General features: G+C 39.6%; 61 protein-coding genes and 2 pseudogenes (2 of these 63 running past the window's edge). 30 read left to right on the forward strand and 33 right to left on the reverse strand.

Going from position 1 to position 57671, the window contains the following annotated elements; translation table 11 throughout:
* The 3 genes from ACKXGF_RS13390 to ACKXGF_RS13400 all read left to right on the forward strand — a co-directional run.
* A protein-coding gene (locus ACKXGF_RS13390; protein ID WP_411954193.1) for an ABC transporter ATP-binding protein crosses the window boundary here: on the forward strand, positions 1-611 show its 3' portion. The gene continues 151 nt to the left of window position 1, outside the view; the window shows 611 of its 762 coding nt (coding positions 152-762); the start codon falls outside the window, past its left edge; the stop codon is at positions 609-611.
* Positions 601-2547: an ABC transporter permease gene (locus ACKXGF_RS13395; protein WP_411954194.1), complete on the forward strand. Its 1947-nt coding sequence runs from the start codon at positions 601-603 to the stop codon at positions 2545-2547. Before ACKXGF_RS13390 ends, ACKXGF_RS13395 begins: the two co-directional genes overlap by 11 nt.
* Before the next feature lie 196 nt (positions 2548-2743).
* Positions 2744-3199: a nucleoside deaminase gene (locus tag ACKXGF_RS13400; protein WP_411954195.1), complete on the forward strand. Its 456-nt coding sequence runs from the start codon at positions 2744-2746 to the stop codon at positions 3197-3199.
* Between the two features lie 40 nt (positions 3200-3239).
* Here ACKXGF_RS13400 and ACKXGF_RS13405 read toward each other — a convergent pair whose 3' ends face one another.
* The 3 genes from ACKXGF_RS13405 to ACKXGF_RS13415 all read right to left on the reverse strand — a co-directional run bounded on the left by ACKXGF_RS13405 (position 3240) and on the right by ACKXGF_RS13415 (position 5258).
* Positions 3240-3914, reverse strand: a complete 675-nt coding sequence (locus tag ACKXGF_RS13405; RefSeq protein WP_411954196.1) for an HAD family hydrolase — start codon at positions 3912-3914, stop codon at positions 3240-3242.
* Positions 3915-3989: 75 nt separating this feature from the next.
* On the reverse strand, positions 3990-4508 hold the full coding sequence (locus ACKXGF_RS13410; RefSeq protein ID WP_411954197.1) for a YusW family protein: 519 nt from the start codon (positions 4506-4508) through the stop codon (positions 3990-3992).
* Positions 4509-4616: 108 nt separating this feature from the next.
* Positions 4617-5258, reverse strand: coding sequence for a YusW family protein (locus ACKXGF_RS13415; protein WP_411954198.1), 642 nt, complete (start codon positions 5256-5258; stop codon positions 4617-4619).
* 136 nt (positions 5259-5394) lie between these two features.
* On the opposite strand from ACKXGF_RS13415, the gene ACKXGF_RS13420 reads away from it, so the two are divergent.
* Positions 5395-5718 carry a phosphoribosyl-ATP pyrophosphohydrolase gene (locus ACKXGF_RS13420; protein WP_411954199.1) on the forward strand — a complete coding sequence of 108 codons (324 nt, stop codon included), beginning with the start codon at positions 5395-5397 and terminating at the stop codon, positions 5716-5718.
* A 31-nt stretch (positions 5719-5749) separates the two neighbouring features.
* Here the strand turns inward: ACKXGF_RS13420 and ACKXGF_RS13425 are convergent, their stop codons facing one another.
* On the reverse strand, positions 5750-6742 hold the full coding sequence (locus tag ACKXGF_RS13425; RefSeq protein ID WP_411954200.1) for an HNH endonuclease: 993 nt from the start codon (positions 6740-6742) through the stop codon (positions 5750-5752).
* Positions 6743-6943: 201 nt separating this feature from the next.
* Between ACKXGF_RS13425 and ACKXGF_RS13430 the strand changes: the two genes are divergently transcribed.
* Entirely contained in the window at positions 6944-7792 is an 849-nt protein-coding gene (locus tag ACKXGF_RS13430) for a VOC family protein (RefSeq protein ID WP_411954201.1), read from the forward strand.
* Positions 7793-7894: 102 nt separating this feature from the next.
* On the opposite strand, the gene ACKXGF_RS13435 is transcribed toward ACKXGF_RS13430, so the two are convergent.
* Entirely contained in the window at positions 7895-8842 is a 948-nt protein-coding gene (locus ACKXGF_RS13435; RefSeq protein ID WP_411954202.1) for a nucleoside hydrolase, read from the reverse strand.
* 153 nt (positions 8843-8995) lie between these two features.
* On the opposite strand from ACKXGF_RS13435, the gene ACKXGF_RS13440 reads away from it, so the two are divergent.
* Positions 8996-9172, forward strand: a complete 177-nt coding sequence (locus ACKXGF_RS13440) for a hypothetical protein (RefSeq protein WP_411954203.1) — start codon at positions 8996-8998, stop codon at positions 9170-9172.
* 204 nt (positions 9173-9376) lie between these two features.
* Positions 9377-10402, forward strand: coding sequence for a type 2 isopentenyl-diphosphate Delta-isomerase (gene fni, locus ACKXGF_RS13445; protein ID WP_411954204.1), 1026 nt, complete (start codon positions 9377-9379; stop codon positions 10400-10402).
* A gap of 21 nt (positions 10403-10423) precedes the next feature.
* Here fni and ACKXGF_RS13450 read toward each other — a convergent pair whose 3' ends face one another.
* From ACKXGF_RS13450 to ACKXGF_RS13460, 3 genes are all read right to left on the reverse strand, one after another.
* Positions 10424-10684: a hypothetical protein gene (locus tag ACKXGF_RS13450; RefSeq protein WP_411954205.1), complete on the reverse strand. Its 261-nt coding sequence runs from the start codon at positions 10682-10684 to the stop codon at positions 10424-10426.
* 16 nt (positions 10685-10700) lie between these two features.
* A complete protein-coding gene (locus ACKXGF_RS13455; RefSeq protein WP_411954206.1) occupies positions 10701-11180 on the reverse strand; it encodes a PaaI family thioesterase in 480 nt (159 codons plus the stop codon).
* Positions 11181-11645: 465 nt separating this feature from the next.
* The gene (locus tag ACKXGF_RS13460) at positions 11646-12368 is read right to left on the reverse strand and encodes a hypothetical protein (protein WP_411954207.1); all 723 of its coding nucleotides are present in this window, start codon (positions 12366-12368) and stop codon (positions 11646-11648) included.
* Positions 12369-12888: 520 nt separating this feature from the next.
* Between ACKXGF_RS13460 and ACKXGF_RS13465 the strand changes: the two genes are divergently transcribed.
* Positions 12889-13491, forward strand: a complete 603-nt coding sequence (locus tag ACKXGF_RS13465; RefSeq protein WP_411954208.1) for a YczE/YyaS/YitT family protein — start codon at positions 12889-12891, stop codon at positions 13489-13491.
* 15 nt (positions 13492-13506) lie between these two features.
* Positions 13507-14442 (forward strand): DMT family transporter, encoded by a 936-nt coding sequence (locus ACKXGF_RS13470; protein ID WP_411954209.1) that lies wholly within the window; start codon positions 13507-13509, stop codon positions 14440-14442.
* A gap of 321 nt (positions 14443-14763) precedes the next feature.
* On the opposite strand, the gene ACKXGF_RS13475 is transcribed toward ACKXGF_RS13470, so the two are convergent.
* The 3 genes from ACKXGF_RS13475 to ACKXGF_RS13485 all read right to left on the reverse strand — a co-directional run bounded on the left by ACKXGF_RS13475 (position 14764) and on the right by ACKXGF_RS13485 (position 16523).
* Entirely contained in the window at positions 14764-14922 is a 159-nt protein-coding gene (locus tag ACKXGF_RS13475; protein ID WP_411954210.1) for a hypothetical protein, read from the reverse strand.
* A 498-nt stretch (positions 14923-15420) separates the two neighbouring features.
* Complete coding sequence (locus ACKXGF_RS13480; protein ID WP_411954211.1) at positions 15421-15954, reverse strand: chromate transporter; 534 nt, start codon at positions 15952-15954, stop codon at positions 15421-15423.
* A complete protein-coding gene (locus tag ACKXGF_RS13485; RefSeq protein WP_411954212.1) occupies positions 15951-16523 on the reverse strand; it encodes a chromate transporter in 573 nt (190 codons plus the stop codon). Before ACKXGF_RS13485 ends, ACKXGF_RS13480 begins: the two co-directional genes overlap by 4 nt.
* A 124-nt stretch (positions 16524-16647) precedes the next feature.
* Between ACKXGF_RS13485 and ACKXGF_RS13490 the strand changes: the two genes are divergently transcribed.
* Positions 16648-17097, forward strand: coding sequence for an Lrp/AsnC family transcriptional regulator (locus ACKXGF_RS13490; protein ID WP_167261264.1), 450 nt, complete (start codon positions 16648-16650; stop codon positions 17095-17097).
* Between the two features lie 39 nt (positions 17098-17136).
* On the opposite strand, the gene ggt is transcribed toward ACKXGF_RS13490, so the two are convergent.
* The 3 genes and pseudogenes from ggt to ACKXGF_RS13505 form a co-directional block, all read right to left on the reverse strand.
* Positions 17137-18750, reverse strand: a complete 1614-nt coding sequence (gene ggt / locus ACKXGF_RS13495) for a gamma-glutamyltransferase (RefSeq protein WP_411954213.1) — start codon at positions 18748-18750, stop codon at positions 17137-17139.
* 328 nt (positions 18751-19078) lie between these two features.
* Positions 19079-19842, reverse strand: a pseudogene (locus ACKXGF_RS13500) (MerR family transcriptional regulator).
* 471 nt (positions 19843-20313) lie between these two features.
* The gene (locus tag ACKXGF_RS13505) at positions 20314-21249 is read right to left on the reverse strand and encodes an acetamidase/formamidase family protein (protein ID WP_411954214.1); all 936 of its coding nucleotides are present in this window, start codon (positions 21247-21249) and stop codon (positions 20314-20316) included.
* A gap of 367 nt (positions 21250-21616) precedes the next feature.
* Here ACKXGF_RS13505 and ACKXGF_RS13510 point away from each other — a divergent pair, with 367 nt between their 5' ends.
* Positions 21617-22552 (forward strand): NADP-dependent oxidoreductase, encoded by a 936-nt coding sequence (locus tag ACKXGF_RS13510; RefSeq protein ID WP_411954215.1) that lies wholly within the window; start codon positions 21617-21619, stop codon positions 22550-22552.
* Between the two features lie 335 nt (positions 22553-22887).
* Here the strand turns inward: ACKXGF_RS13510 and ACKXGF_RS13515 are convergent, their stop codons facing one another.
* From ACKXGF_RS13515 to ACKXGF_RS13525, 3 genes are all read right to left on the reverse strand, one after another.
* Complete coding sequence (locus ACKXGF_RS13515; RefSeq protein ID WP_411954216.1) at positions 22888-23748, reverse strand: methyl-accepting chemotaxis protein; 861 nt, start codon at positions 23746-23748, stop codon at positions 22888-22890.
* A 119-nt stretch (positions 23749-23867) separates the two neighbouring features.
* The gene (locus tag ACKXGF_RS13520; RefSeq protein ID WP_411954217.1) at positions 23868-25325 is read right to left on the reverse strand and encodes an aldehyde dehydrogenase family protein; all 1458 of its coding nucleotides are present in this window, start codon (positions 25323-25325) and stop codon (positions 23868-23870) included.
* Positions 25326-25768: 443 nt separating this feature from the next.
* Positions 25769-26620: a patatin family protein gene (locus ACKXGF_RS13525; protein ID WP_411954218.1), complete on the reverse strand. Its 852-nt coding sequence runs from the start codon at positions 26618-26620 to the stop codon at positions 25769-25771.
* A 215-nt stretch (positions 26621-26835) separates the two neighbouring features.
* Between ACKXGF_RS13525 and ACKXGF_RS13530 the strand changes: the two genes are divergently transcribed.
* From ACKXGF_RS13530 to ACKXGF_RS13540, 3 genes are read left to right on the forward strand one after another with little or no spacing between them, the layout of a single operon-like run.
* A complete protein-coding gene (locus tag ACKXGF_RS13530; protein ID WP_411954219.1) occupies positions 26836-27192 on the forward strand; it encodes a helix-turn-helix domain-containing protein in 357 nt (118 codons plus the stop codon).
* Positions 27182-27964 carry an ImmA/IrrE family metallo-endopeptidase gene (locus ACKXGF_RS13535; RefSeq protein ID WP_411954220.1) on the forward strand — a complete coding sequence of 261 codons (783 nt, stop codon included), beginning with the start codon at positions 27182-27184 and terminating at the stop codon, positions 27962-27964. The genes ACKXGF_RS13530 and ACKXGF_RS13535 overlap by 11 nt, the downstream gene beginning before the upstream one ends.
* Positions 27954-28499 carry a hypothetical protein gene (locus ACKXGF_RS13540; protein WP_411954221.1) on the forward strand — a complete coding sequence of 182 codons (546 nt, stop codon included), beginning with the start codon at positions 27954-27956 and terminating at the stop codon, positions 28497-28499. The genes ACKXGF_RS13535 and ACKXGF_RS13540 overlap by 11 nt, the downstream gene beginning before the upstream one ends.
* A 21-nt stretch (positions 28500-28520) precedes the next feature.
* Here the strand turns inward: ACKXGF_RS13540 and ACKXGF_RS13545 are convergent, their stop codons facing one another.
* Positions 28521-31409 (reverse strand): DUF3427 domain-containing protein, encoded by a 2889-nt coding sequence (locus ACKXGF_RS13545; protein ID WP_411954222.1) that lies wholly within the window; start codon positions 31407-31409, stop codon positions 28521-28523.
* Between the two features lie 10 nt (positions 31410-31419).
* Positions 31420-31830 (reverse strand): (deoxy)nucleoside triphosphate pyrophosphohydrolase, encoded by a 411-nt coding sequence (locus ACKXGF_RS13550; RefSeq protein WP_411954223.1) that lies wholly within the window; start codon positions 31828-31830, stop codon positions 31420-31422.
* Positions 31831-32476: 646 nt separating this feature from the next.
* Here ACKXGF_RS13550 and ACKXGF_RS13555 point away from each other — a divergent pair.
* A complete protein-coding gene (locus ACKXGF_RS13555; RefSeq protein ID WP_411954224.1) occupies positions 32477-34393 on the forward strand; it encodes a 3'-5' exonuclease in 1917 nt (638 codons plus the stop codon).
* A gap of 14 nt (positions 34394-34407) precedes the next feature.
* On the forward strand, positions 34408-34707 hold the full coding sequence (locus ACKXGF_RS13560; protein ID WP_411954225.1) for a TIGR04104 family putative zinc finger protein: 300 nt from the start codon (positions 34408-34410) through the stop codon (positions 34705-34707).
* A gap of 20 nt (positions 34708-34727) precedes the next feature.
* Here the strand turns inward: ACKXGF_RS13560 and ACKXGF_RS13565 are convergent, their stop codons facing one another.
* From ACKXGF_RS13565 to ACKXGF_RS13575, 3 genes are all read right to left on the reverse strand, one after another.
* Positions 34728-35348 (reverse strand): metal-dependent hydrolase, encoded by a 621-nt coding sequence (locus ACKXGF_RS13565; protein WP_411954226.1) that lies wholly within the window; start codon positions 35346-35348, stop codon positions 34728-34730.
* A 136-nt stretch (positions 35349-35484) separates the two neighbouring features.
* Positions 35485-37143, reverse strand: coding sequence for a sodium/proline symporter PutP (gene putP / locus ACKXGF_RS13570; RefSeq protein WP_411954227.1), 1659 nt, complete (start codon positions 37141-37143; stop codon positions 35485-35487).
* Positions 37144-37262: 119 nt separating this feature from the next.
* A complete protein-coding gene (locus ACKXGF_RS13575) occupies positions 37263-37445 on the reverse strand; it encodes a hypothetical protein (RefSeq protein ID WP_411954228.1) in 183 nt (60 codons plus the stop codon).
* A gap of 436 nt (positions 37446-37881) precedes the next feature.
* Between ACKXGF_RS13575 and ACKXGF_RS13580 the strand changes: the two genes are divergently transcribed.
* Both ACKXGF_RS13580 and ACKXGF_RS13585 read left to right on the forward strand, forming a co-directional pair.
* The gene (locus ACKXGF_RS13580) at positions 37882-38973 is read left to right on the forward strand and encodes a carbohydrate kinase (RefSeq protein ID WP_411954229.1); all 1092 of its coding nucleotides are present in this window, start codon (positions 37882-37884) and stop codon (positions 38971-38973) included.
* A 1-nt stretch (position 38974) separates the two neighbouring features.
* On the forward strand, positions 38975-39883 hold the full coding sequence (locus ACKXGF_RS13585; protein ID WP_411954230.1) for a pseudouridine-5'-phosphate glycosidase: 909 nt from the start codon (positions 38975-38977) through the stop codon (positions 39881-39883).
* A gap of 219 nt (positions 39884-40102) precedes the next feature.
* Here the strand turns inward: ACKXGF_RS13585 and ACKXGF_RS13590 are convergent, their stop codons facing one another.
* The 3 genes from ACKXGF_RS13590 to ACKXGF_RS13600 all read right to left on the reverse strand — a co-directional run bounded on the left by ACKXGF_RS13590 (position 40103) and on the right by ACKXGF_RS13600 (position 42309).
* A complete protein-coding gene (locus ACKXGF_RS13590) occupies positions 40103-40372 on the reverse strand; it encodes a hypothetical protein (protein WP_411954231.1) in 270 nt (89 codons plus the stop codon).
* Positions 40373-40890: 518 nt separating this feature from the next.
* Positions 40891-41142, reverse strand: coding sequence for a hypothetical protein (locus tag ACKXGF_RS13595; RefSeq protein ID WP_411954232.1), 252 nt, complete (start codon positions 41140-41142; stop codon positions 40891-40893).
* A gap of 87 nt (positions 41143-41229) precedes the next feature.
* Positions 41230-42309 carry an alanine racemase gene (locus ACKXGF_RS13600; RefSeq protein ID WP_411954233.1) on the reverse strand — a complete coding sequence of 360 codons (1080 nt, stop codon included), beginning with the start codon at positions 42307-42309 and terminating at the stop codon, positions 41230-41232.
* 126 nt (positions 42310-42435) lie between these two features.
* Between ACKXGF_RS13600 and ACKXGF_RS13605 the strand changes: the two genes are divergently transcribed.
* Genes ACKXGF_RS13605 through ACKXGF_RS13625 form a run of 5 tightly spaced genes read left to right on the forward strand, consistent with a single transcriptional unit; the run spans position 42436 to position 46211 of the window.
* A complete protein-coding gene (locus tag ACKXGF_RS13605) occupies positions 42436-43080 on the forward strand; it encodes a hypothetical protein (protein ID WP_411954234.1) in 645 nt (214 codons plus the stop codon).
* Positions 43073-43816, forward strand: a complete 744-nt coding sequence (locus ACKXGF_RS13610; RefSeq protein ID WP_411954235.1) for a cytochrome c biogenesis CcdA family protein — start codon at positions 43073-43075, stop codon at positions 43814-43816. Before ACKXGF_RS13605 ends, ACKXGF_RS13610 begins: the two co-directional genes overlap by 8 nt.
* 18 nt (positions 43817-43834) lie before the next feature.
* Entirely contained in the window at positions 43835-44425 is a 591-nt protein-coding gene (locus ACKXGF_RS13615) for a redoxin domain-containing protein (protein WP_411954236.1), read from the forward strand.
* A gap of 42 nt (positions 44426-44467) precedes the next feature.
* A complete protein-coding gene (locus ACKXGF_RS13620) occupies positions 44468-45160 on the forward strand; it encodes a response regulator transcription factor (protein ID WP_411954237.1) in 693 nt (230 codons plus the stop codon).
* A complete protein-coding gene (locus ACKXGF_RS13625; RefSeq protein WP_411954238.1) occupies positions 45135-46211 on the forward strand; it encodes a sensor histidine kinase in 1077 nt (358 codons plus the stop codon). The genes ACKXGF_RS13620 and ACKXGF_RS13625 overlap by 26 nt, the downstream gene beginning before the upstream one ends.
* A 37-nt stretch (positions 46212-46248) precedes the next feature.
* Here the strand turns inward: ACKXGF_RS13625 and ACKXGF_RS13630 are convergent, their stop codons facing one another.
* Both ACKXGF_RS13630 and ACKXGF_RS13635 read right to left on the reverse strand, forming a co-directional pair.
* Positions 46249-47508 (reverse strand): YeeE/YedE family protein, encoded by a 1260-nt coding sequence (locus ACKXGF_RS13630; protein WP_411954239.1) that lies wholly within the window; start codon positions 47506-47508, stop codon positions 46249-46251.
* A gap of 147 nt (positions 47509-47655) precedes the next feature.
* Positions 47656-48594 (reverse strand): MBL fold metallo-hydrolase, encoded by a 939-nt coding sequence (locus ACKXGF_RS13635; RefSeq protein ID WP_411954240.1) that lies wholly within the window; start codon positions 48592-48594, stop codon positions 47656-47658.
* Positions 48595-48817: 223 nt separating this feature from the next.
* On the opposite strand from ACKXGF_RS13635, the gene ACKXGF_RS13640 reads away from it, so the two are divergent.
* The gene (locus tag ACKXGF_RS13640; protein WP_411954241.1) at positions 48818-49297 is read left to right on the forward strand and encodes a hypothetical protein; all 480 of its coding nucleotides are present in this window, start codon (positions 48818-48820) and stop codon (positions 49295-49297) included.
* Between the two features lie 16 nt (positions 49298-49313).
* On the opposite strand, the gene ACKXGF_RS13645 is transcribed toward ACKXGF_RS13640, so the two are convergent.
* Positions 49314-49547, reverse strand: coding sequence for a hypothetical protein (locus ACKXGF_RS13645; protein ID WP_411954242.1), 234 nt, complete (start codon positions 49545-49547; stop codon positions 49314-49316).
* A gap of 152 nt (positions 49548-49699) precedes the next feature.
* On the opposite strand from ACKXGF_RS13645, the gene ACKXGF_RS13650 reads away from it, so the two are divergent.
* Complete coding sequence (locus ACKXGF_RS13650) at positions 49700-50041, forward strand: hypothetical protein (RefSeq protein WP_411954243.1); 342 nt, start codon at positions 49700-49702, stop codon at positions 50039-50041.
* Positions 50042-50117: 76 nt separating this feature from the next.
* The gene (locus ACKXGF_RS13655; protein ID WP_411954244.1) at positions 50118-50765 is read left to right on the forward strand and encodes a GDSL-type esterase/lipase family protein; all 648 of its coding nucleotides are present in this window, start codon (positions 50118-50120) and stop codon (positions 50763-50765) included.
* Between the two features lie 42 nt (positions 50766-50807).
* Here ACKXGF_RS13655 and ACKXGF_RS13660 read toward each other — a convergent pair whose 3' ends face one another.
* Entirely contained in the window at positions 50808-51515 is a 708-nt protein-coding gene (locus tag ACKXGF_RS13660) for a DsbA family oxidoreductase (protein WP_411954245.1), read from the reverse strand.
* A 196-nt stretch (positions 51516-51711) separates the two neighbouring features.
* Complete coding sequence (locus ACKXGF_RS13665) at positions 51712-51951, reverse strand: hypothetical protein (protein WP_411954246.1); 240 nt, start codon at positions 51949-51951, stop codon at positions 51712-51714.
* Here ACKXGF_RS13665 and ACKXGF_RS13670 point away from each other — a divergent pair.
* A pseudogene (locus tag ACKXGF_RS13670) lies at positions 51939-52277 on the forward strand (sugar phosphate isomerase/epimerase family protein); the annotation flags it as partial. The gene ACKXGF_RS13665 and the pseudogene ACKXGF_RS13670 overlap by 13 nt on opposite strands.
* A gap of 113 nt (positions 52278-52390) precedes the next feature.
* Here the strand turns inward: ACKXGF_RS13670 and ACKXGF_RS13675 are convergent.
* The 3 genes from ACKXGF_RS13675 to ACKXGF_RS13685 form a co-directional block, all read right to left on the reverse strand.
* On the reverse strand, positions 52391-52747 hold the full coding sequence (locus ACKXGF_RS13675) for a DUF779 domain-containing protein (protein WP_411954247.1): 357 nt from the start codon (positions 52745-52747) through the stop codon (positions 52391-52393).
* 25 nt (positions 52748-52772) lie between these two features.
* Positions 52773-54293 carry an aldehyde dehydrogenase family protein gene (locus tag ACKXGF_RS13680; RefSeq protein WP_411954248.1) on the reverse strand — a complete coding sequence of 507 codons (1521 nt, stop codon included), beginning with the start codon at positions 54291-54293 and terminating at the stop codon, positions 52773-52775.
* 190 nt (positions 54294-54483) lie between these two features.
* Positions 54484-55674, reverse strand: coding sequence for a multidrug effflux MFS transporter (locus tag ACKXGF_RS13685; protein WP_411954249.1), 1191 nt, complete (start codon positions 55672-55674; stop codon positions 54484-54486).
* Between the two features lie 145 nt (positions 55675-55819).
* On the opposite strand from ACKXGF_RS13685, the gene ACKXGF_RS13690 reads away from it, so the two are divergent.
* The 3 genes in view from ACKXGF_RS13690 to ACKXGF_RS13700 are tightly spaced (at most 17 nt apart) and all read left to right on the forward strand, a layout consistent with a single transcriptional unit that may run on beyond the window.
* Positions 55820-56542, forward strand: a complete 723-nt coding sequence (locus ACKXGF_RS13690; RefSeq protein ID WP_411954250.1) for a hypothetical protein — start codon at positions 55820-55822, stop codon at positions 56540-56542.
* Positions 56543-56559: 17 nt separating this feature from the next.
* On the forward strand, positions 56560-56949 hold the full coding sequence (locus ACKXGF_RS13695) for a GntR family transcriptional regulator (RefSeq protein ID WP_411954251.1): 390 nt from the start codon (positions 56560-56562) through the stop codon (positions 56947-56949).
* Positions 56946-57671, forward strand: the 5' portion of a protein-coding gene (locus ACKXGF_RS13700) for an ATP-binding cassette domain-containing protein (protein ID WP_411954252.1). It continues 123 nt past the right edge of the window; only the first 726 of its 849 coding nucleotides appear in the window; it begins with the start codon at positions 56946-56948; its stop codon lies beyond the right edge, outside the window. The genes ACKXGF_RS13695 and ACKXGF_RS13700 overlap by 4 nt, the downstream gene beginning before the upstream one ends.

Below are 57671 nucleotides of genomic sequence, written 5' to 3' on the forward strand. Positions count from 1 at the left end.
ATGTTCTTTCTTCCATCGATCAAGTTAGCCAAGGAACCATTAAAATTGATGGAAGCATGATCACGAACATGAAATCAAAAAAGCTAGCCGAGTTTCGCAAATATAACTTAGGCTTCATTTTTCAGGAGTATAACTTACTAGACACACTAACGGTTAAAGAAAACATACTTCTACCACTCTCGATTCAAAAAGTGTCGAGATCTCAAGCTAATGAGCGATTCGAAACCGTCGCTAATGAACTAGGCATCTATGACGCACGAGATAAATATCCGAATGAAATTTCAGGCGGACAAAAGCAACGTACGTCAGCTGCACGTGCATTTATTCATGAGCCGAGTATTATTTTTGCTGATGAACCAACTGGCGCACTAGATTCTAAATCGGCCTCTAACCTATTAGACAAATTAAGTGAACTGAATAACAACCGCGAATCCACGATTATGATGGTGACACATGATCCAGTTGCAGCAAGCTATAGCAGTCGCGTGATTTTCATTAAGGATGGGCAAATCTATTCACAACTCAACAAAGGACACGAAGACCGACAAAACTTCTTTAAAGACATTATGAAAACACAGGGTGTGTTAGGCGGGGTTCAACATGAGCATTAATCAACTGATGATCCGTAACCTCAGAAAAAATTTGAGCAACTATTACCTTTATGTATTTGCTTTGATTTTCAGTGTCGCGATTTACTTTGCCTTTGTGACGTTGCAGTATGATCCGTCGATGGATGCCACCAAAGGATCTGTACGGGGAGAAGCCGCCGTTAAAGTCGGGTCGGTCTTATTAGTAGCAATCGTCGGATTCTTTCTCATCTATGCGAATAGTTTATTTATTAAACGGCGTAGCAGTGAGATTGGCCTTTTCCAATTAATCGGCATGACAAAGAACCGAATCATTAAAATCCTTAGCATTGAAAACTTTATCATTTATTTCACATCAGTTGCGATTGGTATTCTAGTGGGGTTTTCAATCTCTAAGTTAATGGTCATGATTGTTTTTAAAATTACTGGTGTAGAAGCTGTAGCGACCTTACGTTTCTCATCTGAAGCCTTAATTCAAACCTTACTCGTATTTATCGGTATTTATTTACTGATTATGTTAATGAACTCTATTTTTATTAAAAAACAAAGCATCTTAGCATTATTTCAGGTTCGTCAATCAACTGAAGTTAAGGTTAAAAAGTTGTCAATTTGGCAAGTGATAATCGGCGTTCTCGGAATTATCATGATTGCTTCTGGCTACTATGTTTCACAAAAACTATTTGATGGTGATTTCACAACTTTCACTCAACTACTTTCAGCTATGGCTTTTATTTTAGGAGCCGTCATTATTGGGACCTACTTGTTCTACAAAGGGTCTGTAGCCTTCATATTCCAACTCATTCGTAAACAAAACAATGGCTATTTAAGTATCAATAAAGTGTTATCATTGTCATCTATTATGTTCCGAATGAAATCGAATGCATTATTACTCACGATTATCACTACTGTCTCAGCTCTTTCGATTGGTCTTCTGAGCCTAAGTTATATCGCTTATTATTCAGCTGAACAGACCGCAGAAGATTTCGTAGTCGCCGACTTTGCGCTAGTCAATGAAGAAAGTATAGAAACATTTACGCAAGCATTGAGTGATGAAGGAATTTCTTATGATAAAAATCAAGTGGAAGTATTTCAAGTCACCGCAGATGTTAGTGAGATTCTCGATGTCAATATGGATAACATAAACGTCGATACGTCTGAATTACCACTCCCTATTGTGAGTGACGAAAATTTTGGCGATATTGAGTTATCAGAAGGCGAAACATTATTAACAGGATATTCTGATTTAATGCAGTCTTTTATGACCATTGAAGATTCAGGCGAAATTGAATTGAAAGCTCAAGATACCGTGATTATACAAGATTTTGCAGGCTTAAACCGCGAATACCTAGTGTCATCCTACTACACAAACAATGGTGGCATGCCATTAGGTGTCGTTGATCAATCAATTTATAAAAAACTTAAAGACAATATGAATCCAGATATCCAAAAAAGCTCACTAGTCTACACAGGCATTAATATTAATGACTCCGCAAACTTGGAACGCGCCAACACAATCTTCCATCAAGAAAACCTTGATGAAGGTCGCAACGAATCACAATTGCAATCGAGTCGAGATCAGAAAATGAATATGGGACTAATGATGTTTATTGTCGGCTTTCTAGGTCTAACATTCTTAGTTACATCAGGTTGTGTCCTTTACTTTAAACAAATGGATGAGAGTGAAAGCGAAAAACCAAGCTATACCATTTTAAGAAAGCTAGGTTTCACAGAAGGAGACTTAATTAAAGGGATTCAGATCAAACAAATGTTCAATTTTGGTATTCCTTTAGTTGTTGGACTATTGCACAGTTACTTTGCCGTACAATCAGGCTGGTTCTTCTTCGGTTCAGAAGTCTGGACACCTATGTTGATTGTGATGGGACTTTACACCGCACTGTATTCCATCTTCGGAATTCTCTCCGTTTTATATTATAAGAAAGTTATTCGAGAAGCGCTCTAAACGAGTGCTTCTTTTTTTGTATGACTATCGATTAGTTATTAGATCACTAGCTGCACTTATTTCATTAATCTCTCCATTTTTGAAATAAATAGACCTATTTATTTCAAAACTAAACCCACTTATCTCAAAAGTCACTCACGCACATGATATGTTAAAATAAATCAGACAAGCTTACTCATCCTAGGAGGCTCAAATAATGGACGAATTTATGCAACATGCGATTAAATTAGCATCTAATAATGTTAAAGAAGGTGGCCAACCGTTCGGAGCTGTCCTCGTACAGGATGGCGAAATCATTGCTGAAGGCGTGAATCAGTTGCACAATCGCTATGATGTCAGTGGTCATGCTGAAATGGTTGCCATCCGCCAAGCCCAAAAATTACTGCAAACAAATGATTTATCAAATGTCACGATGTATGCGAGCGGTGAACCTTGTCCGATGTGCTATTCTGCTATGGCGTATGCTGGCATCCAAGAAACTTACTACGCTCAATCATCAGACGAAGCAGTTGATGCAGGTCTCGGCAAATCCAAACAGGTGGCTGACGATCTCCAAAAAGCTCCAGCAGAACGTACACACCCAATGAAACAAATGGCATTAACGGAAGATACTTATAACCCGATGCAAATGTATAAAAAACGCCATCAATAATAAAAATCCGGGTGCTGACTTTACTCAGCACCCGGATTTCTTAATTATTCGGTTCGTATGTTAACCAACTCTTCTGCACTGCCATTTGTTTCAACCTTTCGTCTGGATTAACCACATAGGGATAATCGACAAATTGAAATAGTGGCTCATCTGTTTCACTATCAGCATAGGCATATAAGGTTTCAGTTTCTGGATCACGTCCATTTGACTTCAGCCAATTTTGTAAATGTTCTACTTTTTCATCCCCATTCACAATACGACCAATTTGACCTCGGCACACACCATCTGAATCGAACACTAACTGTGTCCCAATCGTTTCAACATCATTTAAACCAACTTCACGCGTGAACGCTTTTAAAAATGGCATTAGCGCACCTGATAATACAACGACATCATCACCATTATTTTGATGCTGTTTCACCGTCTCAACTAAATCATAATTCACACGTTCCAAGTCATGACGTGCTAATTGATCAAAAAACTCTGCTAACTCTTCTTGTGTCTTTCCTTTAAACGACCTAGCAAAACTTCTGAAAAACTCATGCTTAAATGCTGTTTTCCCTTTTACAACACCTAAGACAAAACTTTTCACTAAGCCTGCGCCCACAACGGACCATTCTTTTACTCCATAATCCTTTTTCGCCACTTGAAACATGACCTTAAACGAATCACCTTGATATAATGTTCCATCGAAATCGACTGTTACGACTGCCATGTTTACGCCTCCGTTTTGCATGCTTTTTTACCATTCTAGCACATAAAACAACAGAGACATACAAAAGCTAATCGATTAAGATGGTCGCTCGATTTCTAATGTGTCACCATTTTCAAAATCAACATCCAATTCAACCTCTTCAACATCGTCTTGGTTGATATCTAAATGATTATAGACTCGTTGTAGCGCTTCATCATATGATAAATCAGGCGCTGGCTGAACCGCTTCAATCATATTTTCTACTTCATCTATTGCTTCACTTCCGTCCAGGTCTGACTCACCATCTCGTTCAATCTCAGCGTTCTTACCGTCATTTTCTACTTCATAATCATAGCTCCACTCGTCACCGTTACTAAACTCAATTTCTAATTCATAACTGATGACATCTTGAAATAAGTCTCGTTCATCTGAATTCGAATCTTCACTTTGTGTATTCTTCGTATTTGAATCATCCGAATTAGCTTTATCTTCTTGATTAGTCGACGTGCTGTTCTCTTCACCAGAAGCATCTCCACCCGTATTACCAGTGTCATTGCCTCCACAAGCAGCCAAAATTAAAACGATACTTAATATAAAAATAAACGACCATCTCATATCATTCACCCCCATGAACTTCATTCACTAGTTATATACCCTGTATTTTCCATTATTAAGCCACTTGTCCTCAAATTCATATCTATAATCAACCCCTTATAAATTCACCTACGAATAATGATGAGAAACCTCTAACGTGTCACCATCATCAAAATCAATATCCAACTCAATCTCAAGTACTTCTTCTTCCATAATCTCTAAATGATTATAAACCCGTTGAAACGCCTCTTCCTTAGATAGGTCAGGTTTCGGCTTGATATTATCAATCATCGCTTCAATTTCTTCGACAGCTAACTTTCCTTTACGATCCGTTTCCTGATCCTGATCGATTTCAACCTTCGCCTTTTTACCATCTTGCTTCACTTCATAATCAAACTGCCATTCACCCTGATCATTCTCGAAATCAATCTCTAACTCAAAATCAACAACACCATGACGTAAACCGCCTTCAGCTTCACGCTTCATCTCGTTTACATCATTGTCCCACTCAGCATCTTGATCCGTTAAGCCTGTCCCTTCCTCACCATCACGGTCCTGCGGCTTATCAGGATCTTCACCCGATTCATCAGGCCCATCATTAATATCTGTTGCCTGATCACCATCAGCTACCCCATCTTCATCCTCACTCGTTAACTCCTCATTATCTTCATCAGGGTCCGTCATCCCCATGTCAGGGTCCGCCCCATCAGTTGTCCCGCAAGCTGATAAAAACAATCCCATACCTAAAATCAAAGCAAAAATCTTTTTCATTCAGTCCACCCCTTATGATTATGTTCTTCTATTTATTGGGGTGTCCATAACTGCATCATTTATACGCTTAATGCAAATTGAATCGCATCCTCAAATTGTTTACAATGAATGTAAATTACACAAAGGAGCGAGGACAATGCCCGTTTATCAAAAATTAGTTCGTGATTACATACCTGAAATTATTGAAAACACTGGAAAGGCCTATTCCACTCGCATATTAAATACTGAAGAATATGTTGATTCTTTAAAAAAGAAACTCTACGAAGAAGTTGATGAAATCCGTGAAGCTGAAAACACAAACGAGGTATTAGAAGAACTTGCTGATGCACTTGAATTGATTCACGCTTTGGCCAAAGTACATGATGCTGACATTAGCGATGTCGAAGAAATACGTCAAAAGAAAGCTTCTGAACGAGGTGGGTTTGATAAGAAGATCTTTTTAGAAGAGGTTGAAGATTAAAAAAAGCTTAGACCTTTAAGCTCTAAGCCTTTTATTTCGGTACCCAAATATCATCAAAACCATTTTTAATCGAATAATCGTACAGCATAATGATTTTTTGATCATGATAATTTCTTAAAGAAGGGTCGTAATCTCGATCTGTAATCACTGCTTGTAACTGATCATTTCGGGAAATAATAGCATCCAAATAATCCCGTTCAGGTAGCTTGTCATTCTTTTGAGTGTTACACCTTCCACAGGCCATGACGAGATTCCAAATTTGATCAGATTGAACGAATGACCAAGGAATAAAATGATCGACATGGCTTTCTCGTTTACCCTTAGACAAACTCTTCCCACAGTAGAAGCAAGTAGCTTCAAAGTAGTTTAACAACACTTGTTCATATGGCTTTAAAGAACTTCGTTTTGCAATACTTTCAACTTTATCAAGTAAGTAACTAGTAGATGGATATTCATTTAAATCCTCAATCATTTTCGCCATGTGATAATTAGTTAAATTAACGATTAAGCGCTGATACTTCATCATGAATTCATGTACATTAGAATGGAAACGAAAATATTCAGTGTGGTGATTAAATTCATAGAAAACTTCTTGGGTATCGCCATATAATGCTCCAAAAACATTAATTTTCATAACCGATTTAACTTTAGATACTAATTTTAACTGCAAAGATGGTTTTAATTTATCAAAGCTAAAATCCCGAGGTATGCCATGTTTCTCTTGAAAAGCTAGCAACTCTGTGACAACTCTAGCTTGCTTGTGACTACTGTTTTGTTTCACAAGACCATGATGAATGATTAAATTCCAATATATTTTCGCAAAACTATAAGCTAACTGATCATAAGTTAATTCATATTGGTTATTAACCTGGTATAAATTTTCAATCATGGCTTTAATCAGAGCATATTTATATGTAGCAGATTTGGCAGATTTATTTGATAGCACTACTGTTAAAACACGCCAAATATCTTCATCAGTTAAATAAGCTTCCCTCAATTCTGCAACCTTTAACTTATGATACATTCTCACACCACCTTACTATCACTTTACAACCTATGTGTAATAGCAACAACCATCTTAATAGGAAAAATATAGTTAAATTTGTTCTTGTTTCATAAATTTAATATTTAATTTAAGTGCCAACCTATTTTAATTGACTTTCTTTACTTACTATTAAACTAACTTACATAAAGTAAGTAAAATAACCAGAAGGAGATTTTCCACATGCAATTCCATCAGGCACCGATCGCGCATGTGAGTCATGTTGATTTGAAGGTCACTGATTTACAGCGGGCGATTGCGTTTTATAAACAGATTTTAGGGTTTCAAGTATTGAATCAGGAGGCATCAACTGTTCAGTTAACAGCTGATAGTGAAACAGCGTTATTAACGTTACATGCATTAGATCAGCCAAATGAGAAATCTCGTCGAACAGCTGGGTTATATCATTATGCGATTTTATTGCCAACGCGTTCTGATTTGGCGGACTTCATCAAGCATATATCAGCTCAAAATGTTCCAATTGGGGCATCTGACCACTTAGTGAGTGAGTCGATCTATTTTTCCGACCCAAATGGAAACGGGATTGAAGTTTATGCTGACCGTGATCCGTCCGAGTGGAATTGGCAAAATGGTCAAGTCGATATGGCAGTCGACCCGATTGATGCAGGGGAAATTTTGAAACATGCGAGTAAGTCAGGTTGGCAAGGTCTTCCGTCAAACACACTCATGGGACATATACATTTACATGTTGCTGATTTAAATGAAACGAAACAGTTTTATACAGACGGCTTAGGTATGGAAGCCGTCTGTCGCTTAGGCGAGCAAGCATTATTTATCGCTGACGGCCATTACCATCACCATATTGGCATCAATGTCTGGAATGGTGTCGGTGCACCACCAACAGCTGACGATTCACCTGGCCTAAAATTCTATACGATCCAATTAGGTAGTGATGAGCAGAAACAAACGGTTCTTAAACAATTAGATAACATTAACGCAGATATGACTGAGGAAAATGGTGAAACGGTTGCGACTGATCCATCAGGTAATCGCATTCGTCTCGTTGTTTAATCAACTCACGATATAGCAAATCCCCCTTTCAACAGGTAACGAACTCGCTAACGTCAGGGTTTTATCCTCACTTAGCATTCATTACGTTGAAGGGGGATTTTATTATGTGATTGCACGCAATACATCGTGCAATGTTGATTTAAATTTCTCTCGATTAACAGCCTCACAAACACGAACATTTGGCTGATAGCCGCTTCGATTATTCACATCCACTAAACTATAGCCTCGTGTTAACTTACCTTCCGTTTCAACATCAACATAATAATGACTAGACTGAGTCATGATGGTTTCATCAGCCGCAATAGCTACGAGTAAAGTATCAGGGTGAGTCGTGCCATCTAGTTGGTGTACTTCTTTATTAAAACGTTTGACGACTTGATTCACTTGGCGAAAGAATTCGGACCCAGAAGTCTCTAATGCCTCGATTTCGCGATGTTCATCATCATTTAATACGCTGAATCCAACACACATATCCCATCCGACCATCGTGATGGGCACGCCAGAATGCAAGACAATCCGCGCTGCTTCAGGGTCGACATAGAAATTATACTCTGCCGCTGCTGTGATATTGCCTAGCGAGTTATTGGTTCCACCCATGATATAAATATGTTTTAAATCCTCCACAATGGTCGGGTCCTTTTTGATTGCCATGGCAATATTAGTGAGGGGTGCAATTGCCAATAACGATATGTCACCCGGGTTTTCTTTTACTGTTTTGATGATGAAATCAACTGCATGTTCTGATTCTGGACGCTGTATGGCTTGATTAAAAAACGAATCACCCATGCCATCACGCCCGTGTACGTCCTCGACTGTCGTATGTGAAGTCGTATCGACATTTAAGATTGGCCCTTCATACCCTTTGAACACAGGAATTTTCTGATCTGGATTAGCTACTTGGATCGTGTAGAGTGCGTTTTCCACCTCTTGGTCAAAATCAACATTTCCCCCTGTGATCGTGACACCCTCTACTTTAAAATGATGGATAGCTGTAAGTAGCGCAATCGTATCATCACCGGCTGTATCTGTATCAACAATGATTTTGGACATACCTCTCACCCTTTCTACATCTGATAGTTATTAATCATTATAGAAGGTTTTGATTAGGACCTCAACAAACTCTTTCGGTACATTCCTTCAAAGGATATTTGATTAACTTGTCGAATATATAGAATTAGAAAGCTTTTTAAGGAGGATCATCATATGGATTATCGTCAAGCTTATGTCATTCCAGGTGGGATGTTTGTTGGTTTAGGGATTGGAATGTTTTTCGACCAGGCAGGTGCTGGTGTGATTCTAGGACTAGGTTTAGGATTTCTGTTAAGTCCGATTGTAGGTTTATTTGAAAGACGAATGAATCGAGATCAGCAAAATAAGTAAGCTTTGAAAAGATGGCTTTATAATAATGAGTTATAGATGAGCAACACAACCTCTTACGTATAGATGGTTGTGTTTTATTTCGTAAACGAACAGCTTTATTCGAATCGATTGATCAGGGAGCGGTATCGGAATAAGTCATCATCGTACATAACGAGGCTATAATCCTTTATAATAGACGGTAGAAGCTTTCGGGAGGTCGTGAGGATGACAGATGATATTCATAAACGTAAAAGTGAACATATCCAACATAGCCTGTCTGAGGAATCTTTAGGTCATGCGTCTAATGGTTTTGATGTTTATCAGTTTCGGCATCATGCTTTACCTGAGCTAGACTTTGAGAAGATTAACTATCAGACCTCTATGTTTGATAAGGCATTAAATACACCGTTTTTAATCAGTTCGATGACAGGTGGCGCGGAAATGGCTGAAACGATTAATCGTAATTTAGCCATTGCTGCTGAAGAACAAGGTTGGGCGTTAGGATTAGGGTCGACACGGGTGATTTTAGAGAAAGAAGACTTTCTTTCCTCTTTTCAGTTACGTTCATATGCCCCTTCCATTCCGATTATTGCTAACCTAGGTGCTGTCCAATTGAATTATGGCGTCACAGTGGATCAAGTTAAACGCATCATCGACTTAACTGAGGCTGATGCTTTAGTGCTTCATTTGAATTCGATTCAAGAAGTGATTCAGTCAGGTGGCGATACGAATTTCTCTGGCTTACTTCAAAAGATTAATCTGTTAACGACAGCCTTAGATATTCCGGTTGGCGCTAAAGAAGTTGGTTTCGGGATCGATGTGGAAAATGCTCGAAGATTACGTGATGCAGGCATTGCTTTCATTGATGTGGCTGGGTCTGGTGGGACATCTTGGAGTCAGGTTGAAAAACTTCGCTCACAAGTTCCGATTAAAAAACAAGCGGCTGAGGCTTTTGCAGGCTGGGGGAATCCGACAGCGAGATGTTTGACCGAGATCCGAAGAGATTTACCTCATGACATGTTAATTGCTAGCGGAGGTATTCGTGACGGATTAGATGCAGCGAAAGCATTAGCATTAGGCGCAGATCACGTTGGCTTTGCGCGTAAAGTTTTGACCGAAGCGATTGAATCGCCTGAACATGTGACCGAGTGGATGAAAGTAAAGGAACTCGAATTACAGATGGTCATGTTCGGCATTGGAGCTGGTGACTTAGCTTCGCTTCAATCAACAAATCGCATTGAAAAAGCGTAACCCGATCAGCACTCGATCGAGTCACGCTTTCTTTTTATGCTGTAAGTTATAATCAAGGAGTAAAAGCCCGATGGCAACGACAAACAAGATCATCGATTGGCCATCTAGAGCCCACCCTTCTTGTTGCATGCTTTCCGTTAAGAAATAAGCGATAACTGCTAAGGTGAACATCGTGTTAAACATACTAAAATAATTACGCGAAACACCGCGCAAACGGTCAAGACCATAAAATATGAGTAAGACGATCGCTATGATGCTAAATAGAATTATTGCGATAGTCATCAGCTATCACCTCATCTTATGATTGTCCGAAGTTGTCTGGCATGACAGCAGCGACGACGACTCCCTTCGCAACCGCTTCACCATCCGCATAAACGACGGTATGCACATTGAATTTCTTCGGATGAACTTCTTCAACCTCACCCGTCACGCGCAGTTCTGTGTTTTGTGGTGTTGGTTTTAAATATTTCACATTAAGCTCAGCTGTGACAAATCGTGGTGACTCCACGCCATCTTCTGGCTCATGGCCATTTTTGCGATGAAGTGCTAATGATGCTGATCCTGTCCCGTGACAGTCAATTAGTGATGCGATTAATCCGCCGTATACATACCCTGGAATCGCAGTGTATTCTTCAGGCGGTTGATAAATAGTTAATGTTTCTGTGCCGTTCCAACCTGTTCGAAAGCCATGACCTAATTCGTTATTCCGTCCACAGCCAAAGCAATGGGCTAAATCTTGAGGATAATAATCTTGAATCGCATGTTTGATCTCACTCATATTTTGAAGCCACCTTTCTAGTATTCTAGTCAAAATTTTATCACGAAATCTGATACAATAGAAATCACGTGCTGTATTAAAGGTCACGGATTTCAATTAAAGGATGTTAACGAGTTTATAGTTTTTTATAATTATTTTGGTATTACTTGTTGTTTCATATTATGTTTGTTTAGTCTTAATTGACCGCTTTTAAATGAAATTTGTTTCGTTCGATTTTTCTCAATTATAAATTTTGTGATATATTATCGCTATTTGGCTCTGGTAAAACAATAAAACTTGTGAGCTTTTATATTATTTTTTGGGGGCAAATATTTTTGTAGAACTTCCTATTATTTATAAAGTTCTGGTTGTAAAAATTAAAGGACGCAATAGCGCCCTTCTTCTTTGCTCTAATGGTTTTAAAGCTTTTTTTGTATAAGTTGAACTTCCCCTCCTGATAAACCTCCAATAATTTGAACCAATACACTATCCTAGTAATCCTCCATTTGTTGGAGCAGGTAAATTGAAAGATGGTGGATTTCCAACAATTTCGCAACGATTCGGATTAACGTCACACACATTTCCCTGTGCGTCACGGATAACTGGCCGGGTTGCAGTAATTGTCGTTCTTAAAATCACTTTAAATAAAATACCATCAACTAACTCAATTCCGGCAGCATCAATTACTGGAACACCAGGTTGAGTAAAGATCCCTTCCACTTCAAGTGGTGTTTCTTGGACGTTATCTTGCGGACAAATCCCCGGAAAATCAGTATGCTCCTGAAAAGGCAAGGTGGTATTCAAAGTAACAGGTAGATCAACATCAAGAATTGAAACTGAAATTGTAGCTGGAAGAAGACCAATATTAACCACTTTATCCTTAATAACACGAACATTTTGAGTAATCTCATTAAGGTTTGGTGTTAGGTTAACGGATACAAGATTATCTAATACTCCTAAACCACTAAAAGCCGTTACAGGCAAAGTTAATTCTGCAACTTTCTGTACAGTCTTTGTACCCAAAAGTGAATTGACTACTGTACAATCATTTGTCAATTTAGCTGGTTGGTAAGCAGGATTTTCTACATTACAATTACAACCAGCCTGTTGTTTTTTTCGTGGTGCAACACTTTTCTTTTTTTTATTTTTAGGTTTAATAGGAACTTTCCCTGGGACCTCAATCCTCTTACCACAGTTATAATAACCCATATCATTTCATCCTTTTCAATTTTTTAAGTCAATAATAGACTTTATATATATTATTAAGGTTAAAGCTTTTTGTATGGGTATTTATTCAAAACAAACTCAAAAAATTCATTCTTAGATTTAACCCACAAACTATAATAATACTTTATCAGAACATAGAGAATTGAGATCTTAGAAGAAAGTGACGTAATATCTGAAAACAAGTATAGTATCAAATGATTACGGATGAACAGATTTAAAAAAGAGAGAGAAAACCTCGCTGGACCAGCACTGATGAATTGCCTATTAAATTTGACGTTCCAATATAAGAAGTGGATAATAATGATTTAAAAGAGTTTATATTAACTTACTCTAGAGAAACTTGGGATAGGATAAGATATTTATATCTCTGAAACAGATTTTTTATTTTGAGCTTGCAAAAACCCAGAATACATAGAATTCAATAGGGTTCAGCATGCCTTTTCACTTTATCAAGTTTATAACACTAGCAATCTTAGACTTTAACAAAAAGGATGGCTAATCCATGCTGTTAAAAAAGCTTATTATTTTCTTCATCGGACTACTCATCTTTTCATATGGCATTGCTTTGGCTATTCAAGTTCAGTTTCTCGGGATTCACCCGTGGGATGTACTGACCATTGCATTCTATGATTTATTCGGGTTATCTGTTGGCACTTGGACGGTAATCATCGGACTTACGATTATCCTATTCACTTTGTTCGCCAGACGGGAATACATCAACATAGGTACTTTTCTAAATACGTTCCTTGTCGGAGTTTTCGTTGATATGTTTTTATACTTAGAATGGTTTCCAGTCTCAGATATTTTGACCGGTGATATTGTGATTATGTTACTGGCAATTGTTGCGATGGGAATCGGCGGTGGTACATATTCAGCTGCCCAAATCGGCCTCGGACCACGTGATGGTTTTATGCTGTCGATCTCTGATATGACCGGGAAATCCATTCAACGAATAAGGATTTATGTCGAGACGGGCGTGCTTGTATTAGGGCTTGTGTTAGGTGGACCTGTTTTCGTGTTTACGTTCATCTTCACCTTTATTCAAAGTCCGATTTATCAACGTGTTTTTTTCGCCATCAAGCCTTATACAACACGCGTGCAGTAAAGAGGAGATGACTAAATGGCTAAATATTATGTCGTTCTCATCCTAGTCGTGATGATGTTTTCAGGCAATTTAATCGTCGGAAAGGCTGTATCCGATTTACCCCCTATTACGGTGGCCTTCATTCGGAATGTGATTGCCTTTCTTGTGATTATGCCTTTTGGATTAAGGCAATTTCGCCAAAATTACGATCTCTTTCGCCGTGATTGGAAACCATTATTAGGATTTGCTCTAACTGGTATTACAACGTTTAATGTTCTTATTTATTTGTCCTTAAATTATACGACCTCGACGAATGCTGGAATCGTTGAAGCGACGACTCCAGTTTTCGCGCTGATTGTCGGGTATATCTTTTTGAAGGAACGCTTATCAGCGCGTCAGTTGGTAGGTGTTGGCTTGTCCTTTATTGGGGCAGTTTGGGTCTTGGTTGAGGGCTCGCTCGAACGTTTGCTAGCTTTGCAAATTAATCCAGGTGACCTGACAATGCTTTTAGCCATGATCGTCTGGGCGTTCTACTCGTTATTCTTAAAACAACATAATCACAAATATCCAATTTACGGGGCGATGTTCGCGATGATCGGCCTAGGCGCACTCGTCATGCTCCCCGTCGTTGCGGTCGAATGGTTATTTGTGACGCCAAGCATGGACTGGTTTAGCGGACCGAGTTTACTAGGATTACTGTATCTCGGAATCTTTCCATCAGTGATTGCGCTTTACTTTTGGAATGCAGCTGTTCAAAATCTGGGACCGTCACTCTCGAGTGTATTTTTAAACTTGCTGCCAGTGTTCACAACGATTGGAGCGATGATTTTCCTAGGTGAAAACGTCAGCCTCGCTCAAGTCGCAGGCGGTGTCGTTGTCGTTATCGGCGTTTTGATTGCAACGAATGTGCGGTTGTCGATGTTTAAACGGAAGAAGCATGTTCAGAGTGGTCGCCGTGATGAATCAGCGTGAACGTCGGCATATCGTGATCGAGGATTGGATGGAAGCCATATTTTATCGGCGGGCGCCGATATATATCAGCGAGTGCCGATATATTCTAGATGGTGCTGTTAAAATTGGAATGGCGCTGATAAGTTCTGAATCGCGCCGTTATTATTGAAAAGTCGCCGTTACCTAAAATATATCGGCGCGATTCATGATAAATGATACACAACTGCGAGCAGTTGTGTATTTTTTTTTAAGCAAAAAATAAACCGATTAGTGCTCAGACTAACCGGTCGCAGTTGCTTCATCTATTTGAATAGTATGAAATAGGTTCTCTATCTAACTCGTTTAGCGGTGTGCTAGATCCATTTCACGTTCACTATGAGCTGGGTCTAGGCGTAGATCGGATTTCTTCTTCTTGATGCGATTCATGATACTATCAACAAAATATACAGTCGCTAAAAAGAAAAACACAATCGTTGAAACAAGAATTAAAGATGTTGTCATCTTCATCTACCCCTTTCCAGTAAAAATTATCATTTATCATGATTTCCTACTATATAGTATCACATTTATCGGTTATTGCAAGTGAAAAAGCTCATTCTTTTAAATTCTTTTAATTCCTATCAAATGCTAATACATTCTCCAAAATTAAATCACTTGTTTAAAACGCGCTCCCGACGCCATTGTAAGCGATTTCAAATTAAACTAATCCTTAAATTGACTGATTTTTAGTTGAATTTAAGAATTAAATGGAATATAGCTGAATATATAAAATTTTAATGCTAAATTCTTTAAAATACGCTAATTTATTCTTATATCCTTAAAATTTGAGATTGTTTTTCCTCGATTTTTCTGTTTATCAGCGCCATCTCAATTTTATCGGCGCCATCCAAAATATAACGGCGCTCGCTGATATATATCGGCGCGCGCCTTTAAAAAATCTCACAATAATAGGGATGCTTCTAATCAATTTAAGTTAGAAGCATCGCTTATCATTCAAAATCATGATAAAAAGATTGCGCCATAGGATAAAGCGCCAAGGATCACAAACGCGGGGTGAATATGCCAACGTTCGAGAGCAAAGAAGCTGAGGGCGATTAATATCATCGTTTGAACAAGGCCTGCACCTTCATATGACGTAGTAAAAAATTGAAAGGCTAATACACCTAGTAAAATAGCAATGGCAGGCCTGATTAACGTCGTCATCCGCTTCACTTTCGGCGAGTTTTTAAATCGCATGAGTAATTTCAACAATATAATCATTGCAACAAGTGATGGCAGAACCGTTGCAGTAATGGCAACAATCGCACCGAAGACGCCTCCGACTTCATACCCGATATAGCCGGCCATTTTCGTCGAAATCGGGCCTGGTAAAGCATTGCCGAGTGCCAATACTTCACCGAATTCAGGCGTTGTCATCCATCCATAGCGCTGGACGACTTCGTATTCGATAAGCGGAATGGAGGCAGGTCCACCGCCATAACCGACCACTCCAGGAATTAAAAATGCTAAAAATAAGTGCCAATACTCGATCATGACGCGTCACCTTCTTTCGCCTCAGATGACGGGGACTTCTTAACCAACGCATAAATAATCAGAGCTGCAATTAAAATCGCAGGATGCAGTCCGATCAATTCAAATGCGATTAAACTGACGACACTTAAGCCAATGACCACAGGCCAACCTAAGTCACCCTGCGAACGGCGTAAGAAATTGTATGCCAACATAAATAACATCACGCCGACCACGGGCGCAATCGCGTTGGTCATCCCCTGCACAACAGGAGAATCACGATAATTGATCAACACACTGATTAGCGCAATCATAATTAAAACAGTTGGTAGTATAGTCGCAGCTAGAGCTGTCGTAAGTCCGACATAACCACCGATACGGTAACCGATATAACCAGCCATTTTAGTCATAATTGGTCCAGGTAGCGAGTTACCAATCGCAAGAATATCCGAGAATTCTTCATCACTGAGCCAACCATAAGTGTCGACAACCTCTTTATGGACGAGTGGAATTGTCGCTGGTCCACCGCCATATCCCAACATCCCAGCCCTAAAAAAGCTGATAAAGATATCTTTTTGTAAAGCAAATCCCACTCTTGTCTCCCCTTTCTAAATTCAAAAATGACAGAATTATTATTCATTGGACTATAGTATGACATATTGCGACGTTTCTTTTATAATTAAAATTAAGTAATCTTAACTAAAGCGTGGTGCTATAATGAAATTAACCGATACTGATTTTAAAATTTTAAATATACTAAGTGACAATGGTCGCATGTCTTATGTTGACTTAGCCAAAGAGCTTGGCTTATCTCGTGTTGCCGTTCGCGATCGGATTAATCAAATGCAAGAAGCTGGGATTATCGAAAAATTCAGCGTCGTGATCAACTCTGAGAAAGTCGGTAAAGGGGTTTCTGCTTTCTTTAACGTCGACTGTGAACCAAACTCACTCGTCTATGTCGCTGAAAAATTAGCTGACCACCCTAATGTGGCGAGCTGTTATCAAATGACGGGGCCAAGCACCTTGCATACCCACGTCCTTGTTGAAGACTTTCAAGCGTTAGAGAAATTTATTAACGAAGAGCTTTACGCATTAGAAGGTATTACCCGCGTCGAAAGTCATATTCTCTTGCGTCGCTTCAAAAGTCGCACAGGTCTCAAATTATAATCATTCAAAAACAGGCTGAACAATCAGCCTGTTTTTTCTTTACCATGCAGCGACGTCACCATCTGTTCGTGGTTCCGTTCCACCTGCTAAGACACCCGTTTCTGGATCGCGCCAAATAATTTGACCGCGCCCGAATTCATATGGATAGAGCGTTTTTTGAATCTGATGCCCTTTTCGCTGAAGCGCTTGGGCAATGTGATCTGGGAATGTCGGCTCAACTTTAACCGTCTTCCCTTCTGCCCACTGCCATCTCGGCGCATCGAGTGCTGCTTGTGGGTTCAAATGAAAGTCAACCGTATTCATCACCACTTGCGCGTGGCCCTGAGGTTGCATGAAGCCACCCATCACACCAAATGGCCCGACTGGTTGATCGCCTTTTGATAAAAAGCCTGGAATAATCGTATGGAAGGTCTGCTTACCTGGCTTAAGCACATTGGCATGATTTTCATCAAGCGAGAAGGTATGCCCTCGATTTTGCATCGCAATGCCTGTTCCAGGAATGACGACACCCGAACCAAAGCCCATATAATTACTTTGAATAAACGAGACCATATTGCCTTCACCATCAGCCGTCGATAAATAAACCGTCCCACCACGTGGCGGTTCACCCGCTTCAGGCTGTAATGCTTCATCGCCAATCAGTGAACGGCGTTGTGCTGCATACTGATCAGTTAATAAGTCCTCAATAGACACATTCATGTGATCTTGTTGCGTAATATATTCTAACCCATCTGAAAACGCGAGCTTCATCGCTTCGATTTGCTTATGATACGTATCAACACTATCTTTCTCAGTAAATTCATAGCCTTTTAACATATTAAGCGCAATTAACGCGATTAACCCTTGTCCATTCGGTGGAATTTCCCACACATCATAACCACGATAATTCACTTTAATTGGATCGACCCACTCCGGTTTATAGCCAGCGAGATCTTCTTTCGTCAAATAACCATCATGCTGCTTGAAAAAGTCATCGATTTGATCCGCTAATTCCCCACGATAAAAGGATTCAGCTTTTGTTTCAGCAATTTTGCGCAAAGTATCAGCGTGACCTTGTGATGACCACAGATCCCCTGCTTCAGGTGCCCGTCCATCAGGCGCAAAGGTTTCAAACCAATGTTTAAAAATATCATCCTGGAACGTTTTCGTAAATTTATTGTACGCCGCTTTCCAATGAAACGCTAAAGTCGGCGATAACGGATAACCCTGTTCAGCATATGTAATTGCGGGCTCCATCACATCTATTAATGGCAATTTCCCGAACTTCTCCGATAATTCTGCCCAAGCAGCTGGTGTTCCTGGTACAGTCACAGGCACTTTGCCAAAAGTCGGCATCTCATCGTAACCCGCTTCTTTTAACTGATCGACAGAAATATTTTGCGGTGCATAACCACTCGCGTTTAGACCGTGAATCTTACCATCAACCCAAACAAGCGCAAACGCATCGGAGCCGATCCCATTCGATGTCGGCTCTAGAACCGTGAGTGCAGCCGCTGTCGCAATCGCTGCATCAATCGCGTTACCACCTTGCTTTAAAATATCGCGCCCAGCCTCTGCTGCTAACGGCTGAGATGTTGCGACCATCCCATTTCGTCCATAGACCACATTTCGGCGTGACGCATATGGATAATATTGCGCATCATAATCTACCATTTTGTCTCTATCTCCCTTCAAACAACTAACAATGATTAAACATTTTTATTAATCCTACCACATTTAGTCGTTATAATCGAGTGTTTATCAGACAAAAATAATAGATTGACTAAAAAAGACGAGCACCCGTAGCCACTCGTCTTAACTCACCTTCGCACAGTCTTGATTACAATACGACAACTCATTTTCTTTCATACGACAGCGCGCACATAACGGCTTGCGACACGACCCGCATTTAGTAATCGCCTTCTTCTCACAATAGCGACATCTTTCCATAGTCACCCTCCATCATATCGTTTCCCACCATGATATGAAGGGTGTCCGACGTTTATGCTTCTGATTTCTGACGATCAGCAAAAACGGCCATCGCCTCGCTCATAAACTGCGCTAAACCATCACCGAACTGGTCGATGTTCTTTTGAAAACGTTCATCTTGAATATACATCATACCTAAACCTTTAAACATGTCTGGCGTATACGTCGCAAAATTTTGATTCAAAAAGTCATACCATTCTTTAATCCCATCCTACGCTAGTTTAGAGGCTGGATCTTCATGTCTGATCGCAGCTAATTCACGGTAAATCTCATTCATCTGCTCCTGGTGATCTTCACCCATCTGCATCGCATTTGCTTGAGCTTCATCAACTTTCGCATCACCCCAACGTTCACGCGCCTCAGCTTCGTAAGGATTGTGACTGAAATCAAATCCCTTAAATTTATCATCATTCGCCATAGGAACCCCCCTTCTTGTGCACGAATTGTTTCATCCACCGTCTGTAACATTTGATCGAGTTGGTCCCGTTTATCGATCAACATTTTGCGGTGGAGTTTTAAAGCTTCGAGTTGGTCATAATCTGGATTGTGGATGATTTCCTTGATATCTTGTAATGAAAAACCTAATGTCTTAAAAAATAAAATATGCTGCAGCACCGTTAAATCCTGATCATGATAATCACGGTAGCCCGTATCTGGATCCTTCTCAGGCATTAATAAACCGATCTCATCATAATGATGAAGCGTGAGCACACTAATCCCGACTAATTCTGCAACGTCCTGTACTTTCAATCTAACCAACTCCTTCACTAGAAGCATAATCCCTCACGTAACGTCAAAGTCAACACTTTTTTAGTGGATAAATAGTGGAAAACTGTGTATAGGTTCTGGAAAAACCCCCTTAATTTGTGTATAAATTCGGGATAATTTTTTGTTTATTGTGGAAAAACACTATGTAAACGCTCACTTATGCACATTTGTACACATTTTCTTGTGTATAATGTGAAGTTTTCCACAAAATAGCAGTGGAAAACTCGCTAGTTATGCACAGTGGCGGTTTTAATTGTTCCTTACATTTATACAGTTAGTTTCGCCGTATAAAACTAAATTTTCGATGTATCAGGGCTCACTTTCGATGTATCAAGCACAAGTTTCGCTGTATAAAGGCTTAAAAGCGCTGTATCCCTACACATTATCGCTGTATAACACCCTGATTTCGCCGTATTAGCTCGCTTCTCACACTAAAACCTGCTTTGACTTATAAATACGAAGCAGGCCCTATACAATCAACTATTTAAAAATTTTCTGCGGTAAATAAGCGGACACAAGATAATTCGGGACATCGACGATTTCACTAATCTTCAAGTCAACAGCTACACTCGATAATGTGTAAGCATCAGCATCGCTCAAGCCATATGTTTCCCCAAGATGCTCAATCATGTATTCAACCGCTTTTTTCGATGCGGTCATTAAATCATCGCTATGGCCCGTTGTCACGTAGTAACCTTGCTCATCCAAATCAGTCGTCAAAGGACCAGGCGTGATAAAACGCGGTTCTTGAATTGATTTCCCTTTATGCAACTTGAACTTAAGCTGAATTTCCATTGGGGCTTCAATCGCTGTACCACATACTTCACCGTCCCCTTGCGCCGCATGCGTGTCACCGACTGAAAATAAAGCCCCTGCTACCCAAACTGGTAAGAATAATCGCGTGCCCTTCGTTAAATGACGGATATCCATATTACCACCATTGTGACGCGGCGGGACTAAACTATGCGGACCCGTTTCAGGCAGAGCCACTCCAATCGTCCCAGGAAAAGGCTTCGTCGGAATTTCAATGCCATCTGTGAACTGAGCCATTTTCTGGTCACTTAAATCCCATATTTTCAAATGAGGATCTGGAAATTGATCGCTTAACAGGCCGAAACCTGGGATAACCGCTGTCCATCCCCAACTCATCGTCCCGAAATGCTCAATCTCAACTTCTAACGTATCACCTGGCTCGGCTCCTTCTATATAAACAGGCCCTGTCACAGGATTAACTTTGCTAAAATCCATATTCGCGACATCTTGAGCCGTCGATTTTGCTGACAATTGACCACCAGATGCATCATGAACTTCAAAATGCACACTTTCTCCCGGCTTCACCGATTGAATCGGTTCGATACTGTTATCCCAAACTGTGTGATGACTGTGTTTATGAATCGTATGTTGATGATTGTGCATCGAATCACTCCTTTTCCAAGCATCATAGCATAAATTGATCGGAATTTTTAGTGAATAATTCTGAAAATTATTTAGGATGGAAATTTATCAGCGACATTTTATGTATATCAGCGAGTTATCCAAAAAAGTAGTCGATATATATGCTATATTAGCGACCTGAGTGATTTATCGACGAGTTCTGATTTTTATCGGCGCCTTACAAAATATATCGGCGCTATCTGAAATTTATCAGCGACTTGCCACTATATATCAGCGACCCAGTCATAAAGGGGAACGATCCTCCTCAAGCACATCATTTGGCTAAAGCATCGATTTCACATACAATTGCAAGGTAACTTATTAAGTATAACAAGGAGGGTACGGCCCTATGAAAGCCGTTCGAATACACAATTACGGTGGGCAAGAACAGCTCATTGAAGAGAATATTGAGAAACCAAGGCCAGCTACAGGCCAAGTCATCGTCAAACAGCACGCAACTTCTATTAACCCGATCGACTGGAAGCTTCGTGCAGGCTATTTACAAGATATGGTCCCATTCGAATTTCCTGTGATTTTAGGTTGGGATACAGCAGGTGTCGTTGATGAAGTGGCAGACGACGTGACTGATTTCGAAATTGGCGACCGTGTCTTTGCGCGTCCCGAACTAACGAATCAAGGCACATACGCGGAATACACAGCAGTCGATGCACATTTACTTGCACATATTCCTGAAAACCTCACTTATCAAGAAGCTGCAGGTGTACCCCTTACAACGATGACAGCTTGGCAATGTCTATACGATTTCGCTGACATTCAACCAGGTGACAAAGTCCTCATTCACGCTGGTGCTGGTGGTGTTGGTACGATGGCGATTCAACTAGCCAAAGTAACAGGCGCAAAAGTCGTCACAACCGCAAGCACACACAACGTTGAATTCCTTTATTCACTCGGTGCTGATAAGGTCATTGATTATAAAAAACAAGACTTCGACGACGAATTAGAAGATGTCGATTTCGTCCTTGATACTCTTGGCGGCGAAATTCAAGAACGTAGCTATAAAGTGTTGAAAAACGGCGGTCAGCTTGCTTCAGTCGCAGCGCCACCTGATCAAGAACAAGCTGAAGCACATAATGTCAAAGCAGGCTTTGTCTGGTTAGAACCTGTTGGTGAACAAATGCGCGCAATCGCAAAGTTGCTTGAAGACAAAAAAATCAAGCCAATCGTTGGCCATCATTACCCTCTATCTGAACAAGGTATTCGCGACGCCCATGCATTAAGCGAAACCCATCATGCTAAAGGTAAAATCATTATTGATATCGATTAAACGAAAAGCTGGATGAGCGCACTCAACGTAGTTCACTTACCATAGAGAAAACATCAAAACAAAAACCATACCCCTTCATAATCAATTAACACGCAAAAACGCTTGGATATATAACCTATCCAAGCGTTTTTGCGTTTGCCTTGTTCATAATGAAGCATTTACGTTAGTTAAATACCTTATTTATCCTTATATAACTATTCCGACAATCATTGATAAGTTTTAATTACTTAGAAGTGTTTTGTGATTTTGAACTTAAAAACCAAATTATTACTGTACCAAAAAATATAGTGGATTAAAAACACACCTTAAGATATGGTGTGTTTTTAGGACAGATGTTATTTTGCTTGCAAGGTATCTTCAGCCATTCTCGCTAAATCCTGTGCATTTGCACTGATTTCCTGAATGGTTGATGAAATTTGTTGAATAGCAGCTGCTTGAGAATCTGTCATTTCATGGACTTCGGAGAATGCTTTATCCACTTCAGCAACCAAATTTTGAATACTTTTTGTTGCTTCGTCAATTTGAGTGACATTATCTTTTGAGTTAGTTGCCAGCTTCCTAATTTCATCAGCTACAACACCAAATCCTTTACCAAACTCACCGGCTCTTGCCGCTTCTATTGATGCATTTATCCCCAATAGATTAGATTGTTCTGAGATGCCTTTTACAACTGTTGAAACTTCGCCGATCTGATCGGCACTGGAACTGACTTCTTTCATTTGAGAAGATATATTAGTCACTTGGCCTGCAAGCTCCGTTACTGATCCGGAAACTTCCTGAATTGATGCAGCAGATTCCTCCACAACTGCAGAGAGGCTTTCGGCAACTTCGTGCAATTTATTGGCTTTCTCAAGACTTGTCCCAAGACCAACTCCACCGACTACTGTCCCATTATTATCGTGAAGTGGGATGGCACGAGCAATGAGCGGGAATCCAAATAATTCCTTTGGCACGGTTTCTATTTTTTCTCGGTCTTCTCTTATTGCATTCGTTATAATGTCTCCTTCTGCAAGTGGATCACCAGATTTGACATTTAATGAAAAGGTATTACCAGGAATATTAATGATTAGTTTTTCAGTATCATAAATTCCTATGGTAATATCATCATGTACTAGCTTATTTAAATATGGGGCTACTTTTATAAAGGCATTTAATATTTCTGACTCTGTCTCAGTCTGGATAGATAATTCAGTCATAAATCTATAATTCTCTCCTTTATTCTTATATCATAAAATTATAAAGGGCGTATAAAAGTAAGCGGCTTTTTACCGATTACTTTGAACCCTCCCCCTTGTTTCAAACCAACAAAAGTCTATTAATAAGGGAATTGACGTTGTTGATAATTAACAGAAATCCATTTCATCGTTGTGAATTCCTCTAAACTCCATTCACCGTTCAAACGGCCAAGCCCGGATTGTTTTTCTCCACCGAAAGCAACGATCGGCTCGTCATTTATTGTAATATCATTAACGTGAATCATTCCCGTTTCTACTTTCTTGGCAAACTCAACGCCACGTTCTACGTTAGAAGTATGAACAGCGCCACTTAGGCCGAAACGTGTGTCATTAGCAATAGTAATTGCTTCTTCTTCTGTTTCAAACGGCATAACACTAATAACCGGGCCAAACAGCTCTTCTTGGGCCAAATCCATATCTGTATTGACATCAGCAAGTACTGTAGGCTCAACCATATTACTTGAAATATTACCTTTAAGAACGGGTTTAGCTCCCTGTTCTATACCTTTATCAATGATTGCCTTCAAATTCTCAGCTGATCTCTCGTTTACCACTGGTCCGATGATTGTTTCAGGGTCCCGGGGATCACCGGTTTTAAGTGCTGAAATCTTTTCCTGATATTTCGTGATAAATTCATCATAAATTGATTTTTGAACCAAGATTCGATTCGCTGACATACAAATTTGCCCTTGGTGTGTAAACCGACTGAATGCGGCTGCATTAACGGCATAATCTAAATCTGCATCCTCTAGGACAACAAATGCACTATTTCCTCCTAATTCTAGAAGAGGCTTCTTGAAGTTTTTGACAGCTAGTTGCCCAATGTGGCTACCAACTTTTGTTGACCCTGTGAATGAAATAATTCTTGGGATAGGGTGTTCTACTAGTGTGTCCCCGATTTCTTTTACATCTGTTGCAACAACGTTTAGTAATCCTTTTGGAACCCCAGCTTCTTCAAAAATTCTTGCAATGAGTGTCCCGCCCATGATTGGTGTTTCTTCATGTGGCTTTAAGACAACACCATTTCCAGCGCCAATAGCAGGGGCAACAGATTTCATCGATAAGAAAAACGGAAAATTAAACGGGCTAATAACACCTACTACGCCAGCTGGAATCCGATATAAACGGTTTTCCTTTCCATCCTGAACAGAGGGTAAAATTTTCCCTTCCATTTTTAGTGGAAAAGTTGCCGATTCTTTAATCATATCTTTAACCAAACCAATTTCAAACCCTGCTTTGAGGCGTGTTCCTCCAAGTTCATCAATAATAATATCAACGATTTCTTCTTCATGATCCTCTATGTATTTAACAGCATTTTCAAGGATGTCACGTTGTTTGTAGGGATTAATCTTATTCCATTCCTCTTTTGCTTCATGTGCTGATTTGTAAGCCAAATCCACATCCCTCACATCAGCCATTTTAAATTCAGTGATAACCTCACCATTATATGGGTTTTTATCAACAAGTATATTTTCACTTTGACCTTCTCTCCACACACCGGCAATATATTGCTTGTTTAGCGACTCGATTTTTAACATTGTCATTCCTCCCAGTTTAGTAGATACTCCTATTAATATCGGTAAGTCTTAGCAATAAATTAAGTTAAGTATTAAAATTGCAATTATTTAAATTATTAGAGAATATATGACTAATATGGGTTACGATATTGTTATATGGTAATAATTATCGGAGTTTATGTAGAATGATTCGCACCATTTAAATATAGAAATTTCTTAGCTTATCGATTCAACATTTAAGGGGTTCCTTCTACCCGATAATCCACACGACAAACATTATTGAGCGAACCATAAAACCTATTCAGACCTCATTATAATTTTTAAAATGCTAAAACAAAGAATATAGTTTTAATATACCAACGAAAAAAAACATACCCATCACTATACGATTTGGTATGCTTGTTAACTGGTTAATTTAATTTTTTTCATCGAAAGGGAGCTAATTAAATAAACTTATCTAGGTTTTATCCTTCCAAAAATTCTCTTAACGACGACGCTAGGTACTCCACATCATGATAACCTTGATTATAAAGAGCCGTTAACTTCTCTTTATTCCGCTCGACCCGTCCAACTTCTGGTGCACGAGACGGACTGATCACAAACACATTACCCTTTGCTTCCTGTTCATAAATATAATCGAGCGTTTCATTATAGACATGATGTCTACGGTCCAACGCTTCAAGTAACCCAGGATAATCCCGATACTTTCGCCGAATCCATCTACGAAAGGATTGCGGTTTTTTATAGTATCCTCGTTCCTTTGTAAGCACAATGACATGCTTCGTATTCCCATCACGCTCCGATTGTTTCAGTGGAATCGGATCTGCAATCCCACCATCCATTAAATATCGTCCTTCAAACTCAACAACAGGCGCGACTAACGGTAAAGAACTCGATGCTCTCAGCAACGTGACCATATCATCAGGATAATCCGACTTCTGGTAATACAACGCTTCACCCGTCATACAATCCGTCACACCGACAACAAAATCCTCTGTCGCCTGGTCAAACGTCTGATAATCAAACGGCGCCAACTCATTCGGCAACGTATCGAACAAGAAATCCATTCCGAACAATTGCCGTTTTCGCACCAAATTCCGAAGCGACAAATAATCCGGATGATCCACAAAATCAATATTCACTTGCCGATTCCGATCCAACTGCCTCGCCACATAAGACGAGCCATTACAAGCCCCTGCTGACACGCCAATCGTATACGGTAAATACCAATCCTGTTCCATCATATAACGCAACACGCCAGCCGAATAAACCCCGCGACTGCCGCCACCTTCTAGTACTAATCCTGTTTGTTTCATCGTATCCCTCGTTCATTGTTCTATATCAACTTATATATTAAAAAATAACACCCAATCAAAAGAGTGTCACTTTTTTAGCTTTTGATAGAGTTAAATTTTTATCGTAAACAACATAACTTCTAATAAACAACTAAGTCATTAATAATGTACATTAAAATCGAAACATTTGACTTATGTTAATTTTTATATACAATATAATTTAGGAGGGATGAATGATGGTGACACATAAAGAAATTGGTTCGAAACTTAAAGAAGCACGCCTCCAAGCGAATTTCACACAAGATGAAGTGAGTTCAACGTTAGCCATGAGCCGCCAAAAACTGCTTAAAGTTGAAAAAGGTGAAGGACCGATTGATACAGTCTTACTTTCGCAATTGGCCAGTTTATACGGCTATTCATTAGATTATTTTCTGTCAGACGAACATTCCCCCGAAAGAGAAACACACCTGGCATTCCGAACCGATCTGTTAACGGAGAATGACCAATCATTAGTGGATTGGGGCAAGCAGATATTACGCCATATCCACGATTTAAACGAAATCGAAAGCGAGGCTAACCAGCATGATGGATAAACTCGTGAACCGCGCTAAAGTTCGTGCACATACCATGCGTAATCAATTAGGTTTAGGAGATGAACCCATTCATGACATTTTTCAGTTGCTTGAGCAAGAAGGCGTTTTCGTCTTTCAAAAAACATTATCTCAGCACCCTTCTGCCATGTTTATGCGTTCACAAAACGAACATATAGTGATCATCAATAGTGCGAAGTCCCTTGGCCACCAGCACTTCTCCGTCGCTCATGAATACTCACATTACTTATTTGATCAGGAACTAGCAGGTGGTGTCTGCCTCGTCAATTTCTATCAACAGAATTATGAAAAAGAACAACTAGCAGACCTTTTCGCTACGTATTTCCTTATGCCCGAAGAAGGTCTTTTAAAACATTTAGCTAAACAAAATCCTTCTTATGAACAACATATTCGATTACAAGATGTCCTCGCCTTACAACAACACTTTAAAGTCAGTTGGGCCGCTATGTTGTGGCGATTATTAAATTTAAATCTCATTAATCGAGACACTTTTAATCAACTAAAAGAACGTACAATCACCTATGAAGCCCAAAAATATGGTTTTCCTTTAGATCTATACCACTCAACACCTGATCAACCATCACAACGATACATCGAAAAAATCATGACATTGTATGATCATGCCGAAATCAGTGAACAAAAAGCAGATGAATACTTAAATACCATCGGGAAATCATTTGACGAATTAACAGATTCATCAACATTCGACCATTCACTGTTGATCAAAGAAGCGAGGGATGTGTATGGCGAATGATCCCTGGTACGTTATGGACACAGGTATTATTTCAAGATTTGCATTAAGCGATCAATTTGATATATTAAGACAGTTATACGGTCCACAGATCTTCACCCCTACCGACGTCATTGCTGAAGTGACACCTGTTATTAAAATGAAGCAACAAGTTGATCAAGCTTTAAAAGATGGCTGGATGCATGAACTGACCATTAGCTATAGAGAACATAACGCTATTTTCCATGAATTTATAAGGCTCAGGAAACGTTTTGGTGTTGGAGAATCAGCAACATTAGCAACTGCCCGCCATATGCATTGTGTTGCTTGTAGCGATGATATGAGAGCAGCCGTTAAATATTGTAATAAGCACCACATCCCTTTAAAAGGAAGCCTCGGGATTTTATACGATGCTTATTTACGTGGTTTGTTCGATAAAAACAAAGGACAAACTATCCTCGAAACCATGATCCACCGAAGTAACTACAAAAGTCCCGTATCGGATTTCCAAACAATAATTGATGCATTTGAAGGTCGAAGTGATTGGCAATTATTTTAACCAATACAATTCAGACTCACATTATTTATCAGTTAGATACTTATACAAATGGTAATCCACAGGCTCTTCTAACAACATGTTCATATGGACAACAGGAATTTGTTTACCATGTTTATCTACCATCTTGTCTTCAACTACAGTCTCACGGTCAGGTGTCGCCTGCCCTAGATAATAAAAGTCTTTCCCTTCATCATCATCTTTCTTTAGGAAAATATGAATATCAATTCCTTGATCTTGAGCATGAATAATATTCTGCACCTCATGTGACTTTAATGAACGATTACTTCTGGTATACCATTTGAAAACATCAGGACTTAATAACTCATCCCCGTAATCAATACTCGATTCCACATCTTGTTTGTGATACGTCACAAAAATTGGACAGGTACCATGTTTCACTTTGTATCCATAAACAGTAGAGCTTTCATCATGATCCCAACCCAACAATTTACATGCATCTTTACGAGAATATTTCTCATACAACGTAAACGGCTCTTCATCATTATACTTTTTAGCCTTCTCTTTAGCTGTTTCCAGTACGTCTAACACTAACGTTTTAAAGAATTCGTCTTTTAAACCTTGAATGAAAGTATTATTTAGTGATAATTCATCTCGTTCAATAACGACTAATGCTTCACCACCATACTTCTTCACATCAGTGTCTTTGAAAAACGATAAAGTGAACATATTTTTCACTGAATTAATAGTCTTTTGATCCGTTTCACAACCGACACTAGATAATCTATTTATATAGGTTTCTTCAGTGACAGAACCGTTTTCAATTAACATCTCTAATAAAACAATTTCGTGTATTCGTTTACCATTTAAGATCTCTTTCGATAGCATGGTTAATGCTTTATATTCCTGTAAACCAATACTAGGCAGTTCTTTCACCCCTACTTTATGTAAAAACTCAAAATAATTATCGTACTTATCGACAATCACATCTGGGTCAATTGAATCATGATCTGAAAAATCATATAGATAAGGTATTTCACCAAGTTTATATCTAAGCTGTTTAAATTCTTCTCTTAAAATCTTTAATTGGGATAGGTTTTCATTATTAATAGAATCAAAAACGTGTTTCTTAGCGACTTCTTCAAAATTGATGGTTGATACACCTGTAATATAGCTTGTATCCACTGTTTTACGGCGAATATTATCCTTATTTTGCGAATGGTCACCTGATAAGGCAACGGGAATCAGATAGTTTTTCTTATAATTACCGATAAAATCAATCACCGTTACGAAGTCTTTCGAATCATGTTTTCTGAGCCCTCTTCCTAATTGTTGTACGAAAATAATGCTTGATTCCGTTTGACGTAACATAACCACTTGATTGATCGATGGAATGTCTATACCTTCATTAAAAATATCGACCGTAAGAATATAATCAAGCTCACCATTTTCTAATTTATTAACATATTCTAATCTCACATCTTGAGAATCTTCACCTGTTAGAGCTACCGTTCTATAACCTCGTTCATTGATCAAGTCTGATAGCTTCTTAGCTTCCTCCCTTTGGCTACAAAAGATCAAACCTTTAACACGGTCTCCTGAATACCCATAATAATGCACTTTCTCTAAAACATGCTCAACACGTTCTTTCGTGACCAACTGGGATAATTTAGTCGTATCGTCGATTGTTTCGCCGTTAATTTCGAAGTCTGTTACACCAAAATAATGAAAAGGACAAAGCATATCTTCTTCCATAGCTTCCTGTAGGCGAATTTCATAGGCAATGTTGTAATCAAATAGCTCATATATATTAAAATCATCTGTACGTTCTGGTGTTGCAGTCATACCCATTAAGAATTGTGGTTCGAAATGATTGATCACTTTTTGGTACGATTGAGCGCCTGCTTTGTGGACCTCATCAACTAATATGTAATCGAATAATTCTGGATCTAATTGTTGCAGTGTTTCATCTTTAGATATTGTTTGAATCGTCGCAAACAAATATCTAGCATTCAGATCCTTGCTTGAACCAGACAAAATGCCGAAATCATCATCTTTACCACCCAGAATTGTCTTATAATCTTCTAATGCTTTTTTCAATATTTGCTCACGGTGGACAATGAATAACATCCGTTTCGGTTTATAGCGCCTGACATCAAACGCAGATAAAAACGTTTTACCTGTTCCGGTAGCAGATACAACCAATCCTTTATCATGCCCCTGACTTCTGACCGCTTCTATTTCATGCAAAGCTTCTTCTTGCATTTTGTTCGGTATGACATTCACTGCTTTCTCTAACGAATTAAATTGATACTCTCCAGGGAAATCAAAGACATTTTCAGACCATTGTTGCTGATAAGTTGGCTGATACATATGTTCATATTGATCGATCCATTCAGACGTTAAAGGTTGTGATTGGTCCCAAACATCTTCAAATTGCTCTTTAAAATGATTGATTAACTCACCATTATCATGTGAGGTTAGCTTTACATTCCATTCATGATTCACTTTTAATGCATGCGCTGTCAGATTAGAGCTTCCAATAATTAAAGATTGATAAGAATCATGTTCGAATATGTATCCTTTCGCATGAAAGCCTTTCACATCCGTTAATCGTACTTCGACATTTGTAACTTTTAATAATTCACGAAACACATTTGGTTGATTAAAATGCAAAAACGTCGACGTTAGAATCTTACCTGTAATTCCTTTTTTCTTAAGATCATACAGTAATGCTTTCAAAGCAGCTAGTCCACTTTCAGTAATGAATGCAACAGAAAAGATAAATGAATCACAATTCTCTAATTCCTCATGAAATGCCGATAAAACCGTGTGACGATTTTGTTGGTCATTGACCAATAATTGTGGTTTATAAGCTTCACTGCTTTTTACATAGCGGTCTATAAACCCTTTCCGAAGTGAGTTTTCGAGGTCTTGTACAAAGCTTTCCATGGTATCCCCCTTAGGAACTGTTTTCTACAGAGAAATCTAATTCAATTTGCTCGATTGCTGGTATATCAGCTGGCGCCCAATCTAATAGAGATAACTCATTTGATGCTAACCAATCTATTTTCACGTGTTCAGTCAAAATCGGTTCACCTTCAACTAATGTGCAGTAAAAAGTGGTTAAATGGATGATTCCAAAATCGTACTCGTAAACCGTATGTTCTACTTGATCGCCAATGTGAATCTGACACTGAAACTCTTCATCAATTTCACGTTTCAATGCATCTTGTGGTGTTTCATTAGGCTCTACTTTACCGCCGGGAAATTCCCATTTATAAGCAAGAGTAGATTTATCCCCTCTTTGAGCGCAAAGTATTTTATCATCTTTTATAATCACTGCTCCTACGACATGAATATCTTTTTTCATATGGATCCTCCGAACTATAATGATGTCATACTTAAATTATAACAAAATAAGAATATTAAAAATAAAATATCATTTTAAGAACCAATATGTAACCCCGCATTCCATAATATGTTAATATTAACTTACCATTTTAACGAAAAGGATCCATCCCTATTAAACTGGAGGCTGTACATGAAAACGTATGAAAAGTTATTCCTAGGCATCATAATTGCCTTTTGAATCTTATCCTTCTTAGCTTTATTTGACACTATACTAATAACAAACATGTTTAACTATTTGATGGTTTCATCTATAGCTCTTACACTAGCATTTATTTATATCATCATAAAAAGAAAATATAACAACAACCTTTTCAATTATATATATATCTATTAATTTCAATGATCGTCTTGTTTTCAGTCATAGCCATGCAACAAGGATTTATTAGCCAAGACCATATATTAGGATATCTCATTCCGTTTTTCTTTTTTATCCTCGTCCCAATCAGTATGGTTGTACGAGGCTTAAGGAGTTTTAAACGTAAACAATAACCTATACCCAAGTCGTTAAATCCATTTAAAATTTTGAGATTAGTCGTATTACTTACACACCTTTAGTCCCATATTATGTTAAAATATCCCTAACAAACAAAACAAAGGTGACGACAATGGCGCATACGGTACCAGAAACGATTCGGACGTCTTCAACGACGGGTGAAAGAATTTTGTTTCGTACGTTAAAAGACTACTTACCAGAAGATTACATCGTGTATTATGAACCTGAAATTCATGGGAGAAGGCCGGACTTTGTCATTATCGGGCCTGATTTAGGTGTGGTCGTGCTTGAGGTGAAGGACTGGACACTGAATACGATTGTGAAGGCAAATAAGGATGAGTGGTTGATTTTTGGACGTAATCAACAACAGGCTATGGAGAAAAATCCTTATAAAAAGGCTGAAGAGTTCACGTTCCATTTAATGAATCATCTCAAAAAAGACAATCACTTACTGCAATCAGAAGGCAAAAATCAACATAATTTAAAATTTCCGTGTGGGTACGGGGCTGTATTTTCACGTCTATATACTGAACAGATGTCACGTGAGCAATTGTACAGCGTGATCGATCCCCAGTTCTGCTTTGCACGAGATGAAATTGATCCAGAACACAGTCATTTTTCTGAAACCATCTTAATCGAAAAATTAATGAATATGTTTAAAGTTAATTTCAGGTTGCGTGAGCCTCTTCCTCAGGCTGATATCGATGCCATCCGTCACAAATTGTTTCCTGAAGTACGAATTAGTGGTGAGTTTAAACAATCAGCACCACACCAAGATCAAATCTTGTTATCGATGCACAACTTAAAAACGATGGATATTCATCAGGAGAATTATGCGAAGAATTTAGGAGATAGAAATCGTCTAATTCGTGGCGTCGCAGGTAGTGGTAAGACCTTAATCCTAGCGACTCGGGCCGCCATTTTAGCGAGAGAAAATCCTGATTGGAATATTCTCATCCTATGCTTCAATATTTCACTTGCGAATTACTTACAACAACAAATTGATGTGAAAGTACATGAGCTTGAAAGTGAAGGCGATCAAGGATCATTGTTTGACAATGAAATGCCAGATGGAAAGTCATTTGGCAACATCGAAGTCTATAATTTTCATTCATTTTTGTATAACAAATTCAAAGTCAAAGACGAACAGATCCCGAACTTAATCGAATCACTAAAACCCCATAATCAATTAGCTCAACAGTATGATGCGATTCTAATTGATGAGGGCCAGGACTTTAAACAAGAGTGGCTTACGCTTGTTAGTCACTTACTCAACCCAGCGACACAATCACTGTTACTCGTTGAAGATCGTGCACAAAATATTTATAAACGAAAACGCAGTTATATAGAGGATACGGGACTTAGTTTCCAAGGGCGTTCAAAAATTTTATCAATCAATTATCGTAACACGCAGCAAATCGTTCGTTTCGCTTGGGACTTTTACAGAAACAATTCGGAGTTACAACACAAAGTCGCTGAACATGAATTCGAAGGTGAGATCATTGCGCCAAAAACAACACCGCGCAAGGGACCTGAACCTTTCATTTTTAAAGCTGGCCGTTTTACGGATGAACTGAAACAAATATCACGCATTATCCATAAATTAAACCAAGAACATCACGTCCCGTTAGATGAAATGGTCATTTTGTATCGTGTGAAACGAACGTCACATCAAGATTACATCGGGACCATACAGCACCAACTGAAGACACATAACATCCCACATTACTGGATTAGTGAAAGTTCTTCGAGTAAGCGTCAGTATGAGAAAAACGACGGTCAGGTCAAAATTAGTACAATCGATTCGAGTAAAGGCCTGGATTTTCAGGCTGTCTTTATTGTGAATATAGACCAAATGCCTTATAAATACGAAGAGGACACGCAACGTGAAGCCGCTTTACTATATATCGCCATGACGCGGGCGCACAAATATTTATGCTTATCGTATTCAAATGATTCAGCTTTCACCCAGTATTTAGAAGAAGCAAAAGCCCAACAAACCAATTCCCAAAATGAACGTTTAGGTTAAGGAGTTGTTGAATAATGCCAACTTGCCAACGTTGTTTCGAAACATGGACTTTTAAGGACACAATGAAACGTGCATTTGTTTTAGACACACGCCTCACTTGTCCTTACTGTGGTGGCACACAATTTATATCAAAGGAAACGCATAGACGATTTGGGATGACCACCTTATTCATTCCAATCACGTTGTTCCTTCCTTTGCTCTTTAATATATCACCATGGTGGGTGATTTCTATATTGGCTGTCCTAACTCCAATTTATTTCATTGCTTATTGTTCATTGATGACCTTATCGAATGAAGAAAAGAATTTCTTTTGATTAAAACAAATCTAGTTTTATTAAAACGGCATCACAGAACTAGCCAACATCCATACACAAAGCCCTACTAATCCCATGACCACGACGTTTTCAACTGGTGATCCTGTTCTAAAAGACAAGATAAATTTAAACTTCTTCTGACTGAGTGGATAAAGTAGTGGCACGCCTTGCTTCGTTAAGAAGTCTCCGAAAATATGCGATACGACACCGATTAAAAATCCGTATTGCAACGTTTCCGATATACTAATAGAAGCTTGTAGCATTGTTAAGGCAACACCTACGAGCACCACAAAAACTAAAGAGTGCGTCCAAGTTCGGTGTGACGTTAACATGAGTAAAATGAGTCCCATTCCGATTAATAAAAAGCTCGTACTTTGTTCTGTAAATATCCCTAACATCTCAGGACGCCATATAACCCCAATAACAATTAAAGCGACTACCCCAGCGAAAATCGGATACACATAGCGTCCTATTTTAGATTGTTTAGAGTCAACATCAGGTAATAGAGCGCCTATTAAAACGACTGCAAGAAATAATAACGTTTCAGGTACACCGTTTAAATCAAGCGGGTACCAACTTTCGAATGTAAGCGCAGCTACACCCCACGTTAACCCCATGGCTTGATGCCCTTTTGCCATCATGATGTCTCGATCCTTTCTTGTTGTGAGTGACGTTTATCATCATACCAACTTTGCCGCATCTAGCACCATCAGCCTTTAGACACAAAAAACAGCGAACATCTCTATTAAAGTAGATGTTCGCCGAAAAATAAATTTATTACGATTTCAACATTTCTTGAACTTTATTGAATTCATCTTGAACTTCTTGGTTAGGTTTCGATTTATTCATGCCAACTAACACAGCTACAATAGCACCAACCGCTAACATCAGAACAATGGAAAAGATACCTTCAATTGGGTTGATGAAACTCCAGAATAATATAACTAACAATCCTGAAATTAACCCAGATGATTTACCACCTATACTAACCAAGACTGCTGCAAGCGTCGCAAATAAGAATCCTGGCACTAATGAATATAAGCCACCAAACGGATCGAATTGATCCCAAGTTAAAACAGTCACAGCACCGATAATAACACCTGCTAAGGCGCCGTTGCGCGTTAAACGTTTCCAGAATAGACTGAGCACGACAATCGGTCCGAATGAGGCTCCGAATCCGGCCCAGGCGTTCGCCACGAGTTCGAGTACGCGACTTTCATCATCACTTGCGATAATTAATGCAATTAATGCAATCACAATAACTGAAATACGTGCGACCCAGATTAACTCTTTATTAGAGGCATTTTTACGGAAAAAGCCTTTATAAAAGTCTTCGGCCACAGCTGATGATGACACCAGTAACTGGGAGTCAACCGTACTCATAATCGCTGCTAAAATCGCTGCTAATAAAACACCTGCTACAACAGGGTGCGTTAACAATTGTGTTATAGCAATAAAGACCGCTTCTTCGTTGGCCAGCATTAACATACCGCCATCCATCGACGCTTCTATTCCACGATTCGCTAGTTCTGATTGCACTGCTTCTGTTCCAATATAAGCAAAACCTGCAATCCCAACGAAAATCGCACCAAATAATGAGAAGACCATCCAACTCATACCGATTAAGCGTGCGGTTGGAACATCTTTATGCGACCGAATTGCCATGAAACGTGCTAGAATATGAGGTTGACCGAAGTAACCCAGCCCCCAAGCAAGTGAGGAAATAATAGCAAGCGTACTTACGCCCTGAATCATATTCAAGTGGCTTCCTTCTGATAATTCACCTACAACTCTTATTGTTTCACTCCAGCCACCTAATTCGGAAATGGCGACAAACGGTAAGACAATTAAGGCTAAGAACATGAGAATTCCTTGAATGAAGTCCGTCCAACTTACGGCAATAAAACCACCTAAGAACGTATAAGCGATAATGACTAATCCACCAATGAGTAACGCGACCATATAGTCATACCCAAATGTATTGCTGAATAAGACAGCGCCACCGACTAAACCGGAAGCTACATAAACCGTGAAGAAAATCAAAATAACAGCTGCTGAAGCACTACGTAATAAACGTGAGTTATCACGGAAACGTTTCTCTAGAAAGTCTGGCAATGTGATTGCATCGCTAGACACCTCTGTATAAATACGCAAACGTTTCGCAATAAACTGCCAGTTCAAATATGCTCCAATGGTTAAACCAACAGCGAGCCATGCACTTCCAAAACCACCTAAATAAATAGCTCCTGGTAAACCGAGAATCAGCCAACTACTCATATCAGATGCCCCTGCACTCAATGCGGCTACACCTGGGCCTAACTTACGGCCACCTAAAAAGTAGTCTGATAGATTATTCGTTAAACGATAACCAATAATACCAAGCGCCAACATCCCAACGAGATAAATAATAAACGTCGTTAAAGTAGCTGTACCCATTATGATTTGTCACGCCCTTTCACCCATGAAATGAACGACAGAACAACGACTAGTAGCATTGGTACAAATAGCCAGAAATACGTACCTAATGAAATGCTGTACTCCATCCAATCTCCCCCTTAATTTAATAGTAGTTCAAATACAACGAAACCAATAATCACATAAATGAATATGGCGATCACAATCAATAGATAGGAGTAACCACTCTTCTTACTTTGGACAACATCTTTCAAAACGTATGTCACCAAAGCCGCGAAGCCAAATACAACAATTATGATGACCATTTCGTTAATGATGAACATCAGAAATGCCTCCTAAAAAGAAGCTCCTTTGTTCCATCATATCAATAGTTATCATGTGAGCGCTAATACATTTTATGATTATTTAAGCGGTTTCATGTTTATACATCTTTAATTCGACAAAAGTTTGCTTTTACCTGCTAAAGTTTTTAATTATCTAAATAATTTGTTATCTCCATTTTAATAAAAGGAACTTAACTACAACAATCATCATTGCTTAAAACCAAACAAAAAACTTATCAAAAAAATAGCTACTAGAGTAATTATTGAAGGTAACCTTAGTACGTTTACGTCAACTCAAATGAACTTTAGCGCCTTATATTCACTTTGTCTAATCATAATTATAACTGTTAAAGCATTTTCACTTTACAAACAAATGTTTATGTTTTAAACTTTTGTTATAGATAGTGAAACGCTTTCATTTTAAGGAGGTGAGTCCGTGGATAAAGAGGAACAGATTCTACAAATTATACGATTCAATCCATATATTACCCAACAGGAACTTGCTGATCAGATTGGGCTATCACGTCCAGCTGTCGCCAATTATATTAAGCGGCTGATCGAAGCCGGGCGCATCAAAGGGCGTGCATACGTCCTTAATGATGAACAAACAATTGCTTGTGTTGGGGGTGCTAATGTTGACCGTAAAGCCCACGCCTTACAAGCAGTACGACTACAGTCATCAAACCCTGTAAAAACCGAGGAATCATTAGGAGGTGTCGCTCGTAATGTTGCCGAGAACTTAGCCCGCTTGAATCTAAGACCTGGCTTGACCACTGTTGTCGGACAGGACAAAGAAGGCGAATGGTTGCGTGATGCGTCTTTCAAGCTTGGCATTGATACGCAAATGATGATGACCTTATCTCAAGAGCGAACAGGAACATACAGTGCTTTCCTTGATCCTAGTGGTGAACTCGTTGTCTCAATGGCTGACATGGCGATTTATGATGCGTTAACGAAACAGCTTATTCAGCAAAAATGGTCCCATATAAAACAAGCAAATGCGATTTTCCTTGATACGAATATTGCTGCTGATGCCTTACAAGAAGTCATTGAACAGTCAGCTAAACAGCAATTAACGGTTTTTGTTGACCCCGTATCATCGATTAAGGCTGAAAAACTACCCAAAGATTTAACAGGCGTACACACCATCTTGCCTAATCAAGAGGAAGCTGAAACCTTATCAGGTGTCACGATTAATCAAGAACAAGATTACGCAGTAGCTTCCCAGAAGTTGCTTGACCAAGGTGTCCAACAGGTTGTCTTAACCTTAGGCGCTAAAGGTATTTATTACTATAACCAAGAGGAATCAGGTTTTATCGAAGCATTACCCGTAGATGTCAAAGATGTCACAGGGGCTGGTGACGCCTTTACTTCAGGTGTGATTTACGGAGCAACCCAGCAAATGTCACTCAGTGAATCTTGTCGTTTTGGACTTGGTTGCGCGACTGTCACCTTAGAGTCAGAACAGTCTTGTGCAGAAGATTTATCCGTCGAAACGGTCTATACAAAATTAAAGGAGTTGAATTAAGATGGAACAATTTTTATCTTATACAGAAGAAGTGCGTGACGCTCTAGAAAACGGAAAGCCAGTCGTCGCACTCGAATCAACTATCATTTCACACGGATTACCCTACCCAGAAAATATGGATATGGCGAAAAAAGTTGAAAATATCATTCGCGACCAAGGTGCTGTACCTGCCACAATCGGTCTTATGGACGGGAAAATTAAAATTGGTTTAACAGAAGAAGAGCTCTATACATTTGCGACAGAGGAAGGCATTCATAAAGTGAGCCGTCGCGACTTTGGTCATGTCATTGCGAAGAAAGAAATTGGAGCAACAACCGTAGCTGGAACGATGATTGCAGCAAACCTAGCAGGTGTTCGCGTCTTCGCAACAGGCGGTATTGGCGGTGTCCACCGCGAAGGTGAATATACTTGGGACGTTTCAGCTGACCTACAAGAATTAGCTCAAACCAACGTGGCAGTCGTCTGTGCTGGAGCGAAATCGATTCTAGATATTGGACGTACGCTTGAATACTTAGAAACACATGGTGTACCAGTTGTTGGTTACAAGACAAACACCTTCCCATCGTTCTATTCACGCGAAAGTGAATTTGGTGTCGACTTCCAAATTGACAATCCTGAAGACGTGGCGAAAACATTACAAACGAAGTGGCAGCTTGGTTTAGAAGGTGGCGCTGTAATCGCGAACCCTGTACCTGAAGCTTCAGAGATTCCTTTCGATCAAATCGAAAGCGTGATTGAACAAGCTTTAAGTGATGCTAAAGCGGACAATGTGACAGGCAAAGATGTGACACCATACATCCTAAGCAAAGTGAAATCACTCACTGACGGCCAAAGTCTAGAAACTAATCTAGCACTTGTCTATCACAACGCTGAAGTTGCAGGTCAAATCGCCGCTTCATACCATCAATAACTAGTAAAAGCAGTGGCGACGGAGCCTAAGTAGTTCCTATACCGTGGAGAAAATCTAAAATAATAAGCTAAATAGATAGGCTAATCGCACTATGTTTAGCACTATAAATAATAGTACAAATAGCAAACAAGAACGCTTAGGTAATTTAATTACCTAAGCGTTCTATTTTATATTTTCTTTTTGAACAAAAGCATCTTTTACTTAAAGAAGTATTATTCTTTAATCACACGAGTTGTAGTCACCTTCAAAGTGTTTACCCACACTAGGAACCATTCCTTTTGGAGGTGTCCAAATGACTTGACAAATTTTATTTTCATTTATAACTGTATAAGTATATGTCCATCCTTTTTCATTTTCAAATTTCACTTCAAATTGATAAGGATTATACTGTTTGCCTTCTTGTTGGGTTATATCCCACGCTTCATCAGGATACTCTTCCTCTAAATATTCATTAAGTTGTACTAATTTTTTGGATACATTGTAATCCATCCAATAGGGACGAACAATAAAAAATGAGAGTAATAGTACTGTTAAAGAAGTTGCAATAGTTAAACTGACTTTCCTAAACCTATTTGGTATTAAAAGCGAAACGCCAAAGACAACTATAACAAAAATAACCGATAAAACGATTTCTATTACCGTTGTTGGGTGAATGTTTATCCCCTCCCGTTCTCATTTCACTATCCTGATTTTTTAGTTTAAGTAAGTTCTTTTACAAATTCTATATTGATTTTAACATAAAATAACAATTCCCCTCTTATTTTTAAAAAATCAGTATCGAAAATAGCATACAAATTCATATAGAAAAAGTACATTGACAACGGCTATTGACTTTATGCTATTTGGGTTCCGGTTTTGTATGCTAATTCAAGTGTTAATACCCAATAATCGTTAATATATAAAGAAAAATAACAGACCAAATCATATGAGAATTGGTCTGTTATTTAGTATTCTATTTCGTAGTTTCTCCACCGAAACAGAACTACTTAGACGAAGCCACTGCCTTTTTATTGCACATCATCATAAGTTAAATTATTATCCACATCGCCGTTTTCATCGAGCAATTGAACAAATGATTCATACTCATCAGAAATGTCATCTGCTCGTTTTAATGCTTCTCCCTTGTTATCGAAGGTTTCTACATCATCTTCTTGATCCACTAAGTACACATGCCACTCTTCTCCTTTAGGTCTTACAATGACGCCGTGATCCATCATTTCTGGTTGACCTTCACTTGTTGCTTTTTCTTTTTCGCTCATAGACTATCGCCTCCTCGCCTTTAATATGCGAGGTTACATTAATATTTATGCCATTGAAATCAGTGGATAGAAAACGACGAGTCGTTTTTATTTCGACCCACCTCGCGCATCAACGGACCAGATTTCACCTGTCGACACAACATATGAATCAAATAAGTTGACCGTCACACAGGCATGATTAGGAATGATGTGAATTGTGTCATTAATCGCTAATGGACAATCGGAATCAGCATCAATCGGGATCACGCCGTGTTCTTCAGACAGTTTTTCTATAATGAGTTCAGGATGTTCCACCACATAGCCAAATCCAACCACTGATTCATTACCATGAGCACCTTTTTCAAGTGATAAGGCTTTACTCCCTGCATCGATCACAAGACGGTTCGAGTGTCTCGAGACAACGGTTGCTTTTACCGTCACAGCACAATCCTCAGGCTCTGCGACACCTAAGCCAACTTGCACCATGTCATAAAATACGGCATTCCCAGGTCTGATATCCGTCACGCCATCATACACACCTGCATCAAAAACGGTCGGTGTCGTGCCCACACTACGATGAAGGATCCTAATCCCAATTTCTTCACAGCGCTTAGCACTTGTGACGACGCTTTCCGCTTCTTGACGAGCGATCGCCTGTCGTTCGTCTTCTGATGCGGCACCGTAAGCATGACCTGCATGCGTATAAATTCCCGTCAGATTTAAGCCTGGAAGCTTCGTTACATACTGTGCCAATTCTACTGCTTCTTCACCTGGTTCAACTCCACAACGATTGAGGCCTGAATTCACTTTCAACCAGACATCTACCGATTCTTCTGCAAATGCCTCACTTAAAAGATTAGCTCCGACTGTCGTATCAATACTAACGATGATATGTGCTCGTTCAGCTAAAGTTTGTAAGCGAGCTATTTTTTCGGCTTTCGTAACTGGATAAGCAATCATCACGGATGGAATCCCTGCATCAATCATCACTTCCGCTTCATCTAAAGTCGCAACCGTTACACCAACAGCACCAGCGTCCATTTGCTTTCGTGCAATCTGTTTACTTTTATGGGTTTTGACATGTGGTCTGAAACTCAACCCATTTTCTTTAGCGAACATAGCTAATCGATCTAAATTTCGTTCCATAACATCCGCATCTAAATATAACTGTGGCGTATCTTCAGTCATCGTGAATCCTCCTCTGCTCCCTCAATCGTAACATGCCCTCTCTAAATTAAACGAAATATCTTTTTTCACTTTCATCAAACTTTCATAATTCTTATGTAACATGCAGTCATTAGAGGAGGGAACACCGTGGCAACCACAGCAGCAATCATCGATATCCTAATGTTACTAGGTAGTTGGCTAGTCGGACTGATCGTTTACCGATTATTTGCCGCACAACGCGTCGCAAAACTCGAAGATATTGCTGGGGTCGTCCTCAATATCATCTTATTAACATGGGTTGGTAAAGTCGTCTTTCAGCTCCCGTTATTTCTTCAAGATCCTATCGCTGTTTTAGCGTACCCTAGTTCTGCTAATGCTTTGTATTTTGGCATATTCATCGCTTTTATTTTACTTACTCGTAAAGCATATAAAGAATCCATTGATTTGAATAAACAGCTCTATGGCTTTGTATATTCGCTATTGTTTGCGTCATTCTCCTATAACACGACTGATTTAATCGTTTTTGAGAATACATTCGCGATCTACAACTTAATTATTTTAGCGGTAGTTGTCATAACTTTAATTATAGTCGACCAGCATTTGAAACCTGGTTTACTCAGTGGGTTATTAATCAGTTTATGGAGCGCCGGGCACCTAATCATGCAGTTTTGGGCCCCATTTACGACAACATTCTCATTTTTACTCGCTCCTTGGTTTGTCGCGGTCGTTCTAATCGCTGGAATCAGTTTAATCATCCATACAACGCGAAAGAAGGTGTCACGTTATGATTGATGTCGCAGATTTAAATATTTGGCTAGCTGTTGGCGCGGGAATGTTATCGTTTTTATCACCGTGTACATTGCCGCTTTTCCCAGCTTATCTTTCCTATATTACTGGGGTTAGCGTGAAAGATTTAGAAGGGCAACACGACGCGCGTATAAGGACGAAACTTTTTAGCCACGCGATTTTGTTTTTATTCGGTGTCTCACTGATCTTCATTTCACTTGGCGTTGGTGTATCCATGGTTGGCGAATGGATTCAAAGCTTCTTATCAGGGGAGTCAGGCCAATTCATCCAACAAATCGCGGGTATTTTCATTATCTTTATGGGACTAGTCGTCGGAGGCTGGCTCAATTTTACAACACTGATGAAAGAAAAGCGGTTACGATTTGCGACCAAACCAGCAGGCTATCTTGGGACTGTCTTTGTTGGCATGGGTTTTGCTGCAGGTTGGACGCCATGTATCGGACCGATCTTTGCCACGATTTTAGTTGTCGCAGCTAGTAACCCTTCACAAGGATCCCTTTATACGATTTTCTATGTCATTGGATTCGCTTTACCGTTTTTAATTCTGACATTCTTCATCGGCCGAGCACGTTGGATTGTACGTTATAGCAACATGATTATGAAAATCGGCGGTGTCATTATGGTGATCATGGGTCTATTGCTTTTTACTGGTCAGATGACACGATTATCAACATTTTTACTCGATTTAGTTAACGATACTTGGTTTTCTAATTTAGGTTAAAGAAAGGTGAGTCTATTCATGAAACGAATTATTTTAATTGTCGCGATCTTAGCCATGTTCGGTTGGGCTGTCTATGATTTTGTCATTGAAGATGAGACGACAAATGAAGAATCTTCGAATTCGAGTGAATCAGAAGATTACATGGTCAGCGGTGAAGCTGATGGTGGGAACCCTGAAGAATTAGAAACAGGATTAGAAATAGGTAGTCAGGCACCTAATTTCGAACTCGAAACACTTGATGGCAGTGTGGTACGTTTATCAGATTTCCGTGGTCAACGCGTGATGATTAACTTCTGGGCAACATGGTGTCCACCATGCCGAGCTGAAATGCCTGATATGCAAAAATTCCATGAGAATACGGATATTAAAATTTTAGCTGTGAACTTAACGGAATCAGAAAACTCAATCTCAGATGTCTCAGATTTTACTGAAGAATTTGGCTTGTCTTTCCCTATTTTACTCGACCGTGAAGACCAAGTTGCGACAGCTTATGAAATCATCCCGATTCCATCAACTTATATGGTAGATTCTGAAGGTGTTATTCAGCACAAAGCATTTGGTGCTATGAATTACGACATGATGGTCCAAGAGTACGAAAAAATGGATTAGGCTCTACCATTCTAATATAATAAGTGGTAGAGGTGGAGTTCTATGAAACAAACGATATTAGTCGTGGATGACGACCAAATGATTCGCCAATTAATTCACACTTATTTAGAAAAAGCAGGCTATGATGTGGTCGAAGCAGCTGACGGTATAGAAGCTCAGACCATGTTCACCACACATCAACCCTGCTTAGTCATCTTAGATTTAATGTTACCTAAATTAAGTGGCGAAGCGTTTTGCGAATGGGTCAGAGAGCAAGAACAAGAAGAAATCTCGATCATTGCTCTTTCTGCCAAGACACAAGTCGAAGATAAAATAAACTTGCTTCGAATGGGTGCAGATGATTATATCACTAAGCCGTTTAACCCAGATGAGTTAATCGCCCATGTCGAAGCCGTTTTGCGTCGAACAGGGCGATTTTGCCAAAAAATCGCATACGACGGGTTAACGATCAAAGTCCGAAAAGGGGAAGTGTTACAGAACGGTGCCCCCATTTCATTAACCAAGCATGAATTCAACCTGCTTTACTTGTTTATGCAGAATCCAAACACCGTTTTCTCGCGTGAAGAGTTGTTGGGTCATTTATACCCTAACGACGAAACTGTGGTATTTGATCGAACGATTGATGCCCATATAAAAAAACTACGCGAAAAAATTAACGATCACGCTCACCCACAGCATATCCAAACCGTCAGAGGAATGGGGTATAAGTTTGTTCCGCAACAACCCGTTTATTAAAGGTCTGTTATTTCAACTCACATTCATTAATATCCTAATGATCACACTTGCCATTGGACTGAGCAGTTGGGCCATATACGAAACGGCTTGTTTCTTAGTCGACTCCATGAATGGAATCGATTCAGAAACCCAGGCACGTTTTGAAGCGCTATTACTTGAATATTTGATTGCTTTTACGGTCTTAGCGATTTTGATTGGTGGCTTGCTCCATTATTACTTAACACGTAACATGACACGTCCGATTCGCGATTTAATCCAATCAACCCAAACGCTTAGAGCTGGTCAAGAACCTGAAAAAGTTCATTATCAAGCGAATAATGAAGTCGGCGAATTAATCGAGCAATACAATCGTCTGATTAATCAACTCAAACAACACGATGAGGTTCGTAATAAAATGATTTCGGATCTATCGCACGAATTACGGACACCCGTTTCGAATTTGAACGGCTATTTATACGCCATGCAATCGGGCGATTTAGAGGCTAATCAAGATACACTGCACGCGTTATATCAAGAATCGCAACGGTTAAAAGACTTAATTGAACAAGTCGATCAATTAAAGACACTTGATTATATGTCAAATCAACCTTTCAGTTATAATGAGAATGTTGATATAGCCGAGATCATTCACCAAAGCACAGCTTTATTTGAATGGCGTTTTAACCAGTATTATATTCCGTTATCAGTAGATGTCGTCACGCAACATGCCAACATCGAACCTGAGAGCATCCAACAAGTTTTAAATAACTTACTCGATAACGCTTTAAATTATCATGATCACGTCACACCTGTCACTGTCGAAGGCTACCCAGAAGGTGATCATTACACGGTAAGAATCACAAGCGAGAGCACCACCATTCCTGAAAAAGAACGCGAGAAGATTTTTGAACGGTTTTACCGACTTGATCCATCAAGATCACGTGAATCAGGTGGAAATGGGCTCGGTTTAGCAATCGCTAAAGAGATCATTGAACGCCATCAAGGTAAGATCGGTGTGACAAGTCACGGCAATCGCAATACCTTTTGGTTCACTCTTCCAATCCATAAATAATCCCTCATGTGCGAGTTTAAGCACATGAGGGATTTGTTTAACAGAATGAATCTTTTGATTTGGGTACAGATAAGCCAAACAAAGGCCGTAAATACAGAGCCAAGAATGTTCCCGCTAGAGCTAGAATACCCCAGATATAACCATGCAGACTAAATGATGCAATACCACCAAAGTAAGCCCCAATGTTACAACCAAAGGCTAAACGAGCACCATAACCCATGAATAAACCACCGATAATCGCAGCCGAAACATTCCCTTTCGTTAGACGGGTAAATTTAAACAAGCCACCTGCTGCTGATGCGATAAACGCACCTATAATCACACCAAAGTTAAGCACTGTTGTTGAATCCGTTAAAATCGATGCTTCTAAAGCTTGAGCACTCTCGCCTGACCAATAAGCCCAACTTGCGACATCGAAGCCAATAAATTCTGCTGCTTTCGATCCCCAAAGGGCAAATGCTGACGTGACACCCCACGGCGAACCACGCGTCATAAGTGTAAGTGCGTTTAAGACAGCTAATGCAATCGCGGCTGCGAATAATGGCCAAGAGCCGCGGAACAGGCGTTTCCACCCTGTTGTCGATGGAACTGTTGCCATTTTTGGCGCGTTACGACGACGTTCAATGACAAGCGTCAACCAAGCGATAAACCCAAAAATCGCAATCGATAACAACCACGCGCCACCATAGCCGAAACCAGTCGTTTCAGCGAGCGATACAGGTTGATAAGCTGGTAAATCCTCTGTCCAGAACGGCAAGTGAGCCGCTCCAATTGTCGAACCTACAATAAAGAATAGTAATGTCACGAGCATCACCGTACGACCTCCACCCACGGCATAAAGCGTACCAGATGCACAGCCACCACCTAACTGCATGCCAATTCCAAATAAAAAGGCACCCACTAGTAAACTCACACCCACAGGGGCAACATACCCTGACACTGATAGATCAAAAAATGAAATACCAAATGCTAGAATCGGTGCGAATAAGGTCACAGCTACCGCTAACATCACCATATGCGAACGCATTGCCTTACCATTACCGACCGACATTACCCGACGGAAAGCTGATGTAAAACCAAAACGCGCATGAAATAGTGTATAGCCTAACAAGAGACCAATCACTAATAATAAGGCTTGAACGCCACTATAAGAGACCATCAAATGAATCATTAATCCTGCAGCTATAATTAACGCAGCGATAATTAGCTTCATTTGTGGTTTATTTAAACCTGTCTCGTCTTCTTTGACAGTAACAGGGTCTTTTACTTCATCAACTGGCTGTACTTTTGTTGCCAATTTGAAAACCACCTTTTTCTGATAAATTTAATCGGAATTATAATTACATAGATTACTATATTCGCTACACCCTTGTTTCGTCAATCAAAAAACTTTAAATCACATAAAAAATCTCCTGCTATTTTTTAACAGGAGATTCGAACCCATTTAGGTTTTCTTTAAATAATCCACCAAACCAAGCGCGCAAACACTCATATCCATCTCAAGTAATTGGTACACCTCATCATCTCGTGCTACGCCAAGAGCGTCTAAATGCGCTGCAACTCGTTCAAATAAAGCCTGATGTACAGCTCCAACTTGATGATCTGACTCTCGCTTCATTGCTTCTTCACTCAACTCCAAAAATATCGGCAACCAATCCCGCATTTGCTCGTAAACGACTTGTGGCTCACTCGAACGTCCAAAATGGCCAAAATGAATCGCATCCACTTCAAGTGTTTCGATTCGTCTTAGCGATTCTAACATGGCTTCTGGGTCAAATTGATTAGGAGACGTCGATGGTAAGACGAATGTTTCACCATAAGGTAATAAATGCGGATAATAAACACCAATCGTATCCCCTGTATAGATCGCATTCGCCTTCGAATCATGAATCGACAGATGATGTTTGGCGTGACCTGGTGTATCGTAAAACGTTAGTGTCCGTGAACCAATTGCCAGTTCACTCCCATCACTCTGCTCAATTAATCGATCTTCAGGGACAGGCAGCACTGGATCAAACAGTTCATCAAATTGTTCACCGTAAACGGCTCGTGCGCCTTGAACGAGTTTAGTAGGATCAGCTAAATGACGTTTTCCCCGCGGATGAACATGAACTGTCGCGTTCGGGCAACTTTGAAGCAACAACCCTACTCCTCCCGCATGATCTAAATGTACATGCGTAACAATAATATGTTTAACATTTTCAGGCGCTTCGCCAATCGCTTCTAATCCCTCAATTAAGAATGGGACTGATGGACTAGCACTTGTTTCTATCACAGTTAATGCTTCGTCTTGAATGATATAACTCCCTGTCCGATTAGGTAAGTCTAAATCATAACCATCTATTAGCGTGACATCTTGACCTACCGATTCTAATTTCGACATCTTACCCCTCATTTCTTAGATCTTCTCTAGTTATATCATTCGTTTGTAAATGGTTATATTCCTTCTTAATGATAGATCTTTTCCATTTCAAACTTTATTTGATTGATTTTGAACGGATTATAGGACTTAAATAATTTAATTTTGGTAATATTAGTATCTATTAACTGCATAATTTCTAGTTATATGGTATTATTTAACTACTCTTTTTGTAGGAGGTTACTTTATGGGACCATTAAGCATCAGGCCTGCAGGACCAAACGACTTTAACACGATTGATGACATCATCCATATCAATACAAATGATTCATCAAGAAAAAATGGTTACCCGTTTTTATCTAATGTTAAAGACCTAGAAAAGGTCATCGAATCCTATCAAAATCATTTCCACCATTGTGCTATGATGATCTATTTAAATAAGGATTCCATAGGATTTACGGGGTTACTTTATGAAGAGGGAGACTATGAGGCATGGGTAGTCGGCCCCTATTTAAATAACCTCTATTATTCAACTACCTTAATACAAATTGTGTTAGAAGAACTTCTGCATTTAACCTATAACACCTTCACAACGATTTATTTACATGTCCCAACAGAAAACGAATCATTAATGGAAGCTTGTAAACGACTAAATATGGCTGTTTTTAAACAGGAAGACCATCACTTTACATTTGCAGCTTCATTAAAAAACACGCTGACTCTTTAAGCCAGCGTGTTTTCTCTTATGATGCATCTAAATAAATCACATTGCTTGTGTTTTCATTCAAGCTCATTTCTACATGACTTCCATCAAGGTCCTGGCTAGCGCCACCACCGAACATTGGGAAGACATAAAATACTAAGAAACCTAAGATTAATAGTGTAATAATAATTGCGGTTACTGATTTAATAGCGGTTGCTCCTGTGCGACTTGGTTCTTCATGTTTTTCAACATACTCTTTTTTCTCATCAGCCATGATTAAACCTCCTTTAACTAGCTTTATATTCATGAATTACCCTTCCCAGCCTTCAGCTTAAACTACTTTTGTCTAATTTGTGACAAATCTCCTAGTTAAACATATCAAGCCATCATGCATATCGTATGAGTGATACGTTAAGGAGGGATTTCATGAATCCATATATGAAGCCAAAGGAAGAGGATTTCCATCACCTTTGTAGACAAAACCAGATGCATTTTGTTCATCTTGAAACACAGGATGGCCAGCTGTTTGATGGCATCATTGATGACGTAGATGGTCAAAGTGTAACTTTAATAATGCCATGGGGTGACATGGAACAGGACCGGTTTGATGACGGTTATGGAGGTGGTTACGGGCAAGGTTATGGTGGCCCTGGCTACGGGCAAGGATACGGCGGACCAGGACGTTATCCGAGACGGTTTAGACGATTTAGACGTTATCGCTTTCCATTCCGCTTCTTGAATCGAATTTTCTTCCCTTTCTTTTACTAATCTTCACAACCACCCATACGTATTCGCCATTACTTGCATCTTATGTAATAAGGCGATACGAAGGGTGGTTTTTATTTTGGAAGGAACTATTTATTACCGACCATTAGGCGATTCATTAACACTCGGGACTGGAGCGTTTTTTCATCGCGGTTTTATTCATTCATATAGTCATGCGATCACCAATGTGTTGAAACAGCCTGTTCGAACAGAGGTGTTTGCACGTCGTGGCATGATGAGTAGTGAATTAAAAAAACTATTACATGATCCAGCTATTCAAAAGCGTTTGGCTCCAGCTAATATTATCACGATTACGATTGGTAGCAACGATTTACTAGAGGCTCACGATCATTTTTTAAATACGTTTAACCCCGTTATTTTTGAGCGGGCAGAAGAAACTTTTTATAAAAATTTGATTGAAATCATTTGGACGCTTCACTTCATTAAATATCATCACCCTTCACCTTATTTCATTCGAATAATTGGGTTATACAACCCGTTTCCCCACTTACCTTATAGCGCCTTTTGGATCAATCGATTTAATGCTATCTTACAATCGATGGAATCACCACTCGTTCGCTATGTTGACGTATTAACGCCTTTTTCCATTAGGGGCCGTCGTGTGCTGTCTTTTGGTGGGGTACACCCTAACCGCAAAGGCTATCAATTAATTGCCAAAAAAATAAATGAAACAGGATATGAACCTTTGAGTTATTTGCAATTTTAAACATATTAAAAAAGACCCGATGAACTCGGGCCTTCACAATATTTACTGACAATTGTCGTCATCACAATATTCGGTTTTCGATGGTGTGTGCATCATTTGAAGTTTCGGTTCTTGTTTTTCTTCTTCATATACTTTTTCAAGTACTTCGACAAACGTTTCAACAGGTTGAGCACCGCTTACGGCATATTTTTCATTGAAAACGAAGAAAGGTACACCTTGAACCCCAATATCGCCTGCTTCTTGAATATCTCGGTTTACATTCAAGCGATAAGCACCTGATTGCAAGGCATTCAGCGCTTCTTCACGGTCTAACCCAATTAATTCAGCACGATCGGCTAAGACATTTTCATCATTCATATCTAAACCTTCTGTAAAATACGCCTGCATCAATGAATCATTTAAGACATTGCCTTTACCTTCTTGTTTCGCAAACTGAATCAATCGTTGCGCGTTCAACGTATTTGTAGGAATAATCTGATCCATATTAAATGTTAGGCCGACTTCTTGTGCTTGTTGAGCCATTTGTTGATTCATTTCACACCCTTGTTCATACGGAACATCGTACTTCGTCGCTAACATTTCATGAATATCTTGATATTGACCTGGTTTAGCGTTTGGGTCTAACTGGAAACTCTTAAATGCAACTGACACATCTTCTTGATTTTCAAATTGCTCTAGCGCTTGCTCGAATCGGCGCTTCCCTATATAACAAAACGGACAAACCACGTCCGACCAAATGTCTACCTTCATAAAACATGCCTCCTCTGACATCCATTCAATTCTTATTATTAAGGATAGAGGCTTGTGAAATCAACTAATTTGATTTGACATAAAAAGAGCGCGAACTATTTTCTAGCCGCACCCTTCTCAGTTATTAAATAATTTCTACAACTTTTGAGATAACTTCATTTATTAATCAAATAATTGAGTGGAATTATTTCAAAAATTAAAAGACATCCTTCACGTAGCCTGATTGTGCTGATTCGATTAATGCCACGACCACTTTCAAGGAGTCGAACGCGTCTTGGCCTGTCACAACTAAATCTTCTTCAAAACGAATGCCATCGACAAATGAATCAATCACGCCTGTGTTCGTCTGGTTATCATTTGTTTGAATCGCTTCTAATTCATAGCGTACACGCTCACCGTCATGAGTGAGGACCTCTAATTGATGAGCTATTAACAAAAACGATCAAATTAGCTGCTAAACTTGACGTACCTGTCGTCAATACATTCTCAGGGTGCCCAGGTGATCATGATGGAGCTTTGTATCCAAATTGGCCTGTGTCCCCTTGGCCACACGATTTCCAAGAAGTATTGAAATGACAATGGGAAGAGAAATTAATCCCTTATTGGAAACAGAAAAATGATTTAGCTGAATCTTATGGCGTCAAAATTGGTCTTGAATTACATGGTGGATTCTCCGTGCATACGCCACATAATATACTGAAATTACGTGACGCATGTGGTCCAACTATTGGCGCAAACTTAGACCCTTCTCACATGTGGTGGGCTTAACTTGAGCCATCAAGATTGTTAAACAATATCAGGAGATTGTTTAACAATTTAACAAAGGGAAATAAAAAACGCCGATGACTGGTATGATGCCAGTCATCGGCGTTTTGTCATGATTTAAGCATTTGGTATTCTTCATCGGTAAATGCGCGTGACCTCGTCAAGAAACGTTTTCCATGGCGACCTTCCAACGAAAACATACCGCCACGTCCATCGACGACATCGATAATGAGCTGTGTATGCTTCCAATAGTCATATTGGCTTTTATGCATATAAAATGGCGCACCACCGATTTCGCCTAAATAGACATCTTGATCCCCAATCATGAGGTCACCATCAGGGTAGCACATCGGTGAACTGCCATCACAACATCCACCTGACTGATGAAACATCACACCCCCGTGCTCAGCTTTAATACTTTCAATCAAATCAAGCGCAGCATCTGTCGCTGTGACACGTTCGACCATCGTTTTACCCCCTTTCCGCTCAATTTTAGAAGAATCCTAATTTCTGTGGAGTGTAACTGACGAGTAAGTTCTTCGTCTGCTGATAATGCTCTAACATCATCTTATGATTCTCACGACCAATACCTGACATCTTATAACCACCAAACGCAGCATGCGCTGGATAATCATGATAACAGTTCGTCCATACACGACCTGCTTGAATGCCGCGTCCAAAGCGATATGCCGTATTAATATTACGCGTCCACACACCTGCCCCTAAGCCATACAACGTATCATTGGCAATCTCTAGTGCTTCCTCATCTGTCTTAAATGTTGTCACCGCTAACACAGGACCAAAGATTTCTTCTTGGAAGATACGCATACTATTCTCGCCCTTAAAGACGGTCGGCTCCACATAGAAACCATCCGCAAAATCGCCGTCTTTCTTATTCTGTTCTCCTCCAACTAAACATTCCGCACCTTCTTGTTTACCAATATCTAAATACGATAAAATCTTCTCTAATTGTTCGTTCGAAGCCTGGGCACCCATCGCTGTATTCGGATCGAGTGGATTACCTGTTGCGATCTCTTTCACCCGCTTCAACGCTCGTTCCATGAATTCATCATAAATATCTTCATGAATAAGCGCACGTGATGGACATGTACAAACTTCCCCTTGGTTTAAGGCGAACATCACTAACCCTTCAATCGCTTTATCTAAAAAGTCGTCGTCTTCATCCATCACATCTTTAAAGAAGATATTCGGCGATTTACCACCAAGTTCTAATGTGACAGGGATAATATTTTGCGACGCATACTGCATAATCATTCGTCCTGTCGTCGTTTCCCCTGTAAATGCAACTTTTCCGACACGATCACTAGATGCCAGCGGTTTACCAGTATCAAGGCCAAAGCCGTTCACAACGTTTAACACACCAGCTGGTAATAAATCTTCAATCAGCTCCATCAACACTAGAATCGATGCAGGAGTTTGTTCTGCTGGCTTCAACACAACGCAGTTACCTGTTGCTAATGCTGGGGCTAGCTTCCATGTCGCCATTAAAATCGGGAAGTTCCACGGAATAATCTGTCCAACGACACCAATTGGCTCATGAAAATGGTAAGCTACGGTATCTTCGTTAATTTCGCCAATCGAGCCTTCTTGCGCACGAATTGCTCCGGCAAAGTAACGGAAGTGATCGACTGCGAAGGGCAGGTCAGCGTTGAGGGTCTCTCTAACTGCTTTTCCATTATCCCAAGTTTCAGCTACCGCCAATATTTCTAAATTCTCTTCAATACGATCGGCAATTTTGTTGAGGATATTCGCTCGTTCAGCTACAGACGTGCTTCCCCACGATTCCTTCGCAGCATGAGCTGCATCTAAGGCTAATTCAACATCATCTTTTGTAGAAGCAGGTATTTCACAGAATGTCTTACCTGTAACAGGCGTTACATTCTCAAAATATTGACCGTTAACCGGCTCTTTCCATTCCCCGCCAATAAAATTTCCATAGCGTGATTTGAAATTAATTACTGCACCATCCGTATTCGGAAATGCATACGTCATAACCTATTCCTCCCTTTAACAATTAAAATCGCTCGATGGTTGTCCACTTTTGAATGTATGCGCTTTCAATGAGTTGTATGACGACAGACTTCACCGCTCAAGCTTAACTTCTATTTTATCAGAAAAGTTTAAATATTCAAAACGAAACACTTGTAAAAAACCACAGCTATTAACTGTGGCTCTTAAAACATTATGCTGTTTTCGATTGCTTAACAAATGCGAGATAACTCACAACGAGGAAGATTTGGCTCGTTAAGACGATTGTCGCTAACGGTAAAATCACATCCGTTCCGAATAAACCGACCAATGGAGCTGCTAACCCTCCGAAAACGAATTGAAATAAACCTAGTAATGCTGAGGCGCTACCTGCATTTTTATCCTGCGTCTGCATGGCTAATGATAAACTGGTAGGATTGATTAAACCCGTACTTGAGGTCAAACAGAAGAATCCAATCGCAACCATGACTAAGCCACCGTCAATTAAGGATGCCGTTACTAATGTTGTCCCACCTGTGATCGCAACGACAAAGCCTACTGCTAATAGTTTCTCTTCAGAAAATACACCTGAATATCGACCAACAACCTGGCTCATCGAAATAAATCCGACCGCATTCATGCCAAATAACATCGCGTAAACTTGTGGAGACAAGTTGAATATATCTTGCAATATAAATGACGAACCAGATATATAGGAAAACATCGCAGCTGATGCAAAACCTTGAATCAGTGCGAATCCCATGTAACGTCGATGCTTAATAAGCGCGGTGAACATTTGTACCGTCGATTTCAATCCACCACTTGAACGTTCTTCTTGTGGTAATGATTCTCGCAAACGAAAGACGGCTATAAACGTTAAGATGATCCCAACGATTGATAGTATGGTAAATAACCCACGCCAACCTGTGAAAAGCAAGATTTGCCCACCTAGCATAGGTGCCAGTATAGGAGCAAGACCCATCACTAATACAAGTAGCGAGAACATCTTCGTTAATTGTTTACCAGAATATAAATCACGAATAATGGAACGCGAAATCACGATTCCTCCAGCACCTGAAAAGCCTTGGACAAATCGAGCGACGACAAGCACCCAGACATTAGGTGCGATGGCACATACAATCGACGCGATCACATAGATTGAAATGGAAATAATTAATGGTTTCTTCCTTCCAAATATATCGCTCAAGGCTCCTACCGTTAACTGTCCGAACGCAATTCCGAATAGTGATGTTGTTAAACTTAACTGAATTAAGGAAGCTGACGTTCCTAAATCACCAGACATTTCTGGAAAAGCGGGTAGATATAAATCAATTGTCAGTGGCACGAGCGCTGTAAACGCACCCAACATAAGTAGCAATCTTAAATTAGTTTTCTGTTCTGACATATTGAACACCTCTCCCTATTGTCACAAAGCCTATCGTATTATAAATCTCATAAAGTTTAAAGAAATCTGTTTACATTTTTTGGCCTCACCATTATACTGTTTATAAAGATATACACAGTATAACAGTGAAAGTGAGGTTATGATCATGTGGAAAGAAGCAACGCGCCTGGCCTTATTCGAGTGGAAAATCGAATGGTTTAAACGAATATTTTTGCAATGCCTGCTTACTTACGGATTATTAATGTTTTCATTCGGCATGATGGACGGCGTGTTAAAAGGTGGTGGCATAGGGCTGGATTTTTTCTATCTCGCTATGTTCGGACTCATCTACGGATGGCTAGTCCCGCGCTCATTCCAATATCAGAAGATCAGCGCCGAAACTTACGCATCACCCATCTTTTTTATGCTTCATAAGCTACCCATTGCTAACAATGTACTAGTACGCAGTCGGTTTATTATATTTTACCTTAATGCGTTTCCAGTCCTAATTCTATTATTTATTGGTTTCACCTTTATTCCAGAACTACAACAAGTTCTTTCAACAAGTGGATTTATAGCCTTCACAGCAATCTGGATGAGCTATGGTCTGAGTGTCGGCGCTTTATTTCCGGCCAGTGATCTCGGCGACCGACATGTAACGAATACAAAGCTTGTTGCTATTACAATCGGGCTTATTATGACGATTACATTAGCGATTTCGCCCTCTTATATCTTTTATGATGATGGGGTCATGAACTTATCCATTGATCTAGCCAATCGTTGGCCACTTATATCCATTGTGATTGCCACTTTTATAGCGATTATCTCTAATAAACTATGGATTAATTACGCCATAAGAAAGATAAAACAAGTCGACTTTGACATTTAACGAAGGGAGTTGGTGATGTGCAGCTACCGATTAAATTATCCGAACAATCACGAGAACCCATCTATCATCAAATCGAACATCAGATTAAAGCACTGATCGCTAGTGGGCAATTAGAAGCTGGTACATCGCTCCCGTCCATTCGTGCTTTATCAAAGGATTTAGAAGTCAGCGTCATTACAACACGCCGTGCTTATCAAAACTTAGAAAACGAAGGCTTTATTAAAACATCACAAGGCAAAGGAACTTTCGTCGCTAATATTCAAGCTTCTTTTAAAAAGGAAATCAAACACGATACAGTTACTAAAGCTTTTGAACAGGCGATTGATATAGCCTATCAGCATAATTATACGAATGCCGAAATTCAGGATATCATCCAAACCATTTTACGTAAGGAGGGAGAGAGATGAATGCCACAATTGAAACGCATCAATTAAAAAAAGTACGCGACGACTTTACTTTAGGGCCACTGGATGTCGCGATTGAGTCTGGTCTGGTCACTGCTTTCGTTGGTCACAACGGTTCTGGTAAAAGCACCTTGCTGAAATCCATCATGAGTCTTGTCAAACCGACGTCAGGCGATATCCAAGTTCTTGATACAAATATCACACAATCTGAGAATTGGAAAAAAGAAATAGCTTACTTACCTCAAGACAAACTTGGCTTTGGACCATTCAACGGGCATCAATTACGCGAGCTAATCGCTGACCTTTATCCGAACTGGGATAACGAATTATTTCATCGTCTTGTTCATGATTGGAACATCCCATTATCTAAGAAGTTTCATTCCATGTCACCTGGTATGCAACAAAAATTAGCTTTAGCCCTTACCATTTCACGCGGCACACCGATCATGATTTTAGATGAACCCAGTGCTCATATCGACCTGGCTTCACGCCATATACTATTTGATGTGCTTAGTGAATGGATGGAAGATGGAGAGCGCACGTTAATCATCGCTACACATCACATTGAAGATATTCGTAAATTAGCCGATATTATCGCTGTGATGAAAGAGGGGCAATTAATCGCTCAAGAAGATAAAGACAGCATAGCTCAAACATACACCCAATACTGGCTAACTGGAGAACTACCTAATGAGACACTACCCGGTGAAGTAAAACGACACGAA

The sequence above is a fragment of the Alkalibacillus sp. S2W genome, assembly GCF_046764385.1.
GTDB classification, from domain to species: domain Bacteria; phylum Bacillota; class Bacilli; order Bacillales; family Alkalibacillaceae; genus Alkalibacillus; species Alkalibacillus almallahensis.

Coding starts and splice junctions, on each gene's coding strand:
- ACKXGF_RS13395 (WP_411954194.1), top strand. CDS start 601: ATGAGCATTAATCAACTGATGATCCGTAACCTCAGAAAAAATTTGAGC.
- ACKXGF_RS13400 (WP_411954195.1), top strand. CDS start 2,744: ATGGACGAATTTATGCAACATGCGATTAAATTAGCATCTAATAATGTT.
- ACKXGF_RS13405 (WP_411954196.1), bottom strand. CDS start 3,914: ATGGCAGTCGTAACAGTCGATTTCGATGGAACATTATATCAAGGTGAT.
- ACKXGF_RS13410 (WP_411954197.1), bottom strand. CDS start 4,508: ATGAGATGGTCGTTTATTTTTATATTAAGTATCGTTTTAATTTTGGCT.
- ACKXGF_RS13415 (WP_411954198.1), bottom strand. CDS start 5,258: ATGAAAAAGATTTTTGCTTTGATTTTAGGTATGGGATTGTTTTTATCA.
- ACKXGF_RS13420 (WP_411954199.1), top strand. CDS start 5,395: ATGCCCGTTTATCAAAAATTAGTTCGTGATTACATACCTGAAATTATT.
- ACKXGF_RS13425 (WP_411954200.1), bottom strand. CDS start 6,742: ATGTATCATAAGTTAAAGGTTGCAGAATTGAGGGAAGCTTATTTAACT.
- ACKXGF_RS13430 (WP_411954201.1), top strand. CDS start 6,944: ATGCAATTCCATCAGGCACCGATCGCGCATGTGAGTCATGTTGATTTG.
- ACKXGF_RS13435 (WP_411954202.1), bottom strand. CDS start 8,842: ATGTCCAAAATCATTGTTGATACAGATACAGCCGGTGATGATACGATT.
- ACKXGF_RS13440 (WP_411954203.1), top strand. CDS start 8,996: ATGGATTATCGTCAAGCTTATGTCATTCCAGGTGGGATGTTTGTTGGT.
- fni (WP_411954204.1), top strand. CDS start 9,377: ATGACAGATGATATTCATAAACGTAAAAGTGAACATATCCAACATAGC.
- ACKXGF_RS13450 (WP_411954205.1), bottom strand. CDS start 10,684: ATGACTATCGCAATAATTCTATTTAGCATCATAGCGATCGTCTTACTC.
- ACKXGF_RS13455 (WP_411954206.1), bottom strand. CDS start 11,180: ATGAGTGAGATCAAACATGCGATTCAAGATTATTATCCTCAAGATTTA.
- ACKXGF_RS13460 (WP_411954207.1), bottom strand. CDS start 12,368: ATGGGTTATTATAACTGTGGTAAGAGGATTGAGGTCCCAGGGAAAGTT.
- ACKXGF_RS13465 (WP_411954208.1), top strand. CDS start 12,889: ATGCTGTTAAAAAAGCTTATTATTTTCTTCATCGGACTACTCATCTTT.
- ACKXGF_RS13470 (WP_411954209.1), top strand. CDS start 13,507: ATGGCTAAATATTATGTCGTTCTCATCCTAGTCGTGATGATGTTTTCA.
- ACKXGF_RS13475 (WP_411954210.1), bottom strand. CDS start 14,922: ATGACAACATCTTTAATTCTTGTTTCAACGATTGTGTTTTTCTTTTTA.
- ACKXGF_RS13480 (WP_411954211.1), bottom strand. CDS start 15,954: ATGATCGAGTATTGGCACTTATTTTTAGCATTTTTAATTCCTGGAGTG.
- ACKXGF_RS13490 (WP_167261264.1), top strand. CDS start 16,648: ATGAAATTAACCGATACTGATTTTAAAATTTTAAATATACTAAGTGAC.
- ggt (WP_411954213.1), bottom strand. CDS start 18,750: ATGGTAGATTATGATGCGCAATATTATCCATATGCGTCACGCCGAAAT.
- ACKXGF_RS13505 (WP_411954214.1), bottom strand. CDS start 21,249: ATGCACAATCATCAACATACGATTCATAAACACAGTCATCACACAGTT.
- ACKXGF_RS13510 (WP_411954215.1), top strand. CDS start 21,617: ATGAAAGCCGTTCGAATACACAATTACGGTGGGCAAGAACAGCTCATT.
- ACKXGF_RS13515 (WP_411954216.1), bottom strand. CDS start 23,748: ATGACTGAATTATCTATCCAGACTGAGACAGAGTCAGAAATATTAAAT.
- ACKXGF_RS13520 (WP_411954217.1), bottom strand. CDS start 25,325: ATGTTAAAAATCGAGTCGCTAAACAAGCAATATATTGCCGGTGTGTGG.
- ACKXGF_RS13525 (WP_411954218.1), bottom strand. CDS start 26,620: ATGAAACAAACAGGATTAGTACTAGAAGGTGGCGGCAGTCGCGGGGTT.
- ACKXGF_RS13530 (WP_411954219.1), top strand. CDS start 26,836: ATGGTGACACATAAAGAAATTGGTTCGAAACTTAAAGAAGCACGCCTC.
- ACKXGF_RS13535 (WP_411954220.1), top strand. CDS start 27,182: ATGATGGATAAACTCGTGAACCGCGCTAAAGTTCGTGCACATACCATG.
- ACKXGF_RS13540 (WP_411954221.1), top strand. CDS start 27,954: ATGGCGAATGATCCCTGGTACGTTATGGACACAGGTATTATTTCAAGA.
- ACKXGF_RS13545 (WP_411954222.1), bottom strand. CDS start 31,409: ATGGAAAGCTTTGTACAAGACCTCGAAAACTCACTTCGGAAAGGGTTT.
- ACKXGF_RS13550 (WP_411954223.1), bottom strand. CDS start 31,830: ATGAAAAAAGATATTCATGTCGTAGGAGCAGTGATTATAAAAGATGAT.
- ACKXGF_RS13555 (WP_411954224.1), top strand. CDS start 32,477: ATGGCGCATACGGTACCAGAAACGATTCGGACGTCTTCAACGACGGGT.
- ACKXGF_RS13560 (WP_411954225.1), top strand. CDS start 34,408: ATGCCAACTTGCCAACGTTGTTTCGAAACATGGACTTTTAAGGACACA.
- ACKXGF_RS13565 (WP_411954226.1), bottom strand. CDS start 35,348: ATGATGGCAAAAGGGCATCAAGCCATGGGGTTAACGTGGGGTGTAGCT.
- putP (WP_411954227.1), bottom strand. CDS start 37,143: ATGGGTACAGCTACTTTAACGACGTTTATTATTTATCTCGTTGGGATG.
- ACKXGF_RS13575 (WP_411954228.1), bottom strand. CDS start 37,445: ATGTTCATCATTAACGAAATGGTCATCATAATTGTTGTATTTGGCTTC.
- ACKXGF_RS13585 (WP_411954230.1), top strand. CDS start 38,975: ATGGAACAATTTTTATCTTATACAGAAGAAGTGCGTGACGCTCTAGAA.
- ACKXGF_RS13590 (WP_411954231.1), bottom strand. CDS start 40,372: ATGGATTACAATGTATCCAAAAAATTAGTACAACTTAATGAATATTTA.
- ACKXGF_RS13595 (WP_411954232.1), bottom strand. CDS start 41,142: ATGAGCGAAAAAGAAAAAGCAACAAGTGAAGGTCAACCAGAAATGATG.
- ACKXGF_RS13600 (WP_411954233.1), bottom strand. CDS start 42,309: ATGACTGAAGATACGCCACAGTTATATTTAGATGCGGATGTTATGGAA.
- ACKXGF_RS13610 (WP_411954235.1), top strand. CDS start 43,073: ATGATTGATGTCGCAGATTTAAATATTTGGCTAGCTGTTGGCGCGGGA.
- ACKXGF_RS13615 (WP_411954236.1), top strand. CDS start 43,835: ATGAAACGAATTATTTTAATTGTCGCGATCTTAGCCATGTTCGGTTGG.
- ACKXGF_RS13620 (WP_411954237.1), top strand. CDS start 44,468: ATGAAACAAACGATATTAGTCGTGGATGACGACCAAATGATTCGCCAA.
- ACKXGF_RS13635 (WP_411954240.1), bottom strand. CDS start 48,594: ATGTCGAAATTAGAATCGGTAGGTCAAGATGTCACGCTAATAGATGGT.
- ACKXGF_RS13640 (WP_411954241.1), top strand. CDS start 48,818: ATGGGACCATTAAGCATCAGGCCTGCAGGACCAAACGACTTTAACACG.
- ACKXGF_RS13645 (WP_411954242.1), bottom strand. CDS start 49,547: ATGGCTGATGAGAAAAAAGAGTATGTTGAAAAACATGAAGAACCAAGT.
- ACKXGF_RS13650 (WP_411954243.1), top strand. CDS start 49,700: ATGAATCCATATATGAAGCCAAAGGAAGAGGATTTCCATCACCTTTGT.
- ACKXGF_RS13660 (WP_411954245.1), bottom strand. CDS start 51,515: ATGAAGGTAGACATTTGGTCGGACGTGGTTTGTCCGTTTTGTTATATA.
- ACKXGF_RS13675 (WP_411954247.1), bottom strand. CDS start 52,747: ATGGTCGAACGTGTCACAGCGACAGATGCTGCGCTTGATTTGATTGAA.
- ACKXGF_RS13680 (WP_411954248.1), bottom strand. CDS start 54,293: ATGACGTATGCATTTCCGAATACGGATGGTGCAGTAATTAATTTCAAA.
- ACKXGF_RS13685 (WP_411954249.1), bottom strand. CDS start 55,674: ATGTCAGAACAGAAAACTAATTTAAGATTGCTACTTATGTTGGGTGCG.
- ACKXGF_RS13690 (WP_411954250.1), top strand. CDS start 55,820: ATGTGGAAAGAAGCAACGCGCCTGGCCTTATTCGAGTGGAAAATCGAA.